The organism is Paenibacillus sp. FSL R7-0345 (assembly GCF_038595055.1).
GTDB lineage: Bacteria > Bacillota > Bacilli > Paenibacillales > Paenibacillaceae > Paenibacillus_AQ.
Window position 1 is genome coordinate 3911419 of the sequence record NZ_CP152002.1, and the last position, 57671, is coordinate 3969089.

At 52.2% G+C, this 57671-nt stretch carries 55 protein-coding genes and 1 pseudogene (2 of these 56 only partly in view); 12 read left to right on the plus strand and 44 right to left on the minus strand.

Annotated features, from left to right (window positions below):
- The 5 genes from NST84_RS16595 to NST84_RS16615 form a co-directional block, all read right to left on the minus strand.
- On the minus strand, positions 1–86 hold the 5' portion of the coding sequence (locus tag NST84_RS16595; protein WP_342561288.1) for a hypothetical protein. The gene continues 394 nt to the left of window position 1, outside the view; the window shows 86 of its 480 coding nt (coding positions 1–86); it begins with the start codon at positions 84–86; its stop codon lies beyond the left edge, outside the window.
- Positions 83–1342 carry a DNA polymerase IV gene (locus NST84_RS16600; protein WP_342561289.1) on the minus strand — a complete coding sequence of 420 codons (1260 nt, stop codon included), beginning with the start codon at positions 1340–1342 and terminating at the stop codon, positions 83–85. Before NST84_RS16600 ends, NST84_RS16595 begins: the two co-directional genes overlap by 4 nt.
- Positions 1335–1532 carry a hypothetical protein gene (locus NST84_RS16605; RefSeq protein WP_342561290.1) on the minus strand — a complete coding sequence of 66 codons (198 nt, stop codon included), beginning with the start codon at positions 1530–1532 and terminating at the stop codon, positions 1335–1337. Before NST84_RS16605 ends, NST84_RS16600 begins: the two co-directional genes overlap by 8 nt.
- Positions 1533–1761: 229 nt before the next feature.
- Entirely contained in the window at positions 1762–2448 is a 687-nt protein-coding gene (locus NST84_RS16610; protein WP_342561291.1) for a hypothetical protein, read from the minus strand.
- 356 nt (positions 2449–2804) lie between these two features.
- Positions 2805–2981 (minus strand): hypothetical protein, encoded by a 177-nt coding sequence (locus tag NST84_RS16615; protein WP_342561292.1) that lies wholly within the window; start codon positions 2979–2981, stop codon positions 2805–2807.
- A gap of 749 nt (positions 2982–3730) precedes the next feature.
- Between NST84_RS16615 and NST84_RS16620 the strand changes: the two genes are divergently transcribed.
- Positions 3731–3928: a hypothetical protein gene (locus NST84_RS16620; protein WP_342561293.1), complete on the plus strand. Its 198-nt coding sequence runs from the start codon at positions 3731–3733 to the stop codon at positions 3926–3928.
- A 49-nt stretch (positions 3929–3977) separates the two neighbouring features.
- Here NST84_RS16620 and NST84_RS16625 read toward each other — a convergent pair whose 3' ends face one another.
- The 6 genes from NST84_RS16625 to NST84_RS16650 all read right to left on the minus strand — a co-directional run bounded on the left by NST84_RS16625 (position 3978) and on the right by NST84_RS16650 (position 9967).
- Positions 3978–4310 carry a DUF3139 domain-containing protein gene (locus NST84_RS16625; protein WP_342561294.1) on the minus strand — a complete coding sequence of 111 codons (333 nt, stop codon included), beginning with the start codon at positions 4308–4310 and terminating at the stop codon, positions 3978–3980.
- Positions 4311–4417: 107 nt separating this feature from the next.
- A complete protein-coding gene (gene glnA / locus NST84_RS16630) occupies positions 4418–5746 on the minus strand; it encodes a type I glutamate--ammonia ligase (protein ID WP_342561295.1) in 1329 nt (442 codons plus the stop codon).
- Between the two features lie 32 nt (positions 5747–5778).
- Entirely contained in the window at positions 5779–6189 is a 411-nt protein-coding gene (locus NST84_RS16635) for a MerR family transcriptional regulator (RefSeq protein WP_019910684.1), read from the minus strand.
- A gap of 418 nt (positions 6190–6607) precedes the next feature.
- On the minus strand, positions 6608–7861 hold the full coding sequence (locus NST84_RS16640; RefSeq protein WP_342561296.1) for a methionine gamma-lyase family protein: 1254 nt from the start codon (positions 7859–7861) through the stop codon (positions 6608–6610).
- Between the two features lie 45 nt (positions 7862–7906).
- Positions 7907–9190, minus strand: coding sequence for a GTPase HflX (gene hflX / locus NST84_RS16645; RefSeq protein ID WP_342561297.1), 1284 nt, complete (start codon positions 9188–9190; stop codon positions 7907–7909).
- A 216-nt stretch (positions 9191–9406) separates the two neighbouring features.
- Entirely contained in the window at positions 9407–9967 is a 561-nt protein-coding gene (locus NST84_RS16650; protein WP_342561298.1) for a hypothetical protein, read from the minus strand.
- A 218-nt stretch (positions 9968–10185) separates the two neighbouring features.
- On the opposite strand from NST84_RS16650, the gene NST84_RS16655 reads away from it, so the two are divergent.
- A complete protein-coding gene (locus NST84_RS16655; RefSeq protein ID WP_342561299.1) occupies positions 10186–10893 on the plus strand; it encodes a hypothetical protein in 708 nt (235 codons plus the stop codon).
- 17 nt (positions 10894–10910) lie between these two features.
- On the opposite strand, the gene NST84_RS16660 is transcribed toward NST84_RS16655, so the two are convergent.
- The 9 genes from NST84_RS16660 to mutS all read right to left on the minus strand — a co-directional run bounded on the left by NST84_RS16660 (position 10911) and on the right by mutS (position 23772).
- Positions 10911–11912: an AAA family ATPase gene (locus NST84_RS16660; protein WP_342561300.1), complete on the minus strand. Its 1002-nt coding sequence runs from the start codon at positions 11910–11912 to the stop codon at positions 10911–10913.
- 104 nt (positions 11913–12016) lie between these two features.
- Entirely contained in the window at positions 12017–12676 is a 660-nt protein-coding gene (locus NST84_RS16665; RefSeq protein WP_342561301.1) for a YdcF family protein, read from the minus strand.
- Positions 12677–12678: 2 nt separating this feature from the next.
- Positions 12679–13233, minus strand: coding sequence for a DUF402 domain-containing protein (locus tag NST84_RS16670; protein ID WP_342561302.1), 555 nt, complete (start codon positions 13231–13233; stop codon positions 12679–12681).
- A gap of 155 nt (positions 13234–13388) precedes the next feature.
- A complete protein-coding gene (locus NST84_RS16675; RefSeq protein WP_342561303.1) occupies positions 13389–16034 on the minus strand; it encodes a PBP1A family penicillin-binding protein in 2646 nt (881 codons plus the stop codon).
- A gap of 137 nt (positions 16035–16171) precedes the next feature.
- Positions 16172–16411: an RNA chaperone Hfq gene (hfq, locus tag NST84_RS16680; protein ID WP_068724967.1), complete on the minus strand. Its 240-nt coding sequence runs from the start codon at positions 16409–16411 to the stop codon at positions 16172–16174.
- A 346-nt stretch (positions 16412–16757) separates the two neighbouring features.
- Positions 16758–17708, minus strand: a complete 951-nt coding sequence (gene miaA / locus NST84_RS16685) for a tRNA (adenosine(37)-N6)-dimethylallyltransferase MiaA (RefSeq protein WP_342561304.1) — start codon at positions 17706–17708, stop codon at positions 16758–16760.
- Complete coding sequence (locus tag NST84_RS16690) at positions 17698–18477, minus strand: class I SAM-dependent methyltransferase (RefSeq protein WP_342561305.1); 780 nt, start codon at positions 18475–18477, stop codon at positions 17698–17700. The genes miaA and NST84_RS16690 overlap by 11 nt, the downstream gene beginning before the upstream one ends.
- Positions 18478–18528: 51 nt before the next feature.
- A complete protein-coding gene (mutL, locus tag NST84_RS16695) occupies positions 18529–20619 on the minus strand; it encodes a DNA mismatch repair endonuclease MutL (RefSeq protein ID WP_342561306.1) in 2091 nt (696 codons plus the stop codon).
- Positions 20620–20931: 312 nt separating this feature from the next.
- Complete coding sequence (gene mutS / locus NST84_RS16700; RefSeq protein ID WP_342561307.1) at positions 20932–23772, minus strand: DNA mismatch repair protein MutS; 2841 nt, start codon at positions 23770–23772, stop codon at positions 20932–20934.
- Positions 23773–23965: 193 nt separating this feature from the next.
- On the opposite strand from mutS, the gene NST84_RS16705 reads away from it, so the two are divergent.
- Complete coding sequence (locus tag NST84_RS16705) at positions 23966–24775, plus strand: GNAT family N-acetyltransferase (protein ID WP_342561308.1); 810 nt, start codon at positions 23966–23968, stop codon at positions 24773–24775.
- A 123-nt stretch (positions 24776–24898) separates the two neighbouring features.
- Here the strand turns inward: NST84_RS16705 and NST84_RS16710 are convergent, their stop codons facing one another.
- The 8 genes and pseudogenes from NST84_RS16710 to NST84_RS16745 all read right to left on the minus strand — a co-directional run bounded on the left by NST84_RS16710 (position 24899) and on the right by NST84_RS16745 (position 33085).
- On the minus strand, positions 24899–25468 hold the full coding sequence (locus NST84_RS16710; protein WP_342561309.1) for a hypothetical protein: 570 nt from the start codon (positions 25466–25468) through the stop codon (positions 24899–24901).
- Positions 25469–25499: 31 nt separating this feature from the next.
- A pseudogene (locus tag NST84_RS16715) lies at positions 25500–26564 on the minus strand (hypothetical protein); the annotation flags it as partial.
- A gap of 671 nt (positions 26565–27235) precedes the next feature.
- Entirely contained in the window at positions 27236–27793 is a 558-nt protein-coding gene (locus NST84_RS16720) for an outer spore coat protein CotE (RefSeq protein WP_039873832.1), read from the minus strand.
- A gap of 365 nt (positions 27794–28158) precedes the next feature.
- Positions 28159–29181 (minus strand): HD-GYP domain-containing protein, encoded by a 1023-nt coding sequence (locus NST84_RS16725; RefSeq protein WP_342561310.1) that lies wholly within the window; start codon positions 29179–29181, stop codon positions 28159–28161.
- A gap of 178 nt (positions 29182–29359) precedes the next feature.
- Entirely contained in the window at positions 29360–30346 is a 987-nt protein-coding gene (locus tag NST84_RS16730; protein WP_342561311.1) for an aromatic acid exporter family protein, read from the minus strand.
- Between the two features lie 94 nt (positions 30347–30440).
- A complete protein-coding gene (locus NST84_RS16735) occupies positions 30441–31271 on the minus strand; it encodes an ABC transporter permease (protein ID WP_342566459.1) in 831 nt (276 codons plus the stop codon).
- Between the two features lie 2 nt (positions 31272–31273).
- Positions 31274–32053: an ABC transporter ATP-binding protein gene (locus tag NST84_RS16740; protein WP_342561312.1), complete on the minus strand. Its 780-nt coding sequence runs from the start codon at positions 32051–32053 to the stop codon at positions 31274–31276.
- Between the two features lie 9 nt (positions 32054–32062).
- Entirely contained in the window at positions 32063–33085 is a 1023-nt protein-coding gene (locus tag NST84_RS16745; RefSeq protein ID WP_342561313.1) for an ABC transporter substrate-binding protein, read from the minus strand.
- A 370-nt stretch (positions 33086–33455) separates the two neighbouring features.
- On the opposite strand from NST84_RS16745, the gene NST84_RS16750 reads away from it, so the two are divergent.
- Entirely contained in the window at positions 33456–35192 is a 1737-nt protein-coding gene (locus NST84_RS16750; protein ID WP_342561314.1) for an alpha-amylase family glycosyl hydrolase, read from the plus strand.
- Here NST84_RS16750 and NST84_RS16755 read toward each other — a convergent pair.
- Complete coding sequence (locus NST84_RS16755) at positions 35179–35856, minus strand: hypothetical protein (RefSeq protein ID WP_342561315.1); 678 nt, start codon at positions 35854–35856, stop codon at positions 35179–35181. The genes NST84_RS16750 and NST84_RS16755 overlap by 14 nt on opposite strands.
- A gap of 172 nt (positions 35857–36028) precedes the next feature.
- Here NST84_RS16755 and NST84_RS16760 point away from each other — a divergent pair, with 172 nt between their 5' ends.
- Complete coding sequence (locus NST84_RS16760; RefSeq protein ID WP_039873859.1) at positions 36029–36268, plus strand: hypothetical protein; 240 nt, start codon at positions 36029–36031, stop codon at positions 36266–36268.
- Positions 36269–36375: 107 nt separating this feature from the next.
- Here the strand turns inward: NST84_RS16760 and NST84_RS16765 are convergent, their stop codons facing one another.
- Positions 36376–36513, minus strand: coding sequence for a hypothetical protein (locus NST84_RS16765; RefSeq protein ID WP_342561316.1), 138 nt, complete (start codon positions 36511–36513; stop codon positions 36376–36378).
- A 327-nt stretch (positions 36514–36840) separates the two neighbouring features.
- Here NST84_RS16765 and NST84_RS16770 point away from each other — a divergent pair, with 327 nt between their 5' ends.
- Positions 36841–37467 carry an FMN-dependent NADH-azoreductase gene (locus tag NST84_RS16770; RefSeq protein ID WP_342561317.1) on the plus strand — a complete coding sequence of 209 codons (627 nt, stop codon included), beginning with the start codon at positions 36841–36843 and terminating at the stop codon, positions 37465–37467.
- A 296-nt stretch (positions 37468–37763) separates the two neighbouring features.
- Here the strand turns inward: NST84_RS16770 and rsgA are convergent, their stop codons facing one another.
- From rsgA to NST84_RS16790, 4 genes are all read right to left on the minus strand, one after another.
- A complete protein-coding gene (gene rsgA, locus NST84_RS16775; RefSeq protein ID WP_342561318.1) occupies positions 37764–38867 on the minus strand; it encodes a ribosome small subunit-dependent GTPase A in 1104 nt (367 codons plus the stop codon).
- 519 nt (positions 38868–39386) lie between these two features.
- Positions 39387–40058 carry an HAD family hydrolase gene (locus NST84_RS16780; RefSeq protein WP_342561319.1) on the minus strand — a complete coding sequence of 224 codons (672 nt, stop codon included), beginning with the start codon at positions 40056–40058 and terminating at the stop codon, positions 39387–39389.
- 146 nt (positions 40059–40204) lie between these two features.
- Positions 40205–40660, minus strand: coding sequence for a DUF3939 domain-containing protein (locus NST84_RS16785; RefSeq protein WP_342561320.1), 456 nt, complete (start codon positions 40658–40660; stop codon positions 40205–40207).
- A 139-nt stretch (positions 40661–40799) separates the two neighbouring features.
- A complete protein-coding gene (locus tag NST84_RS16790) occupies positions 40800–41399 on the minus strand; it encodes a metalloregulator ArsR/SmtB family transcription factor (RefSeq protein ID WP_342561321.1) in 600 nt (199 codons plus the stop codon).
- Positions 41400–41591: 192 nt separating this feature from the next.
- Between NST84_RS16790 and NST84_RS16795 the strand changes: the two genes are divergently transcribed.
- Positions 41592–42575, plus strand: a complete 984-nt coding sequence (locus NST84_RS16795; RefSeq protein WP_342561322.1) for a YpdA family putative bacillithiol disulfide reductase — start codon at positions 41592–41594, stop codon at positions 42573–42575.
- Positions 42576–42594: 19 nt separating this feature from the next.
- Positions 42595–43038 carry a DUF441 domain-containing protein gene (locus NST84_RS16800; protein WP_342561323.1) on the plus strand — a complete coding sequence of 148 codons (444 nt, stop codon included), beginning with the start codon at positions 42595–42597 and terminating at the stop codon, positions 43036–43038.
- 119 nt (positions 43039–43157) lie between these two features.
- Here NST84_RS16800 and NST84_RS16805 read toward each other — a convergent pair whose 3' ends face one another.
- The 3 genes from NST84_RS16805 to NST84_RS16815 form a co-directional block, all read right to left on the minus strand.
- On the minus strand, positions 43158–43703 hold the full coding sequence (locus tag NST84_RS16805; protein WP_342561324.1) for a hypothetical protein: 546 nt from the start codon (positions 43701–43703) through the stop codon (positions 43158–43160).
- A gap of 2 nt (positions 43704–43705) precedes the next feature.
- A complete protein-coding gene (locus tag NST84_RS16810) occupies positions 43706–44119 on the minus strand; it encodes a MerR family transcriptional regulator (RefSeq protein ID WP_342561325.1) in 414 nt (137 codons plus the stop codon).
- Positions 44120–44262: 143 nt separating this feature from the next.
- On the minus strand, positions 44263–46011 hold the full coding sequence (locus NST84_RS16815) for an ABC transporter ATP-binding protein (RefSeq protein WP_342561326.1): 1749 nt from the start codon (positions 46009–46011) through the stop codon (positions 44263–44265).
- Positions 46012–46135: 124 nt separating this feature from the next.
- Here NST84_RS16815 and NST84_RS16820 point away from each other — a divergent pair, with 124 nt between their 5' ends.
- Positions 46136–46651, plus strand: a complete 516-nt coding sequence (locus tag NST84_RS16820) for an ADP-heptose synthase (RefSeq protein ID WP_342561327.1) — start codon at positions 46136–46138, stop codon at positions 46649–46651.
- Positions 46652–46735: 84 nt separating this feature from the next.
- On the opposite strand, the gene NST84_RS16825 is transcribed toward NST84_RS16820, so the two are convergent.
- Positions 46736–47899 (minus strand): hypothetical protein, encoded by a 1164-nt coding sequence (locus tag NST84_RS16825; protein WP_342561328.1) that lies wholly within the window; start codon positions 47897–47899, stop codon positions 46736–46738.
- A 166-nt stretch (positions 47900–48065) separates the two neighbouring features.
- Entirely contained in the window at positions 48066–48380 is a 315-nt protein-coding gene (locus NST84_RS16830; RefSeq protein WP_342561329.1) for a HesB/YadR/YfhF family protein, read from the minus strand.
- Between the two features lie 526 nt (positions 48381–48906).
- On the opposite strand from NST84_RS16830, the gene NST84_RS16835 reads away from it, so the two are divergent.
- From NST84_RS16835 to NST84_RS16845, 3 genes are all read left to right on the plus strand, one after another.
- Positions 48907–50655 carry an ABC transporter transmembrane domain-containing protein gene (locus tag NST84_RS16835; RefSeq protein WP_342561330.1) on the plus strand — a complete coding sequence of 583 codons (1749 nt, stop codon included), beginning with the start codon at positions 48907–48909 and terminating at the stop codon, positions 50653–50655.
- 83 nt (positions 50656–50738) lie between these two features.
- The gene (locus NST84_RS16840; protein WP_342561331.1) at positions 50739–52823 is read left to right on the plus strand and encodes an ABC transporter ATP-binding protein; all 2085 of its coding nucleotides are present in this window, start codon (positions 50739–50741) and stop codon (positions 52821–52823) included.
- Positions 52824–52927: 104 nt separating this feature from the next.
- On the plus strand, positions 52928–54205 hold the full coding sequence (locus NST84_RS16845; RefSeq protein ID WP_342561332.1) for a winged helix DNA-binding domain-containing protein: 1278 nt from the start codon (positions 52928–52930) through the stop codon (positions 54203–54205).
- A 100-nt stretch (positions 54206–54305) separates the two neighbouring features.
- Here the strand turns inward: NST84_RS16845 and NST84_RS16850 are convergent, their stop codons facing one another.
- From NST84_RS16850 to NST84_RS16870, 5 genes are all read right to left on the minus strand, one after another.
- The gene (locus NST84_RS16850; protein WP_342561333.1) at positions 54306–54773 is read right to left on the minus strand and encodes a hypothetical protein; all 468 of its coding nucleotides are present in this window, start codon (positions 54771–54773) and stop codon (positions 54306–54308) included.
- Between the two features lie 38 nt (positions 54774–54811).
- Positions 54812–55522: a hypothetical protein gene (locus NST84_RS16855; RefSeq protein WP_342561334.1), complete on the minus strand. Its 711-nt coding sequence runs from the start codon at positions 55520–55522 to the stop codon at positions 54812–54814.
- Entirely contained in the window at positions 55519–56442 is a 924-nt protein-coding gene (locus tag NST84_RS16860) for an ATP-binding cassette domain-containing protein (RefSeq protein WP_342561335.1), read from the minus strand. Before NST84_RS16860 ends, NST84_RS16855 begins: the two co-directional genes overlap by 4 nt.
- Before the next feature lie 180 nt (positions 56443–56622).
- On the minus strand, positions 56623–56970 hold the full coding sequence (locus tag NST84_RS16865; protein WP_342561336.1) for a four-helix bundle copper-binding protein: 348 nt from the start codon (positions 56968–56970) through the stop codon (positions 56623–56625).
- Between the two features lie 171 nt (positions 56971–57141).
- On the minus strand, positions 57142–57671 hold the 3' portion of the coding sequence (locus NST84_RS16870; protein WP_342561337.1) for a GTP-binding protein. Its footprint extends 487 nt past the window's final position; only the last 530 of its 1017 coding nucleotides appear in the window; its start codon lies beyond the right edge, outside the window; the stop codon is at positions 57142–57144.

Genomic DNA, 57671 nt, shown 5'->3' on the forward strand with positions numbered 1-57671 from the left:
CCCTTCTCCTGCTGTTCATACTGGTCAACATGCTCACTCATCAGCATTTTGGTCTTCCAGCGCTCATTGCCGTCTAATTTGCTCATTTATAATGCCCCCCAATCTGTTCGGCCCGTTCCAGAGCAACCCCGGACTCAAGCAAAGAGGATGCACGAATAAGCGCCCGGCTGCCGTATCTGGTTTTGATCTGGTCAATAGCCCGCTCTTTGTTGTAGGTACGGATACGGTCATCGAACAGGGTGAGCTGCATGACACTGTCATCACTCAGCTGAGCAATGGAGATGGTCAGACGGCTCAGCGGCATCCCGGTCCAGTGGTCCACAAACAGGCGGTAGGCGGCGGCGGCCACCTCATGCGTCAGGAACGACGGCTCCGGGAGCGTCATCTGCCGGCTGTATGAGTGCGAGGTGTTACCGTCTGTCTCTGACACCGCGACGGATACCACCGAGCCCATATACCGGTACCGCCGCGCCCGCTGGCAGACTTCAATTACAAGCTCCAGTAGCACCACCTCAATATCGGCCAGCCGCGTATACAGATTCCAGCGCAGCGCCTTGCCGTGGCCCACGGATTTGATCTGGTGCCGGATTCCCGTAACGACCGGACTGGGGTCGATGCCGCGGGCCGTCTGCCAGTAATACTCCGCCTGGATATCGCTCTGCTTGCCCATCGTCATCCGCATTCTCCGTTTGAACTCCCCCAGCTCCATCCGGGCAATGTCGCCGATCGTCGTTATACCCATCCGGAAAAAGTTTTTGGTCATCCGTCCGCCAACCATAAACATATCATGTACAGGCAGCGGCCAGAGCACCTCATTCAGATTGTCGTATCCGAGCCGGAAGATGCCGTCCGTCTGCTTCTTGGCCAGATTATTGGCCATTTTGGCCAGGATTTTGGTCGGCCCGACCCCTACCCGGGTCCAGACACCGGTAGACAGCTTCACATGCTGCTGTATCGAAGAAATCACCTTCGGCAATTCCCCTCCGAAAAATTTAAGCGAGCCCGTCACATCCAGAAACTGCTCATCGATACTGAACGGCTCCACCATATCCGTATACCCCTTGTAGATCTCCGAAATCAGCAGGGAAACGGTAATATAGGTCCGCATCCGCGGCCGGATCACGACGAGCTCCGGGCATTTGGTCAACGCTTCGCCTACACGTGAGGCGGTGGTGACACCCTTGGCTTTGGCAAGCGGACAGGCAGCCAGAACAATCCCGTTCATCCGTGCCGGATCGCCTACTGCAACAGGCATATCCTTGTATTCCGGATGAGCAGCTTTTTCGACGCTTGCATAAAAGGACTGGCAGTCCGACAGCAGAATAACACGCTCCTTAGGCATACCTCTTCCCCCGCACCGGGTGCCAGGCCAAAATATTCGATAGCAGAAATACCCGCGGCGCCCCTGCCGTTAAACAGGTCGCCCGGATACGCCCGTCACGGATATCCAGCACTTCAATCTTCCGCTGCGAGATCTTGCCCGCTCTGTCCAGATATACAATTTCAACGGTTTGACCAATAGCCATTCTCATGACCGATCGCCTCCAACAAATAAGAACATTTGTTTGTATTATAACCAAACAGGTGTTCTCTAATCAATCATGAGTATATTCCTCAACTGTCATTATTATGTATATTGATTACACGTGGACTGCAGATTTTATATTTTGCGCTGTTTTATCCGGAAAATGCTTATAAAAAATCCGCAGAAAGCTGCCTGTTTATCACAGGAGCCTCTGCGGACAGATTGGTGCCGGCGGCTTAATTACCTTCAATAGTGGACAGCGAAACGGTCATCCATGGGCTGAACTGGCTTGCCGGTTCTCCCTTCTGGTTGTGTATCCGGAGCAGATAAGCTTCCCCGGCTTCATTTTTCCACACCATGTAATCATGGGTACCGGCCTCACCGCTTACCTGCAGGTACAGCTCAGCATAACGCAGGGGATGCTCAAACAGCTCCCCGCTGTAGTCTTTAGGCTCGCCTGCGGCGGCAAGCTCGGTCTGGCCCTGCTGCTTCAGGGCAGCCAGATCATAACTGGCCGGCAGCGGTTCAATCTCCGCATAGTATTCAGCGTCTGCCGTCAATGCCAGGCGGCCAGTCTGCGCATCAAAGGTGTAACCGTCAAATATATACAAGGAATATCCGTCACCTTGCTCAAGCGTGCCATCCTGTCCGGGGACACCGCCCTCCTGCTCCCCGAAGCTTTGCGTCTGCGGACGCCCGGATGACTCTGGAGCTGCCTCCGGACTGGCAGATGCCGGCGCTGCAGTGGCTGCCGGTGACGCTGCAGGCTCAGGACTGGCAGTCGCTTCGCTGACAGGCGTCGCGGCTGCACTGGACGCTGTAGGTTCCGCTTCATTCATTGTCTCATTATTACTGCATGCGCCCAGAATTGAGGCAGAAAGCAGAAAAACACTTGCTGCTGTGAGTAGCATCGATTTTTTCATGTTGTACCTCCTCTTCTGATTAACACTTATTACCCGAATAGCTGACATTGTAACTAAATACGACATCTCCCGTGCATTATACAGGTGAAGGCTATAAATCCATTACTTTAACTAAACGCAAAAAACCGCCGGAATGTTACGCCTGACGATCATTCGATATGTATGATATTTCAGTCGGGCAATGACCGAGTAAACCGGTCTTGCTTACTTCCGCCGCTTCCGGTATATTTTAACGCTATAAAATAAAATCCAGCCCGCCAGCACCAAAGAAAAGAAACCGATCCAAAGCGCGGCCGGATGTACTATAAAAAAATAGGTATCTTTATACTGGAAGTTTTCACTTTTCAGTAGCTTGATCAAATCATCAACTCCAGAAAGCTGCCGAATAGGTAGCCGATTTTATAAGACTCCTTAACCAGATTCTCCATAACGCCTATCAGGAATGCAATCAGATGGAGTACAGGTGTAAGTACTAGTGCGAAAGCAATAAAACGCCATCCGCAGAAAAATTTGTTAAGATCGTCTTTTTTCATATCACGATTCCCTCCTCTCTGTTATTGCGTTAAATTCAGCAGCAGCGATAGCCTGCGAAAGTATCGTCAGCCTTAATTTTTCAAAATCGACATTCCGGAACATCGGAACGGCTTTTTAAGAACTCCTGCAACAGTCATTGCTCTCCCTTTCCGGTAAGTGAAATAGCGGTATCCTCCAATAGAGATTGCTGCCCCTCGTCCACAGTGCCGTAATCGCGGAATAATGTCGACACAAATAAATGTAAACATTCTGTAAAATGTATTGCAAATCCATTTCATTTATTTATAATATTTACCAGATGAATGAAGGGAGACACCAGGTTATATTGTCTACTAGAGATAAACTCCCCCTCATGTCTTACATTCACATTGATTACAGCCTATACCCGCAACCCATCCATACCTTGAGACAGAGAACGTCCAGAAACCCTAAAAGCATTTCCCGCATTCTTAATTCGTTACATGACAGCAACTACGTCACTATCGGTGATTTGATGAAGGCTTCATTGACTGAATTGCTTTGCTTGAGGAATTTCGGCGTCACGGGGCAAACGATTGTTATCGAGTTGTTAGAGGCACATGCTAAAAGTATTGTCTAAAAACATTAAGAAACCTTTTTCAAGGTTTCTTTTTTCTATTATCTTTCTACTAAGTAATTATATTTAAAAATATCTATTTTCTTAAATTAATTTCCATTTTCTTGTTTAATAATAAATATACAAAATTACTTCAATTGGCGGTGGAATCATATGGACACAAAGCTCATTGAAGAAGCCATCATGAAACAGGAGCCGGTAAAAATCCAATTAGTTAACGGTGATATACTTGCAGGCTGGCTGGAATATGGTTTTAACTACGATTTTATATATTTAAATACCGGTTTTGGTACGCTTACCGTCGCCAAAGATTCCATAAAAATCATTTCATATGTATTTGACTGCAGATAGCCCGCCAGCCGAGCAGTATCTATTGCGGCAGTTAATGGAGCAGTCCTGCTCAGTTATCTTTTTTCAAACGCTGCGGCACTTTGGGGTCCAGCTGTGTCCAGTCTGATGCGTCTCTGTCCGTAAAAATGTATGTAGTACCAGGGTCATCAGCGAATGTTACGTATAGGGGAAATTTCGGCATAGAGCCAAGTTTGGCTTTAACGCTTAGTATATCAGATTCCGCGTATCCCTCAATGTTAACTAAATATGTCTTGAGACTTGTTTCAAGTGAATGATATTTAATCTGTAGCGCCACGTAAATCCCGATAACCAGCAAAGTGATCATTAATACCGAGAAGGCCGCAAATTTTCTAATTTTATAAGCACCTCCTATTATTTTCAAAATAAAACTCCAATCTCAATATAACATTTTTCGAATTATTTTACACAAAAAACCAAATAAACAAAGAAAAAACCCTCAACGCCAACGGCGTCAAGGGCTGCTTTTTCCTAGTAAAGCGTCATGTATTGACTTCTTTCCCATTCGTGAACCTGGGTCCGGTAGATATCCCACTCGATTTCCTTCAGTTCGTAGAAGTGGGCCAGTGCATGTTCGCCGAGGGCTTCGGTGATGACATGGCTGCGGATCAGTTCGTTCAGGGCTTCCTTCAGGTCAGCCGGCAGGCTCGGGATGCCTTCTTCAATGCGTTCTTCCTCAGACATCACATAGATGTTGCGGTCGATTGGTGCAGGAAGCTCCAGTTGGCGCTTGATTCCGTCAAGACCTGCCTTCAGCATTACAGCAAGTGCAAGGTACGGGTTAGCCGCCGGATCCGGATTGCGGACCTCGACACGTGTGCTAAGGCCTCTGGAAGCCGGGATACGGATCATCGGGCTGCGGTTACTTGCGGACCAGGCCACATAGCAAGGTGCTTCATAACCGGGAACCAGACGTTTGTATGAGTTAACAGTCGGGTTGGTGATTGCGGCAAAAGCGCGTGCATGCTTCAGGATACCAGCCATGTAGTAGCGTGCAGTTTTGCTCAGACCGAGTGTATCACTCTCATCGTAGAACATGTTCTCGTTGTCTTTGAACAGGGATTGGTGAGCGTGCATACCGGATCCGTTCATACCAAAGAGAGGTTTAGGCATAAAGGTAGCATGCAGACCGTGCTGACGCGCAACCGTCTTAACGACGAGCTTGAAGGTCTGAATCTGGTCAGCGGCTGTGATCGCGTCCGCATATTTAAAGTCGATTTCGTGCTGGCCGGAAGCAACCTCGTGGTGGGAGGCTTCAATTTCAAAGCCCATTTCCTCAAGAGTCAATACGATCTCGCGGCGGCAGTTCTCCCCAAGGTCCATCGGCGCCAAGTCAAAATATCCGCCCTGGTCATTCAGTTCCTGTGTCGGGTTGCCTCTCTCGTCCGTTTTGAACAGGAAGAATTCCGGCTCAGGACCTACGTTCATCGCTGTGAAGCCCATTTCTTCGGCTTCTTTAAGACAACGTTTCAAGATACCGCGCGGATCGCCGGCAAACGGTGTGCCGTCAGGCATGTACACATCGCAGATCAGACGTGCTACACGGCTGTCAGTCACCCAAGGGAAGATAACCCAAGTGCTGAGGTCCGGATAAAGGTACATATCAGATTCCTCGATACGTACATAACCTTCGATGGAAGATCCGTCGAACATCATTTTATTGTCGAGTGCTTTTTCAAGCTGGCTCACAGGAATTTCAACGTTTTTGATCGTTCCCAGCAGGTCGGTAAACTGCAGACGAATAAAACGGACGTTTTCTTCTTTGGAAATACGGATAATATCCTCTTTAGAAAAGCTCACGATACCCTCTCCCTTTCAACACTCTAATTAGTTTATTTATTAAAAAACCGGGATAGCTCGCCCTGAATAAGAGATACTTGTCCCGGTCTTTTCCCGGAAACCAGTTCCTGCTTAAGCAAACGGTGAAGCTGTGAATCAGACAATTCCCTACGTCTAACCTCTGTATCAGGGGTAATCACTGTAGCTTCTTCAGATTCCTTCGAGACAGGATTCATCACCTGCTTAATGCCGGCAATATTAACTCCCTTTTCAATCAGTGCCTTGATTTCCAATAGGCGCTCAACATCATTAAATGAGAACAAACGCTGGTTGCCGGAAGTACGCGCAGGTACAATCAGGCTATGCTGCTCATAATACCGAATTTGTCTGGCAGATAGATCAGTTAGCTTCATTACGATTCCTATAGGAAATAATGCCATATTTCTGCGGATTTCATCACCCATGACTCATCCAACCTTCCAATGATCTTTTTCTCATCTCATTGTACATTTCTTAATTTGGCGTGTCAATGGTATGTAAGTTTTCTTTACAACATTAGTAGACTACTGCGAAACAGCAGGTCAACTGGGTGTAAGCTACAAAGGATGAAGTCAACCGCAGTATATCACATCAGACAATACGGAAGCAAAAAGCGCTATCATATTATGCGCCTTCAGCGATAGGTTTTCCCCGTCCCCCTGCTTATATCCCGAAAGGCCCGTCCTGCGCTGTGCAATCTGCATAAGCACACTCTTCCTTCACTAAGCATCAGCATACTCCCCTTAGTATTAGACAACGGCCAGCCCTCTTCCTTCAAAGGTGCTAAATTAAAAAAAGCCCTGCTAACCAGCAGGGCCATAAATACTATTTCAATTTCCAGCGCTATAGAAGCTCCCGCTCCCGCATGCTCTGCAGCGCCATCAATACCCCAAATTTCACATGGGAGTAAGTCAGCCCGCCCTGCATATAACCGATATACGGCGCGCGGATCGGGGCGTCGGCAGACAGCTCCAGGCTTCCGCCCTGAATGAATGTGCCCGCTGCCATAATAACCGGATGCTCATAGCCCGGCATGTCCCAAGGCTCCGGAACGACGTGGCTGTCAACAGCCGCGGCGCGCTGGATACCCTGCACAAAGGCAATGAGGTGCTCGGCACTGTCAAAAGAGACCGCCTGGATCAGATCCGTACGCGGCTCATTCCAGGCCGGCTTGGTGGTAAAACCGCAGCGCTGGAACACGGCAGAAGCAAAGATACTGCCCTTAACGGCCTGTCCGACCGTATGCGGTGCCATGAACAGCCCCTGGTAGAGGCCGCGTGTCGTTCCGAGCATCGCGCCTACTTCACCACCGATGCCCGGTGCCGTGAGCCGGTAGGCAGCCAGCTCGACGAGGTCGCTGCGGCCGCAGATGTACCCGCCGGTCTCGGCGATACCGCCGCCGGGGTTTTTGATCAGCGAGCCGGCTACAAGGTCGGCACCGACCTGCGGCGGCTCCAGCTTTTCGGTAAATTCACCGTAGCAGTTATCTACAAATACAATCAGCTCCGGCTTCAATGCCTTGACTTTGGCTACCATCTCACCGATTTCGGCCACCGTGAAGGAAGAACGCCAGTCATAGCCGCGGGATCTTTGAATACCGATTACCTTGGTCCGCTCATTAATGGACAGCTCAACCTCATCCCAATCGATCTTTCCATCCTCTGTGAGCGCAGTCTCTTTGTAGCCAATCCCGAAGTCTGCCAGCGACCCTGTTCCGTCACCTGGCTTGCCCACGACTTTGTGCAGCGTATCGTACGGACGGCCTGTGATGTAGAGCAGCTCGTCTCCGGGCCGCAGCACACCAAAGAGTGCCGTGGAAATCGTATGGGTCCCGGAAGCAAAATGAGGGCGCACCAGCGCGCTTTCTGCACCGAATACCTCGGCATACACCAGATCCAGCACCTCGCGGCCCCGGTCGTTATAGGCATATCCGGTAGAACCGGCAAAATGGAAGTCACTGACGTGCTGGCGCTGAAACGCCTCAATTACCTTCCATTGATTGTGATCCACAATTTTATCAAGCGCTTTAACCGCACTTTCAATTTCAAGCTCTGCGGCCTCTGCCGCCTGTAAAATATCTTCTGCAAAAACAGCCATTTCCCCTTATTCGCTCCTAACATTCCAGTTCAATTCATATCGTAATTATTGCACCACAAACTCTGTCAGCTTGTAGCCCCATTTTTCATAATCCTCTTTGTTCAGCCGTACGCTGTACAGTATATCATTTTCTTCATAATTGGTTTCCAGCACCTCTCCCACCCGGTACAGCAGCGCGGACAGATCCCCGCGGTCGCCGGGAATACGGAACACCAGCGTCTCTCCGGCCAGCTCATCGGCAATCAGCGCGGTGACACGGTTCAGATCTTCCTGGTTAAAAGCGCTGATCTTCAGATAGCCCGGGCCTGATGGCAGCATCTCCAGCTGCTCCGGCTGGCAGAGATCGCTTTTGTTAAACAGGACCACCCGCGGCTTGCCGGCGGCACCGAGCTCCTGAAGAATGGAGTCAACAACCTCCATCTGCTCCTCCCGCATCGGAGATGAGGCATCTACGACATGCAGCACCAGATTGGCCTCGTTCACTTCCTCCAGCGTGGCCCGGAAAGAAGCGACCAGATCATGGGGCAGGTTCTGAATAAACCCGACCGTATCAGTCAATACAACCTCTTTGCCTGCAGGCAGCTGCAGTACACGGGAAGTGGGGTCCAGCGTAGCGAACAGCTGGTTTTCAATATAGACGTCGGCATCAGTCAGCTGCTTCAGCAGCGTTGATTTGCCGGCATTGGTATAGCCGACCAGAGCCACCTGTACAGCTCCGCTTTTACGGCGGTGTTCGCGGTGCAACTCGCGTGTCTTGACTACTTCATCCAGCTGGCGCTTCAGCTCCGTAATCCGGCCGCGGATATGCCGGCGGTCTGTCTCCAGCTTGCTCTCGCCGGGACCTCTGGTGCCGATACCGCCGCCGAGCCTGGACAAATTTTTGCCGTGTCCGGACAGACGGGGCAGCAGATAGGAATGCTGCGCCAGCTCTACCTGAATGATGCCTTCTCTCGTCTTGGCCCGGCCGGCAAATATATCAAGAATCAGCTGGGTACGGTCGATAATCTTCATGTCCAGCGCTTCCTCCAGGTTACGCACCTGGGCTCCGGACAGCTCCTGGTCAAAAATCGCCGTGTTGGCGCCCAGTCCGTCCGCCGCGATCCGCAGCTCCTCTACCTTCCCTTTACCGATGAACCATTTGGAATCAGGGGTTTCCTTGTTCTGGCGGAGTACATCCACCACTTCGACCCCGGCCGTCTCGGCGAGCTGAACCAGCTCCTGCAGAGACAGCTCAGGGTCGATGCCTGTGCGCTTGATTTTGTCTGTAACGAGACTGACGAGAATCGCCCGGTCTTGCACCTCTGTCTGTGTATCATGTGTAAGTGACATTAATTGAATGCTCCTTCTTCTTATACCTGTAGAAGTGGTACTGCCTGAATCTTCCCGGCCAGCAAATGCTGCTTAAACTGAGTATGGCCTGCGGCAGTATAATATAACCGGACTCCTCCGGGATCTCGGTGTGCCGGTTATCTTTTTTTGCCCGTATCTTCTATCTTGCGTGAAATTTATATAAATGTCTATCTTATTATGTAGAAGCAGCAACAATTAATCCAGCACATAAAGCGCATCATCCTGTACTCTAAACGAAGAATACTCAAACTTGTTTACAGGAACACTAAAATGAATGGTTTCGCCAGAACGTATACCGTCACCCGGAATGCTTATCGAATCCCTGGAGTAGGTTATGTTTCCCGAGTTATCATAAAAGGAAATGGCAAAGTAACCTTCTATGTCTTTATCCCCATTATTCGTTATCTCCCCGACCAGATCGCCGGTAATACTATTCCAAATTACACTGACACGTGAAAATCCAAGCTGTTCAAAAAGCGAGCTGCTTTCGGCTTCTCTGTTAAGCTCATACGTCTCTTCCGGGTTAGGGTCTCTTGTGTAGTCCCGCCCCTCTATTATAGCTGTCATTTCCTTAATAATCTCCGTAGCCTCAAGGTATTCTCCGCTTTCCGTTAAACGCTTTGCTTCTTCACTGAGCGTCTCCAGCCTCGCTTCTTTTCTGCTCTCGTTTATCTTGTGTACGGCTGTAGGTGCAACATAAATCAGAACAAGTACCAAGAAAACTGCAACACCAATCAACACTTTTCCACTCTTCAAGTACTATTCCCCCTAAATATAAATAACGTGTTAAATATTACCACATTAATTTATTTAGGTCTATAGTAGGATGAAAGATCAATTTTAATCCTATTTTTTAAATAACAAAGTGAAATAAGTGCTATTAACCTAATCCATTATTGCCAAAGTCCTATCGATTAACATAAGATTATGGAACAATTTACTAATGATAATGTGCGCAGGAGGTAATCTTACATATGAGTTTTTTCAAAGAGTTAGGTTCATTGATCGGAGAGGTAACGGGCTCAGTAGTTGGAGGAACCGTAAAAATCGCAGGTGAAATAACCGGGTTAGAGATTTTGGAAGATATCGGCGATGGTGTTAAAAGAGCTTCACTTGCAGCAGGAAAAACGATGGGCGAGGCCGCAAGCGGTGTGTGGGATATCGGCGCAGGCATCGTAACGAGTGATGAGTCCAGAATAGGCGAAGGCTTCCGTGATGTCGGCGGCGCCGTATCAACAACGGTAACAGGTGTAGGGAACACTATTATTCACGTAGCTGAGAATAGCGGAAAAGTCATATCGGGCACTTTGGACGGGGATGGTGAAAGGTTTAAAGAAGGAGCTAAAGGCCTGATAACTACGGTAGCTATAGGTGCACTCGCCATCGGGGTGACAGATCTGATTGTTGACTTTGATGGCTCTGATGACGGCTTATTAGCTCAAGAAGAAAGTGATTCCGTGCCCGTAACAGAAGCTCCGCAGCCGGCAGTGACAACAGATCATCAGCTCAGTGAAGCTGAGCCTGTAATTCTGACAGAGAATCATCATACTCATCATGTTGAGCCCCACTGGAGAGAGCTCCCTAACGGAAACACAATATGGGTAGACGGTGATGGTGACAGCACAACAAACAGCACTGAAGGCTGGACGCAAAGCAATCCTGATTACAGATCCCAAGGATAGGCACCCTTATTCAGTATCTAAATAACGCTTTTATTCACCTGCGGAATATTCGGGATATTGTTGTCGGGCTTAATGTTCTCTTCAATAACACTCATATCTTTAGGCAAAATCGTCATCAGTTCCTGCTTAGACAGTTTTGTCGGCTTACTCATAAGCCTGACTGCCTGATGTCTTATGGATTTCTCGATCACATTCCGGACAAAGCGGGCGTTGCTAAACACCGTTTCATCCAGCTTCTCGTCCAGAATAATGTCCTTAAGCCTCGATATGGTCTCAGTCGTTAACGTATAATCTCTTTCTGCGGCCATTTTGGCAGCAATTAACACCAGTTCATTGATGCTATAGTCATCGAACTCAATTTTTATCGGGAATCTTGAAGGCAGTCCGGTGTTGGATTCCAGCAGCAGATCCATCTCCTCCGGGTATCCGGCCAGGATAATGATGAGATCACTATGTTTGTCCTCCATCATCTTCACCATACAATCGATTGCTTCCTTGCCGAAGTCTTTATCCCCGCCGCGGGCGAGACTGTAGGCTTCATCAATAAAGAGGATGCCGCCCAGCGCTTTTTTGACCAGATCCCGCGTCTTCTGGGCGGTATGTCCTATATATTCGCCAACCAGATCCGCACGCTCCACCTCAATCAGATGGCCTTTGCTGAGGACTCCCATCCGTTGAAACAGCTTAGCTACGATTCTGGCGACAGTGGTCTTTCCGGTTCCGGGATTGCCCTTGAATACCATATGGTACACATGATGATTAACCTTGAGACCCATTTCCTGTCTTATTTTTTCGACCTGCAGGAGAGCATATATTTCGTAAATGAGCTCCTTCACTTTTTCAAGACCAATCATATCGTCCAGTTCATGAAAAACCTCTTTTATCGACTCCACATAACTAGGCGCTAAAGTAGCAGTAGGCTCGGCATGAGTTACGGCTGCTTTGATGCTTTCTTCATTATTCTTGAAGGTAATGTTCATTCTTGATTCATTAATGGTAATCTGTCTTGCATCATCCAATTCGGGTCACCTCACCATCCAGGGCTGACTTGCTCTAACTCAAGTCTATTCCGGCTGACAAGGCGTTATTAACAGATTCAGGAACTTTATAGCTTCCTTGTTCGTTACATAAACAGCTGCTGCATTTTCCACTTGCTGTACGCCAGGATCTCCCGCGTTTTATATTTCAGCATGGACATCGTTTCGGACTCGGTTACTCCAAGCTGCGGGGATTTGTAGCCGAATTCCTCTGCCATCTCCAGCGCCCGCTGCCCGTGAAAGGTGTGGGTAATAATAACCGCACTTGTCATGCCCTCACGCTGCATAATTTCCTGGCTGAACTTCAAATTCTCGTAGGTGCTGGTAGATTCATTCTCCATCACGATGGCTTCATCCGGCACACCCTGCTCCACCAGGTAATTGCGCATTCCCTGGCCTTCCGTGTACGGATAGTCAGGATGGTCGAGCCCGCCTGAAACGATAAAGCGGCTGAATTTCCCTTCCTTGTACAGCTTCAGCCCGTAATCCAGACGTTCCTTGAGCCCCGGACTGGGCTTATCCCCCCACATGGACATCCCCAGAATAATTCCTGCATCAGCCGGGGTCATCGGCGTTGTTGTCTCCGCACTGTTAATTGCATTGAACGCAACTGCGCACCAAAGCAGCCCTGCCGCCGCTGCAACAATACAAGCGGTCAGCAGGCTGCGTCCCAGGCGCGGGCGCCGTCTCCGCGGCGATACCTTACGGATGGGCGACGAGCCTTTCTGATATGAATACCATTCCATTGCTATTTCCTCCTGAATTCTCCGTGATGAAACAATTCGGCACGATGCTTCAGAGAAAGTGCGAAATAAGGAAAGGCGTGTGCATCTATGCTGCGCAGAATCCCTTTAGCTGTTGCCCAGGCCAGCTTATAGTCGCTGTCTGTAATATCATTGCGTTCACGCGCTTCCTCAAGCTCATCCTCGTCAAGCAAAAAGACTTCCCCGTTCCACAGCACCACCACATCCAGATACAAATCATCGAACCAGGGAACCCCCTGATCCGTAACACCCTGAACCTTGCAGGTGTCAATGTACCATTGTATGATATTCTGCCGTTCGTCAAACATGGCGGTTACAATGTAATGGCTGTCCTTGGGAAAATACTGCAGCCAGGAATATCCTTTGTCCGCGATACGGTATGTATGCCTGCCATAGCTTTTCCAGAGCGGTTCCTTCAGCCCGTATATCGTATAAAGTGTAATATAACCGCTGAATTCCCGGGTCTCCACATAGCGGCAGGCAAAATGGCGGCGCGTAATCCGGCGCCAGTTGGCCCGGTCTCCGAATTTACGTTTCATATGAATGACCCTCTCGAATAATGGTGTCTCCAGCTTAACACATTTGGCAGACACACTCAAAACAAGACTTTCCAAAATACGACAGGCCCCGTCCTGTACACAAAAAACAGGCAGGCATTCTCTCATTAGAGGAAGCCTGCCTGCCCAATTAAACTCTATTGAATACTGCCATATCCTTCAGCCATTCCGGCCGCAGGATCGGTTACTGCCTCGGCTCCGCTATCCGGACCGGCATTGCCGCTGCCCGGTACTGCTTCAGGCGGAGCAGTTGGCGCAGGTGTGGCCGGAGCCAGTGTCGGCAGAGGCTCCGGCGTATTCACCGGCTGTCCCCCGCCATTTCCGTTGCCGTTACCATTGTTTCCATTGCCATTACCATTCCCGTTGCCATTATCATTTCCATTGTTCCCGTTACCGTTGCCGTTATTATTGCCGTTTCCTTCGCCATTACCGTTCCCGTTGCCGTTATTTCCGTTTCCGGGATCGTCAGTCGGCAGATTCGGATCAAGTGTCGGTTCCGGTTCCATGGTCGGCATCTCATCCTGAACAGCAACAGTAACCGTGTCAGATGGCTCGCTTTCCTGGCCCAGCTCAGAATAATAGGCTGTAACGTAGTATTCGTAGGTAAGGCCCGGCATAGCGCTGATATCACCTACAGTCGGCGATACAGTATTCAGGAGCGCTGTAAATTCGCGCTCCGAAGTCTCACGCCGGTAAATCCGGTATTCCACGCCTTCAGCCTGTGCAGGTGCCCAGCTCAGATTGACGGTCATCGTGGACGGATCGTAAGCAGCTGACAGCCCGCTTACCGGCTGCACAGCCTCCGGTGTTTCCGTCGGTTCAACTTTATCATCATTAGAACCTGATGGGGACGGGAAGGATTTGGCCGGAACCCCTTCCAGCGCCTCTTCCATCACCTTGCCCCAGAAGGCCGCCGCCAGCGGACTGCTGTTCTTCAGCAAATGCGTTTTGCTCGGCTTGTCATAACCCATCCAGACCGCTGCGGTCCATTCCGGAGTGTAGCCGACGAACCAGACGTCACGGTTGGAGCTGATGCCGGAGTAGCCGCTCTGCGTAGTACCGGTCTTGCCGGCAACCGGACGGTTAATCTTTGCTTTTTTACCGGTACCGTCCGTTACGACCTCCTGCATCATCTCGGTCATCTGATAGGCTGTCTGCTCGCTCATAACCCGCTCAGGCGTTGTATTGGCTCTATAGACCGTATCTCCGTCGCTGTTCTCAATCGACTTGATGGAGTAAGCCTCACGCAGCTCACCGCCGCTCGCAAAAGCGCTGTAAGCCTGGGCCATTTCCAGCGTATTCGTACCTTGCGATACGCCCCCGAGCGCCAGTGCCAGGTTTTTGTCATCATCGCTGAGATTAATGCCAAGCTTCTTGGCAAACTGGAAGCCGGTATTCACACCGATTTCATTCAGCAGCCAGACTGCCGGAATATTCTCCGACTTCGTAATGGCCGTGCTCATGCTGATCGTTGACGAGTATCCGTGCAGATTGTTCGGGCAGTAGCTTCCGAAGCACTGCTTCTCGTTGCTCAGCATCGAAGAGCTTGTGAACTTGCCGGATTCCAGAGCCGGTGCATAAGCAACGACCGGCTTAATCGACGAACCCGGAGAACGGCGGCTGTCATTCACGCGGCTGAAGCCTTTTTTCTCATAATTGCGTCCGCCCATCAGGGCAACGATACTGCCGTTCTCCTGATTGATGATCGTCATCGAGCCCTGAACCAGCTCATCGTCGACGCTTTCCTCAAAATTATCGCTGTCGGCAAACGCATCCTCTACCGTCTCCTGGGCATGCTTATCCATGGTAGTGTAGATTTTGTAGCCCCCGATGTTCAGATCGTCTTCCGTCAGTCCGAACCGTTCCTCAGCCTCATCAATTGCAAAATCAATAAAGGCCTGGTAGCGCTGCTTGCTTTCCGGCGGCTTATAGTTATAATCCACCACTTTAGCTTCGTCCATTTCCTGCTGGGTGATATAGCCCTGCTCATACATAAGCTGAAGCACTACACCGCGGCGTTCCTTGGACAGCTCCGGATTGCGGAGCGGATTGTAACGGGAAGGCCCCTTCGGCATTGCCGCCAGTGTCGCCATTTCCCAAAGATCCAGGTCCTGCAGATTGCTCTTGCCGAAATAACGGATGGAAGCCGCCTTGATGCCATAAATCGTGCCGCCAAACGGAATCCGGTTAAGATACATCGTAATAATATCGTCTTTGGTTTTCGAGTTTTCCAGCGCAACCGCAATCGAAACCTCTGTCGCTTTGCGGAAGAAGGTCTTATCCCGGGTTAAAAAGATATTTTTGGCCAGCTGCTGGGTGATCGTACTGCCGCCCTCTACCATGCTGCGTGCTGCAATATCCTTAACCGCCGCGCGGCCGATTGACCAGAAGTCTACCCCTTTGTGTTCAAAAAAGCGTTTGTCTTCAGTAGCCACAAAGGCGTTAATCAGCTGTTCCGGGATATCATCATGCTCTACCGGATCACTTTTTTCCAGTGACAGCTCGGCGATCAGATTCGCATTCCGGTCAAAAATCTGTGTCGGCGGATTCACCGTCAGCTTGTCCTGGTTCTCATTCAGCAGCTTCTGCCCGTTCAGCATAATGAACAGATATCCGCCAAGCGCACAAAAAATCGCCAGGGCCATCGCAAAAAACAAACTCCATAATACACGCTTTTTGGTTAAAAACTTTTTCTTTTTCTTGGGCTTAGGCTTTCCTGCGGATTTCGCAGAGCCCGTCTGTCTGTTTCTGTTGTTTGTCCTTGATATTTCGTCTCTGGACATGCTGCCTCCTGACTCCCTTTCGGAAATATCTTCAAATTTGTAGCACGAATGAAAAGAACAACCTTCGCAGGTTGCTCTCGCGCACTCTATTCAAACGGTTTATAAACAAAAAAGTTTCGCTGTAAGACAGTAAAATGTTACTCGTCGCTTCCGCTGTCCTGCATCAGTGAGACACTGCGCTGCGGCGTGAAGGTCGAGATTGCATGCTTGTACACCATCTGCTGGCGCCCGTCACTGTCGATCACAATTGTGAAATTATCAAAGGCCTTGATAATTCCCCGGATCTGAAAGCCGTTGGTCAAATATACTGTAGCAGGGATATTCTCTTTACGCAGCTGGTTCAAGAACGTATCTTGGATGTTAATGGACTTGTTCATATGACGTACCCCCAATGGTTCAATTAGATTGTTCGTAAGTATATTCAACACCTGAGAGAAACTTTCCTGCTATTATACCACGCAATCTGCAGGAACAGCAATTCGCTGAATTCCGTGAAGTTACAGTATATAACATGAACGCTGACAGCCGGGCGGCTTCCGGTGGCATGCATCTTCCGCTCTCTCTAGAATACATGTTAAATCTTCCGCCCCCTTCCCGTCAATTGCCTGCACTCCGGTTAGTGCTGAAGGCCCCCCCATTTTTCTACCTCAAATCAGCAGAGGTTGAATCAGGATGGCGGAATTTAAATGCCAGACGGCGGTTGTACCAATAGTATATCAAGTACTATATATCAAGCTTGCGGGAGATAATCTCACGTATTTTTGCAAGATTGCCAGGATAGTTCTGCTCGTTAAAATCTTCGATCCATTCGATTTCCTTCATATGGCGGAACCAGGACAGCTGGCGCTTGGCGAACCGCCGGGTATCGCGCTTCAGCAGGGTCACAGCTTCATCATAGCTCAGCTCCCCCTCCAGATACGCGGCAATTTCCTTGTATCCGAGCCCCTGCAGGGCGACCATGCTGCGGTGATAGCCTTTATCCAGCAGCCCCTGTACTTCGGCGATCAGCCCCTGCTCCAGCATCTGGTCGATCCGGTCCTCAATCCGCTTGTACAGGATCTTCCGGTCCATGGTCAGACCGATCAGGCACAGCTCGTAGGGCGATTGTCTGGTCTGCTCCGCTTTGGCGGCGGACAGGGTGGTGTTCGTCTGATGGTGAATTTCCAGCGCCCGGATAATCCGGCGGCGGTCATTCGGGTGCAGCCGCTCCGCGCTGGCCGGGTCCACGGCGGCAAGCCGGGCATGCAGCGCCTCGGCCCCGTGTGCTTCCGCATAGGCATCCAGCTCGGCACGGAACGCTTCGTCTGCAACCGCCTCAGAGAACCGGAAGCCGTAGCACAGCGACTCAATGTACAGCCCTGTTCCGCCAACGATAAACGGCAGCCGGCCCCGTCCGCTGATTTCCGCAATCAGCCGTTTGCCCTGCTCCTGGAATTCAGCGGCCGAGTAGGCCTCCTCCGGATCATGGATATCAATCAGGTGATGGGGGATTCCGTTCATTTCCGCTGTGCTGATTTTGGCTGTGCCGATATCCATGCCGCGGTACACCTGCATGGAGTCGCCGGAGATGACTTCGGCATTGTAGGCTTCAGACAGCTCCAGGCTCAGCCGGGTTTTGCCGACAGCCGTCGGGCCCAGCAGTACCAGCACCTTAAGTTTTGTCTCAGTTGTCAATGTGGATCACCCCGTACGATATTTTGGCGCTCCCGCGCAGCAGCTCTGTGAAGCCAAGCCGGTTGAATTCGCCGCTCAGCGCCTTCTCCTTGAGCAGGACGGTTTTGCGGGCTACACGCAGCGCCTCGGCAACCGACTCCTCTGAAAGAGCGGCGGTGTTGGCGAATTGGCGCAGCGGCGAGATGGCTGACGAATCCATCAGCGGCACGCGGAACATCGGGTCAAAATAAACGATGTCCATGCTCTTGTCCGGCAGCCCGCGCAAATATTCCAGGTGCTCGCTATGCACCACTTGGATGCGGCGCAGCGCTTCGTTTACCTTTACCTGCCCTGAAGTATAGTGCTTCATGCCTTCCGAGAGCAGCGCATACAGCGGAAGCGAGCTTTCCAGCGCGGTAACAGTGGAGCTCTCCCCGCCGAGAACTGCGAACAGCAGGGAATCGCTGCCGAGGCCAGCCGTGCAGTCCAGCACACTGTCGCCGGGCTCCATACGGGCTGCTTCCAGCATGGCATCCGGTTCACCTTTCAGAATCCGCTTGGCCCGGACAAAGCCCATACTCGGATGAAATTCCATCGGCGGCGTGCCCGGTGTAATGAGCCGGACCGCCTCCTGGAGGATCACCAGAATATCCTCGTCCCCGTAGCGCTCAACCAGCCGCCTTACAGATAATTTCCCGCGCGGGATAAATTTCGTTCCGGTATGCTCTGCCAGCGCCTTGGCCCGCTGAATAATTTCCGGTATCGGGTCAAAGCCCGTCGTTATAATCATGTTGCCTCCCTTTCCGGTACCCGCTTCTTTCTTTATCTTACATCAATTATCCTACATAACCCGCTTGAACAGCTTCTCCAGATCATAAGCGGAGAAGGATACAACAATCGGCCGGCCGTGCGGACAGGTATAAGGCTGCTTGCAGGCCGCCAGCCGGGAGAGCAGCGCATCAACCTCCGGCTCTGTCAGCTTCTGATTGGCCTTGATTGAAGCCTTGCAGGAGCAGAGGATTGAGGATTTCTCGCGCAGCTTGGCCAGATCAATCGACCGTTCACTGAGTACCCACTCGGCCATCTCCTCGACCAGCGCCTTTTCGTCTCCTTCAGGGAACCAGTAAGGCAGGGAACGGACCAGAAATGTCTGGCCACCGAAATGCTCCAGGTACACCCCGGCCTTCTCGAACCAGTGCAGCCGCTCACTGAGCTGGCGGCTCTCGGACGGCGTGAACTCCATTGTGATGGGCAGGAGCAGCTCCTGCGAGGCATCCTCCGGACGCCCGAACTTCTCATAATAATATTCGTAGTTAATCCGCTCATGCGCAGCGTGCTGGTCAATCAGATAGAGCCCGCTGTCGTTCTGGGCAATAATATAAGTGCCGTGATGCTGGCCGATATAATTCAGCTCGGGAAACTGCGGGAGGCCGTGATCGGCATTTCCGCTCGGGGCATACAGCTCTTCCGCTGACGGCAGGCTGCCGCGTGCCGGCATTGCCGCCGGCGGCTGGCGGTAGCTGCCGCCTCCTTCACTGCGCGGCCGCGCCGCTGCCTGCGGGAAGCTGCCGCTGTAGACAGCGGCACTCTCCCTGGCCTGCGGCTGGAAGGCCGGGGACTGGCCGGGCTGCGCGGCCAGCTGATCAGTGCCGCCGCCGGGCGCAGGCAGGCGGCTCTCACTACCGCCGGAATGCCGGGCCGGATTGGCGGGGCTGCCGCTGAACAACGGCGCGCCGCTGCCCGGGCCGGCCGGAGGTACGTAGCTGCCTCCGGACAGGCCGGGAGGCTGCGCAGCTGGTGCACCGCCTGTCGATGGCTGGGCGGCCGCAGCAGATTCTGCCTGCCCCGCCGGTGCAGTGCCCTTGGAAAAGGCGAACTGCTCCTGTATAAAGGAGCTGCTGCCCTTTCCACCGACTGTTTCCCGGCCGGGGCGGGGAATCAGATCCTGGCCGAGCAGCACCTTGCGCAGCTCCTGCTCTACGAAGGTGTACAGCTCATTCTCCTTGCTGAAGCGTACCTCCAGCTTGGCCGGATGCACGTTGACATCAACCAGCGAGGGATGCATCTCCAGCTTAAGCACCAGCAGCGGATAACGGTTAATCGGCAGGAGCGTATGATACGCACGCAGAATGGCCGCATTCAGCCCGTTGCTGCGGATATAACGTCCGCCGACGATGGTTGTTACCGCATTCCGGTTGGAACGGGTCCATTCCGGGCGGCTGATATATCCGCTGATCTTATAATCCGGGTCCTCCGCGCTGACCGGCAGCATCGCTTTGGCGGCAGAGGTGCCGTAGACCGCAGCGATGACCTGAAGCAGATCGCCGTTGCCGAGCGTATGCAGCAGCTGGTTGCCGTTATGATGCAGCGTAAAGGAAATATCAGGGTGCGCCAGCGCCATCCGGTACATAGCATCCGATATATGCCCAAGCTCCGTCTGGATACTTTTCATATATTTCAGCCTTGCCGGAGTATTATAAAACAATTCACGCACAGCCATATCACTGCCCTTGCCGGCAGGCTGATCTTCATTTGTAATCAGCCGCCCGCCTTCAATCGCAAGCTGCCGCCCCTTGCCGTCATCGCCGCTTGCCGTAAGCAGCGTAACCTTAGATACCGCCGCGATACTGGGCAGTGCCTCTCCCCGGAACCCGAGGCTTGTAATCTGGAACAGGTCGCGGCCGCTGGCAATCTTGCTGGTCGCATGGCGGTAGAATGCAGTCTCGCAATCCTCTGCTTCAATGCCCGAGCCGTTGTCTTTGACGCGGATACTCTGCAGACCGCCTTCTTCCACGGTGACCTCAATACGGGTGCTGCCGGCGTCAATTGCGTTCTCCACCAGCTCCTTTACAACAGAAGCCGGCCGCTCCACCACTTCCCCGGCAGCAATCTGGTTGGCAATATGCTCGTCCAGCACATGAATTTTGGCCATGGTTCTTTCACCTCGCGGTAATCTATTGATTTAGTTGGATTTATGCTATCTAATTCTATTACTTCTCAACAATTATCAGCATTAAGTGGAAAATCAACATCTAATTTAGCCCATAACCCCTTTCAGACGTTAAAACCGCAAAATCAAGTGACGTTTTTCCACTAAGCTTCGCTTACTCGGTGGTTGAGCCGGAAATAGGTGACGAAATTCCACTTAACCTGGTCAGCCATACTGATATTGAGAATCAGCATAGTCGGGGCGAACCGGTCCCGTTGACAATCTATAAGCGTTCCTGAAAGCTTCTATATACTATCATAGTCCCTTTGCCTTCTGTTTCAGCTCATTCAGCAGACCCATTGCCTGCAGCGGAGTCATATTCATCAGATCTGCGCCCTGTACAGCAGCAACCAGCTCCTTCAGGACAGGATTCTCCTTCACTGCCGGTGCGGCAGCTGCCGCTTCTGCAGCGCCCTTGCGGCCTTTGCGCGGCTCCTCTTCCCCGAAGATCGACAGCTGGACCACTTCCTGGTTAGCATCTTCTTCAGAAGCAGCCAGCGAGACCGCTGACTCGGCATAGGCAGTACCTTCAGACAGGAAGGAAGCCGCTGCCGGATGTGAAAGGCCTGGAGACTGAGGCTGCTGCACATGCACAGCCTGTCCATTATCCGGCTGGCCGGCTGGCTGCGGGCTCTCTCTGAGCTCACTGCCAGAGCCGCCGCCTTCACCGCCGGTGCCGTAATTCAGCGCTGCACTGCCAGGAGACGCGGCCTGTTCAATGCTTTGAAGCAACCCGTAGGCACGGTCAATGATGCCTTCCGGCAAACCGGCCAGCCGGGCGCAATAAATGCCGTAGCTGCTGTCAGCAGCTCCCGGCACCAGCTTGCGCAGGAAATTGACCTTGTCTCCGCTCTCCTGGACAGCCATGGAATAGTTGCGCAGACCCTTCAGGCTCTCCTCCAGGTGGGCCAGCTCATGGAAATGTGTGGAGACCAGCGCTTTACAGGCAATCGTATCATGCACATACTCAATAACCGCCTGGGCGATGGCCATCCCCTCGCTGGTCGAGGTTCCCCGGCCCAGCTCGTCAATAATAATCAGACTGCGGGCAGTCGCTTTTTCCGTCATGACCTGGATGTCGGCCATTTCCACCATAAAGGTGCTTTGCCCGCCGATCAGGTCATCCGCTGCGCCGATCCGTGTGAAAATCCGGTCAATCAGCGGCACCTCTGCACTCGACGCCGGAACAAAGCAGCCGATTTGCGCCAAAATGCAAATCAAAGCCACCTGGCGCATGTAGGTGCTTTTACCAGCCATATTGGGTCCGGTAATCAGCAGAATATTGCCCTCATCCCTGGTGAGTGTGCTGCCGTTAGCCATGAAGGCGGAGTCCTTCAGCACGGCCTCTACCACCGGATGGCGCCCGCCTTCCAGCCGCAGGTCATAGCCGTCAGACAGCTTCGGCTTGACGAACCGGTGCTCGGCGCTGACGGCAGCGAGGCACTGGTACACATCTATTTCCGCTACTTTCTCAGCCAATGCCTGCAGGCGGGGAATCTGGGCAGCAATCCGGTCGCGCAGCTCGATAAAGAGGCTGTACTCGATATCTGTCATTTTGTCCTCGGCTTCAAGAATCAGGGCTTCCTTCTCTTTCAGCTCCGGCGTAACAAAACGCTCGGCATTCGCCAGCGTCTGCTTGCGTTCATACCGGCCTTCCGGCAAAGAGGACAGGTTCGAACGGGTGACTTCTATATAATAGCCGAATACTTTGTTGAAGCCGATTTTCAGTGACTTGACGCCTGTGGCGGCACGCTCCTTCGCTTCGAGCTCCGCCAGCCACTGCTTGCCGCTCGTACTGGCCACACGCAGCTCATCCAGCCGTTCATGGTAACCCGTGCGGATAATATTGCCGTCGCGTACCGATACCGGCGGATCATCCACAATCGCTTGATCAATATCGTCGCACAGCTCGGCGCACACATCCATAGAACCGGCGATTTCCCGCAGTGTTGTGGAGCCGGACGCCAGACACATCTCCTTCAGCGCCGGAATCTGCTGCAGGGACAGCTTCAGGGCGTTCATGTCGCGGCCGTTGGCGCTGCCGAAGGCAATCCGTCCGACCAGCCGCTCCAGGTCGTAAATTTCTTTGAGCGCACCGCGCAGATCCTCGCGGACAATGAACTGGTTGTACAGGTAGTCGACAGCCTCAAGCCGCCGTTCAATCGGAGCGCGCTGCAGCAGGGGCTTGTCGATTCTGCGGCGCAGCAGTCGGCCGCCCATCGAGGTTTCGGTGCGGTCGAGCAGCCAGAGCAGCGAGCCTTTTTTGGAGCGTTCGCGCACTGTCTCGGTCAGCTCCAGATTGCGGCGGGTGAACGGGTCGAGAATCATGTAATTACCCGGCTCATACGGTGAAATCTGGCTAAGCTGTCCAAGGGAACGGCGCTGTGTTTCACTTAAATAAGAGATCAGGAGCGCAAGACAGCTGCCCCGTTCTTTCTCCAGCCTTACCCAGGCTGCTTCGCCGAACTGGCGGCGGGCCGATTCCTCATCTCTTTTATCCCAAGGGGTATATACAACCGGCTTGGCCAGCAGCGAAGCCTCACTGCGCAGCTGTTCCAGCAGCTTCGCATCCCCGATAATTTCCGCCGGCTCATAAATGCCGATCTCATCGCGCAGCCATTCCGCACTGGACAGCACAGAGGTGACGTACAGCTCACCTGTCGTAAGGTCGCAGGCCGAGAGCGCGGTCATCCCGTCATCTTCCGTAACGCAGACGAGATAGTTATTGCTTTTATCCGAAATGATCTTGCCGTCCATGACGGTACCAGGGGTAACCACACGGACGATATCACGCCGCACCATGCCTTTGGTCACAGCCGGGTCATCGAGCTGCTCGCAGATGGCGACCTTGTACCCTTTTTCAATCAGACGCTGTATGTAACCTTCGGCCGCATGATAGGGCACTCCGCACATCGGAATTTTCTCTTCGCCCCCGCCCTGCCGGCCGGTTAATGTTATCTCAAGCTCCTTCGAGGCGAGGATCGCATCGTCAAAGAACATCTCGTAAAAATCACCCAGCCTGAAAAAAAGGAAAGCATCCTTCGCTCCTTCCTTTACCTTCAGGTACTGCTCCATCATCGGCGTATATTTAGCCATCATTAACCTCCATGCCATTTCTCTAGTACTCTCTATTATAGCAGAAACTCGCAGCGCAAAGTCACTACTCCTGCTAACAGGAAGAAACAGGTGTTCTCTCCAGATACGGACAGCTAAAATACGGATGTATCCGCACTCTCAAATAATGTAAGATTAGGTTCAGACGTCAATTATACTCACTAGGAGGACTATTATGATACGCAGACTGTACGAGGCTGACCGGGAAAGGCTCATGGAGCTGACAGGCCACAATCCGTCTATTAATCTTTTTATTATCGGGGATGTGGAAAATTTCGGATTTGAACAGGAGTTTATGGAGCTGTGGGGGGAATGCGATTCAGCGGACGGGCCTCTGCGGGCTGTCATGCTGCGTTTTTACAGCAGTTATCTGACTTATGCGGATGGAGATTTTGACACGGAGGGTTTTGCAGAGCTGGTGCGCAAGGACGCCGGGGCTGAGATGATCTCGGGCGATGCCGGAATTGTTCAGGCTTTTAGAGGGAAGGTTCCGGTCCGTGAGGAAAAGCAGATGCTGTTCGCTGAGCTGAAGCAAATGAACGAACAGATCTCTTCTGCAGCCGCTGCCCCGCTGATTATTCAAAAAGCAACGGCCCATGATGTCGAGGCTATCTGTACGCTGACCGATCAGATTCAGGAATTTGCCGCAAGCGCAGGGGATTCGCGCAGAAGTCTGCGCAATGCCCTTGAAAGCAACACCGGCCGCACTTATTTCGCCATGCAGGACGGCAAAGTCATCGCCTCAGCCTCGACTACTGCCGAAAACTCCCTATCAGCTATGATCGTCGCTGTCGCCACCCATCCGGAGCACCGGGGCCGGGGGCTGGCTACCCGCATTACAGCTGAACTGTGCGCCGCTCTGCTGGCCGAGGGCAAATCGCTGTGCCTGTTCTACAACAATCCCCAGGCCGGTCTGATCTACAAAAAGCTGGGCTTCGAAGATATCGGCTCCTGGGCGATGATGTATCTGGATAAGCAGCACTAAGGCGGTTTGTGGTGCATGGAAAGCCTCAGCCGATTGCGGCTGGCGGGATGACCGGATCGGATGCGGCAGCGGCTGGTACGGTCAGGTCATATATAGTCAGATGCGATACAGGATGATAATTGATTAAGACCTCCACAGGCCGCGGATATCGCGGGACTCATCCCAGGTCCGCTCCGCGGCTATATAGCCTAGGAGCGGTTCGATGTAAGCAGCTGCCTGCGCATAGCCGGGCAGCCCCCGCAGCTGCGCCTGCAGCGGGATGAACGCTGCGCGCAGCGGGGTTTTGTCGCCGCTGTAATAGGCGGCATGCAGGTCTTCCCGGTCGAGCGGGCGCAGCGTAAGGTCTTCGTAGCGGCTCACGATCAGGTGAGCCAGGAAGACCGCGCCTTTGGCGATGACCGGGGAGACAAGGAAGCTCGGCAGGGTCCGGTATTCAAAGCCGCCATGCGGCTGAATCCGGAAATCGCCGAGCACGCCGTAACGCGGACGCCGCGCGGCAGCCCTGGCGTCCTCCAGCAGCATCAGCGGCAGCGCGAGGTAGTTGTCGAGCGCGCGCAGCAGCGGCGCCGTCAGCGTCACGCCGCTGAAGTGCAGGTGGCCGCCGAGGGCCCAGCCCGGCAGCGGCATGCCTCCCGCCCGCCAGCGGAGCGAGCGGTCGGCGATGAGCCGGTCCGCCGCGCGCACGGCGGACATCAGCTGCGCCAGCAGCGCGCGCGCGTTCCACGCGCGGCTGAGGGCGCAGCTCGGCAACCGGGAACGTGCCCTGCGTTCCCGGGGGTCCGGCGTCGCAGCCTGCGGCGCCGTCCAGGGGCAGGTACCGCGACGCAGGCACGACGCGGCCGGTGGATTCCCGGAGTATCAGAAACTCCGGGTCCATGCCCATCAGCAGCCCGGGACGGCCGGGCTGCTCAAGGGCCAGAGCGGCGTCCAGCGCCTCCGCCGCCGCCTGATAAAGACGTTCTGTGCCTGCAGCAGAAAACGGTATTACGTCCTCTACTGCAAATTGTCTGCCGCCCAGTGCTGTCAGCTTCACTTCACCGCTGTCCAGCCCCAGGCAGTACAATGCCCGGACGGCGGCCTCCCGCAGCTGACCCGCCGTACCCCGGCGGTGATGCAGCCCGTAGCTGCCCGAACCCCGATCAGCTCCCGGCATCTCCACCCCCCCGCCCACTACGAACGGTTCTCCGCTTTCAGCCTCAGCCCCGGCAAGCACCACCCGGCCACCAGATTGTTCTTCCAACCCTATATACGCCGCGAGATTCATCCTATTAGTAGGCAGAGGTTGGTTCCCGTCAGTTATCCTGCCAGTATAACCGTTTGCTGCTGCCCTAACCGGCCGTATCCCTAAACTACCTGAGCCGCCAACCGTATTCCCTATACCTCCGCCAGCAACTTCCACTCTTCCCGCTCCACGCCCTGCATCCTCCCCGCCAACGACTACGCTCCCAATGTCCTGCCCCGCTCCCGCACCATTACCGAATGCCCCTGACGCTTGGCCGCCAGGCCTGTGCGCCTTAACCTTTTGCCGCATAGCCTGTCCGGTTCCCAGCGCCTGTATGTCCACCACCTGCAGGTTGAACACACTGACTATGTATTGCTGTCTGTGTACTCTGTTTTTTTGTCCTGAAACATAAGGAATCTGCTGATTGGCTTCAGTGCCGGAGGTCCCCGGCTGCTCCAGCTGCGTCCGGCCGGAAGGAGTCATAGCGGCTTTCAGCCCGCAGCGCTGTAATCTGACTTCCCGCTGCTGCAGTGTCAACCGGACAAACACATCAAGCCCTTCATTCATGACCTGCCCTCCTAACACAGTTTCTGTCCCCGTCTTATACTACAATGAAACCTATGTATACAGATTAAGCTAAACATCTTATTACGGATGAGCCGTGACTCAAGAGTATATTTAAACTTCCGGCCGCTGTGCTTAGTTCCATACTTTCTTACGCCACTCCCTATCAAGTTATCGCCGCTCAATCTAAGTGGAAAATCGCCACCTAATTCTTGCTCCGGCAACGGAAATGAGAATACTAATTGGAAAAAAGACACTTCATTTCTCTGTTTTGGCGCTCAAAGGACTGTTTGGGCAAAATGAAGTAGCGTTTTTACAACTAATCCTCAGAAATTGAGTTATAGCGGAATTAAGTGACGAAAATCCAACTAAGTCTCAAGGCTCCACGTTAAACGCACCGTTTTTCTTAAAACTCCCCTGGCCGCCTAATTCCTGATTAGATTTCCCTATTCAGCAATAAAGCAATAACTGCAGCTTTAGTATAGAATCCCGGCCTCCATCCGCTGTCCTTCTGCATATTCACTCCATTCATCCGCTAGAGCTCTTTTTTTTGCAGAAACCCCGCGACAAAATAAAATTAAAAAAGGAGGGCGTTCGCCCTCTTCGCCGCCGCCCCCGTTACATATAATGGACCATAACCCACCGGTAATCAGCGGCGGCGGCGCCCTCCTTCTTTACAGCTCATCATCCAGGGCGTCAGGGTCCAGATCATCATAGTCGAAGCTTTCGCCTTCGAAATCATAATCCTTGTCTTCCAGATCGTCGGCCTGATCACTGACATACACGCGGACCTTGGTCTCAGCCACCAGTTCCGCCTCAAACTCGCGTTCCACACGGAGCGTCACACTGCCGCCGCCCGGCGATACACCCGCTTCTACACAGTTTGGTTCCTGCGTTGCCTCCGCAGAGACTTCAACCGTGGAAGCGCGGTGTCTCGGGTCCAGGTATGACAGCGGAATAAGCTCAACATAGGAGACAGTTTCTTTAGCTACCTCTGTCTGCTTGTTTTTGTCATACGAGTACCAGATGTTCACATCGTAAGTACCGATTACTTCAATTCCGTTTCCGGCTGCAACCGCTTCGTACTGGTGGTTAATGATCCATGCCCCCAGGATACTAGTCGGATGATGTGGCGGAGTCACGGTATGGGTTGCGGTAGAGAACTTACGACCTTTGCCGCAAATTGCCTTCGTAATGATCTCCCTTGTTTGACGTTTATGGCTTAATGACATCTTTGAACCTCCTCCATACAATCATTCACTATCAAGTGTATGCACGTTCTGGGCATTTGTTGATTGTTAGAGTAGAAATAAATTTGGGTAAGCCCTCCACCCGTCCCCTAATAAGCTTCATAGTCCATTTTATTGCTGAAATCAGCGTGTTATGATACATAGCCGGATGGTTCTCCAGGCAAAATCCCCCCACAAAGTGTGGCTTGACATGGAAGCTGATTCAGGTACTTTGCGGGGACCCCAAAACATATATAGTCTTATCTTAAAAAAAAACACCAGTTCCTCCGGAAGCGGAGTGTGCTGATGTTTTTTTGTATACTATACTGATTTATTCTATCGGATAAAATATGCTGCACGGGCTGCAGCTACTGCGGAATCACCTTTACAATCCCCAGATCCCGGTGTCTGCTCAGATCCAGGAAATCCTCGCCGATGTTCACCAGCGGACGCAGCGGGTCGTGGGCGAGAATCAGGATGATTTTGCCGGTCCGGCCGTCCGTAAGCACTACATCATTGCCGAGCATGGACTGCATCAGCTTATTGATGAACACTCTGCAGATATAGGGATCGAGCTTGCCGAACACATCATCCTCCATCTGCCTGAGCACCTCATACAGCGGCGCAGCCGGACGGTAGAGCCGTTCCGAGGTCATCGCATGAAAAATATCCGCAACGGCCACGATTTTGCTGAAATCCGTAATCCGGTGTCCCAATACGCCGAACGGATAGCCGCTGCCGTCCATGCGCTCATGATGCTGCAGCGCAACAAGCGCCTGCATGTGATTCGTGCCTACAGTGTCTCTAATCATCTCATAGCCATAGGTGGTATGCTTTCTCATCAGTGCCGTCTCTTCCGCATCCAGCGGACCGGTTTTGTGTAGAATGTCTGACGGAATCATAATTTTGCCGATGTCATGCAGCGTCGCGGCAATCGTCAGCATGCCAAGCTCCTCCGGCTTCAGCTTGAGCCACATGCCGAGCAGCGTGGACAGGATACCCACCGCAACATTATGCCTGTATGTATAATCGTCCTTCGGCTGGAGTGCAGCCAGTATGCCATAGAAATCGTTCTTCTCACTAACCTGCTGGATAAAAGGAATAACTTCATTTCTGAGCTCAATCATCGGTAAACGTTTGCTTTTGTTATAGCGGAGCTGTTCAAAAATCCCCTCCATTGCTGCAGTACAATCATCCACTGCAATCTGGTAAAAGGCAGCACTGTCAACCTGCACTACATCCTGAGGCTCGAGCATAATTCTGTGCTGGCCGATCAAACGGATATGGTCGCTGTTCAGCAGTGTCATTGCGGGTAAGACGAATACGCCCTTATGATTGAAAAGATTAGCTGCTAGCTGCTTGCCGAGATATTGTTCATTATTGATGTTCATCGTCCCCACCTGCCAGAGCAGAAATTCACATAAGCGAACAGTCTGCAGTAATTGAACTTCTTCTCCTCATGAACGGCAAAAGGATTACCGGCTCACTTTTAGTGCTTACATTCCTTATCGTTATTTTACACGGTAATGTGAATACCTGTCACCTAATTCGTATTATGTATGCCGCGTGTCAGTTATCCCGGCTCCCCGGCAGGCGTTTGACCGGCTTTACCTCGACCGGTACCTTATGCTGCTTGGCAATTTTCAGGTACAGCGCCAGTTCACGGCACACCTGGAGGATGGCTGAACGGACCTCGAATTCTTCGCGTGTCGAAGGAAGCTCCATCTGCTGAAACTCCTGTTCGACGCCGGCCAGCAGCCGTTCCGTACGCCCGGTGTATTCCTGGGCCAGTACATCACCGCTAAGCTGGTCGAACAGCTCGGCCACCATATCGCCGTGCGGAAGCTGCCGGTAGACCTGGGAGAGCAGCTGCAGCATATTCTGGATCGATTCCAGCTGTTCCTTGCGCATATAAAAATAGACATTCCAGGCCTCGTCCGGATGGATCACATGATTCTCCAGCTCTCTGGTTGCTGCCGTAAGCCCGCGCTGAATTGCAGCGTTCGCCCCGATCAGCTCCTTGCCGTCCCATACATAAGCAGGATCACGCAGTGTCGTTGCCATCTGTTTAAAAATAACCGAAAAACAGCTATCCACTTCCTTGCGGATTCCTGAGATTACCCCGGCAGTCTGCGGCATGTAGATCAGGTTAACCAGCCCGGCCGAGCCCAGTCCGATCACCAGCAGCTCGATCTGCTGCAGCAGGACATGGGCTGAGAGCTCAGCTTGTCCGAACACGCGGAACACAATGACGGAGCTTGTGACAATTCCTTCCTTGAAGCCCGATCTGACGATCAGCGGAAAGCCGAACAGCACATACAGCCCGAGCACCCAGTAGTGAAAGCCCAGGAGTGCGAATAAGATGCAGCCCATAAACAGCCCTACCAGCGAGGCGGAAAAACGGGCAATAATCGTGCGCAGACTTCTTTTCCGCGTTGTTTCCACCCCGAGAATAGCCAGCAGGCCGGCGCTTTGCGCATTCGGAATACCCACAGCGGCTGCCAGCAGTATAGACAGCAGCGTGGCAGCCGCTGTTTTGATAACCCTAAATCCCATGTAAGTACCTCTCCTTGATTAACTGGTTCAGTTTGCATGTAAAGATATAGACATGGTACAGGATTTTTCAGGGAGGCACAATATGACATACATTTCACAGCCGCGACAATAGCAGCTTCTCTACGTAAACGACCAGCTGATACATCGCAGTAGCCACAGCAGCTATAATAAGCAGACTGGACATTACCAGCGTAAAGTTGAACACCTGAAAACCGTAAATGATCAGATAGCCGAGCCCCGATTTGGCCACGAGAAATTCACCGACAATCACCCCGACCCACGACATCCCGACGTTTACCTTCAGCGTAGAGACAATTGCCGGAAAAGAGGCCGGCAGAATGACCTTGTTAAACTCCTGGACCCGCGACGCCCCGAAGGAGCGCACCACCTTGACCAGGTTGGCATCAACGCTGCAGAAGCTGTTATAGACAACTAATGTAGTGATAATTACGGTTATGGATAAAGTAGTGATGACAATGGCTGTAAAGCCGGCCCCGAACATGACAATAAAGATCGGCCCGAGCGCAACCTTCGGCATACTGTTGAACACAACCATATACGGATCAAGTACGGCTGATAAAAAAGGCGACCACCAGATGATAACGGCCAGCAGCGTACCAAGCAGCGTACCGAGCACAAAGCCGACCGCTGTCTCGCCGACCGTCATTCCCAGATGCGGCCACAGGCTGCCGCTGGCCATATCGTTCCAGATTTGCCGCAGCACCTTGGTCGGATAGCTGAACAGCAGCTCATCGATCCAGCCCAGCCTTACCCCGGCTTCCCACAGAAAGAAGAACAACACAAGCAGACTGGCCCTTACGGCCATAACCCGGCTGCTCCAGCGGCGTTTTTGCTTTTTATAGTCCAGGTGCTTCTGCTGCAGCCACTGCCCGCGGGAGTCCGGCATTTCGTTAAGCCCGTTCATTCTCACTGACCTTCCCTCCCTGCCAGCTCCATTTCCTTCCATAATTCATGAAAAAGCTCTGCAAAGCCCGGCAAGTCCCGTGCATACAGCGGGGGCGTGCTGCGGATCTCCTCCGGCACCTCAAAAATCTTGCGGATCCGCCCGGGATTAGGCTGCAGCAGAATAACTCTGCTGCTGACAGCAATCGCTTCAGACAGATCATGGGTCACCAGAACCGCCGTAGTCCCGCGCCGGCGCAGCGTCTCCGAGACCAGGTCCTCCAATTGCAGCTTGATCTGATAATCCAATGCAGAGAACGGCTCATCCAGCAGCAGCAGACCCGGATTGGTTGCGAGCGTGCGCACAAGGGCGACCCGCTGGCGCATACCGCCGGACAACTGGGCCGGATAAGCCTTTTCTTTGCCGGCCAGGCCCATATCTGCCAGCAGGTCCACTGTTTTCTGCCGGGCTTCTGCCGTCAGATTCCCGGTCAGCTCCAGTCCCAGCAGCGCATTGTCAAGGATGGTCCGCCAGGGAAAGAGATAATCCTGCTGGAGCATATAACCCACTTCAGGAGAAGGCCCCTCAATCAGCCGGCCGCTGACCGATACCTCGCCCAGCGAAGGCTTCAGCAGCCCGGCAATGATCGAGAGCAGCGTGGTTTTGCCGCAGCCGCTTGGTCCGACCAGGCTGACAAATTCGCCCTGCTCCACCTCCAGGCTCAAGTCCTCAATAGCAAGAGAAGCCTCTTGGTCGCCCAGATAGGCGTGCGTCACACCCTTCAATTGCACAACTGGTTGCATCTGAAGCCCTCATTTCCCTGAAGAAGTTGTAATATTGGCTTCCGCCTGCTCGGCGAAGCTGTTATCCACAATCTTGGCCGGCGGAATCCGCTCCTGCAGCTCACCGGCATTTTCAATGACGTCCAGCAGATTGTTCCATTCTGTCTCTTCTATAATAGGGTTCACAGCATACGTGTCCTGCTCCTTGTAGCGCTTGATAGCAGAAACGACAATTCCCAGGTCCGTGTTCTCAAAATACGGCATAACCGCATCGGCGATTTCCTCAGCGCTGTGCTCGTTTACCCATAGCTGGGCCCGCTGGACCGCATTGGTGAATTTCTGCACCGTATCGCCATTTTTGCTGATGTAGCTTTGCTTGGACATGAAGACGGTGTAAGGCAGATAGCCGCTCTCCAGACCAAATGAAGCTACGACTGCCCCGCGTCCTTCCTTTTCAAAGATCGAAGCCTGCGGCTCGAACAGCTGCACGTAATCTCCGGTACCGGACGCAAATGCCCCGGCAATATTGGCAAAATCAATATTTTGAATCAGCGTGAGATCCTTCCCGGCATCAATTCCTTTGTTATGCAGTGTAAAAGCACCGGCCATCTGCGGCATGCCGCCGGCTCTTTGTCCCAGGAATGTCGATCCTTTCAGCTGATCCCAGCTGAATTTACCTTCTGCCTTGCGGGCGAACAGGAAAGTACCATCCCGCTGGGTAAGCTGGGCAAAATTAATAACAGGATCATCTGCGCCCTGCTGGGCTACATAAATGGAAGTCTCTGATCCGACAAGCGCCACATCTATCGCTCCTGACAGCAAAGCCGTCATTGTCTTATCCCCGCCGGGAATGGTCTGCAGCTCCACATCCAGCCCCTCATCCTTGAAAAAGCCCTGCGACAATGCCACATACTCAGGCGCGTAAAAGACAGAACGGGTTACTTCGCCGATCTTCACCTTCACTCCCGCCTCATCTGTGCCGCAGCCTGCCAGCATGGAGAAACACAAGACGGGGAGCAACAGCAGTAAAGACAGCTTTTTCTTGATTGTCATCCTTCATTCTCCTTTCTTCCCGGGTCTTCGGCCCTTACCTAAAGCATATGCGGTTGCCTAACGTTTGGTTAAAAGCGTAGAGGAATACCGTTTGCACTGTAATCTTGCGGAGTTTCAGGTGTAAACAGGACATATTTCTTTTCCTGACTTGTTTATTAGAAAGATAATCAGAATAAAAAGCAGTTAATTAGAGATTACAGGAGATTTTCATTGAATATTCTGTTTATTTGAGTATAAACTATGTTTTAAGGCGTTATTTCGCTTGTGCAAACGTTTTACCAATAGGAAATTTTCCACTACTATATTTAGTAAAGCGCTTACTAAGACATATATCAGTGAAGCTGTTCATTTTGAAGGGGGATTATTACAAATGAAACATGAGTTTACCCGGCTTCCGGGACGCCGTATCTTCCATTCCCTGGTCTTGACCGGACTAGCTGCAGCACTGCTGGCAGGCTGCTCGAATGACGGTGACGATGCAGCCCGCAATAACGGGGACGCTTCTGCTGTCCCTGCAGTGCAGGCTTCTCCCTCTCCGGACACAGGCACAGCACCGCCGGAATCACCGCAGCCGGCTGATGCTTCCGGGAAGGCTGTCGCCGATGAGCAGCCGTCCACTGTTTATTATGAGGTATTCGTCCGTTCCTTTTATGATTCGGACGGCGACGGCATCGGTGATCTGCGCGGGCTGACTGAGAAGCTGGATTATCTCAACGACGGGGATCCTGCGACGACCGATGATTTGGGGGTTGGAGGAATCTGGCTCATGCCCGTTAATCCTTCCCCCAGCTATCATGGATATGATGTCACCGATTACCGCAGCATTAACCCCGATTACGGAACACTAGAGGATATGCAGGAGCTGATCAGGGAAGCGCACAAGCGGGGAATCAAGGTCATTATGGATCTTGTGGTCAATCATACGTCCAAGGAGCATCCGTGGTTTTTGGAAGCCGCCAAAGACCGGAACAGCAAATACCGTGACTACTATGTCTGGGCAGAAGACCAGAACCGTCCTGTCAGCGGCAGCAGTGCAGCCGGCAGCGGAAGCCCGTGGCATTCCGTGCTGGGCAGCCATTACCTGGGTATTTTCTGGGACGGAATGCCGGATCTAAATTTCGATAATCCTGAGGTCCGCAAAGAGATGAAGGATACCGGAACGTTCTGGCTGGAGCAGGGGATCGACGGCTTCCGGCTGGATGCGGCCAAGCATATTTATGAGGATCTTGTAACGGATAAAAGCACGGAAACGACCGCCAGGAATGTAGCCTGGTGGCAGGAATTCCGCCAGGCTATGAACGTGGTCAACCCGCAGGCCTATATTGTCGGCGAGGTTTGGGAGAATTCTGCCGTATCCGTTGGCGCTTACCTCGATCAGGCCTTTGATTCCGGCTTTAACTTCGGGCTGGCCGAGACGCTGGTAAATGCCGCCAAGACGGAAAAGGACAGCGGAGCTGCGTTCACGCTGGAACGGACCTACAAGCTGTACTCACAGATTTCCGGCGGCAGCTTTACCGATGCCGTCTTTCTGACCAATCATGACCAGAACAGGGTCATGAGCCAGCTTGAGGGCAACCGGGATCACGCCAGAATGGCTGCCGCCATGCTGCTTACCCTGCCCGGCAATCCATTCATTTATTACGGGGAGGAGATCGGCATGCTGGGCCGCAAGCCGGATGAAGGCATCCGGGAGCCTATGCAGTGGTCAGCGGACGGAAGCAGCAATGGTCAGACAACCTGGGAAGCGGCTGCTAATAATGAGGGGAATGCCGGTGGAGATGTGGAGAGCCAGTCCGGCAGCACCGGCTCGCTGCTGGACTGGTACAGGCAGCTTATTGCCATCCGCAATCAGGTCCCCGCACTCCGGAATGGGGATATCCGGGACTTCGCTTCCGGAAATGACGGAGTAATGGCATTTGAACGTGTAACGGCAGATCAGCAGGTGCTTGTCATGCTTAATCTGACAGGCAGCAGCCAAGCGGTTACACTGAAGCAGGGAACAAATGAACATATTTATACAAACATACTCAAAGCGGTTCCAGAGGAAGCCGCGCTTAGCGGAAGTAAGCTTACCCTCCCGCCATACTCAGCTGTTATTCTGGATTAACGGGTTGTGTGGAAAGCTGCATCCATTCATACAACGCTGAGCATACCTCCGCCTTACTGGCGGGAATGGCAATGATCCAATCCTCGGCCGACTCGCAGCTCATCCGGAGCAGCCAGCCGCCGGAGGCATCTCCTATGTATCCGGCGTGCTGGAGAATCCAGCTGCCGGTGCTGCGGGAACAAAGCCTCAGTTCACCGTCAGCCGTACAGTATTTCAGTGCTCTGGCCAGCTGGGCGGACCGTACGAGGTCGCCAGTCTCTGCAGTCAGGCATTCGGCCAAAGAATATAACGTGTATGTTGCCGCCTTGGCCTTCAGTTCCTCGAACCTGCTTTTGGACATCTGCAGGGCAGGCATATCTGAATCCTCCGGTTTTACTTCGGCCTGGTCAGGGCAATTAAACAGAAAAAAACATGCCCGTTTTATCTTTCCCGGCTCTGTAAGCTCATAGCCGAAGGAATCCTCTTCATTGATGCAGGATACGATCATCCGGTCTTTCAGCACCTGCAGATACAGATCCTGGTTGTGCTCCCCTTCAAAGTATTTCAGCCGGCATATTCGTTCCGCAGCTTCCGCCATTTGCAGAAGACCGGATATTTCTTTTCCGTGCGGCGGCCCTTCTGGGAACAGAAAATGCGCCAAAAATACCTTTTCTTCATTATTCACAGTTCTATTTCCTTCCCGGATTCCCAGGAATTCAGGAATCGCCCAGCAGTAAAAAAGCTTGAATCTATTAGACTTGCAATCTTTATGTTATCATAAGCTAATTTTAAGGTAAAATTAAGAAATGCCGGGTATGATCATAGCATGAAATACTTTTAGCGAGGTGATTTCGATTATGAGAATGCTCATCACATTTCAGAACAAGTCTGTACCGGTATACTTCACCACTGAAAACAAACAACCTACCCAAAAGGTACTCCGAATCCTGAACAATACACTGGAGCTTAAGATCCAGAAGGGCAAAAGCGCTCTGCAAAAATGTTTGAATTCACTTATCAGTATCGAAATTAAAGGCTCAGAAGCTATATTGCACAGTTACAGTGAAAATGATTCGCTCGCACTATCCCTCTACTAAATTAGAGGGATAGTTTTTTTTACACAAAAAAAAGCACCTTCTTCCGCCAGGAAGAAAGTGCTCCGCTCTATATGCCGGCCGGAATGCTGCAGGTTAAAGGCAGGCTTTTAACCGACAGGATGCTTTTTGTTCTCTTCTTTTTCCGCTTTTTGAATGCGCAGCTTGAACAACTTCACTAAATTAATACGTGTCTGTTCTTCGTGACAGCTGTCCAGTTTTTTAATGATAAAACGGTCGATGGACATGTCAATCGCTCCTTTTAAATATCTTTTGCCGGTAAAAGAATTTAGGAAATCATTTCCTGTTTCCTTGTATCACCTATATAACCGGGTCCCCGGAAGCTCAAACCCTCCTATTTTTTGGCAAAAAAGGCTTGTCGGAGAGAATTTACTACATATTGATATTCTTATCCCCTTTCGCCGCTTGCCCTCCAGATATATGGTAGAAGTGCAAAACATAGCCCTTTATTGTCGCTGAAATATATTTTTCTTTCGACGGATATTTACAAACTAAATATTCAATGCTATATTAAATATAGTAAGTAATAAATATATATTTAAGGAGAAATCATAATGTCTAATGTACTTTTCATCAAAGCAAACAACCGCCCTGCGGAACAGGCTGTAAGTGTTCAACTTTATAATGCATTCCTTGCAAGCTACAAAGAATCCCACCCGGAAGATCAGGTTACTGAACTGGACCTGTTCGCTGAAGAGCTTCCTTACTACGACAACACCCTGATCACTGGTATCTATAAAGCTGCACAGGGCTTTGAAGCAACTCCTGAAGAAGCTGCAGGCGCAGCACTTGTTAAGAAATATCTGGACCAGTTCGTTGCAGCTGACAAAGTCGTGTTCGGCTTCCCGCTCTGGAATATGACTGTTCCTGCTGTTCTGCACACTTACATTGACTACGTGAATCAGGCTGGTACTGCTTTCAAATACACAGCTGAAGGTCCAGTAGGCCTGCTTACCGGCAAGAAAGCTGCTGTCCTGAACGCAAGAGGCGGCATCTACTCTTCCGGCCCTGCAGCAAACGCAGAAATGGCTGTTAACTTCATCGTGAACAACCTGAGCTTCTGGGGCTTCCAGGATATTACCCAGGTTATCATCGAAGGCCACAACCAGAACCCGCAAGAGTCTGCTAACATCATTGCAAAAGGTCTGGAAGAAGCTAAATCCGCTGCTGCATCATTCTAATACAGCACCAGCGTTAAGGGTCCGGCCTGCAGTATAGAATTTTGCAATTAGATCAGGCATCTGTTTTACTCATCATCCGGACTTTTATTCATATATAGCAGAGGTGCAGCTCGTCCAGGGCTGTGCCTCTGCAGCATTAAATAACCCCACAAAATGAGGCTTTTACATGGAAGCTGACTCAGATACTTTGCGGGGACCCCGAAAATAGACTTTCTGATAGGTTAAAAAAGGCCATCTGGCTCCTGAGCAGACAACTGCAGGGTATCCAGATGACCTTTTTTATTGTTTAAACAGGCTCAATACTCCTCAAGCTGCTGCTGCCATGACGTTTTCCGCGGCCGCGGGGCGCTTGTTTTGCCGGTGGAAGCGGCAGCCTTGCGCTTATGTCGCTGCTCTTTGCTGTTTTGGAAGCGCAGCTCCTTCTGTGTCTTGCGGTAGTTTGTGAGCCGCTTCTCCTCCAGCTGGCCGGAGGATACGGCTGCCAGCACAGCGCAGCCCTCTTCACGCTCATGGCTGCAGTCGCTGTAGCGGCATTCTGCCGCCAGGCTGCTGATATCGCCAAAGGCAAGGTCAAGCCCGCCTTCATCCTCCCACAGCTGCAGCTCGCGCATTCCGGGAGTATCCACGATAATCCCGCCTTCAGGCAGCACGAACATTTCGCGGTGCGTTGTGGTATGCCGCCCGCGGCTGTCGCCCTCTCTGACGTCCTGGGTCAGCTGGAGGTTTTGGCCGCTGAGCCAGTTGACCATCGTGGACTTGCCGCAGCCGGAGGAACCGGTCAGCGCCACCGTCTGCCCGCTGCGGATATATGGCAGCAGCTCATCGCGGCCGTCACCGAGCAGGGCGCTGACCGCATGGACAGGCACACCGGGAGCTGCCTGCTCCATCTCTGCTATTCTGATCTCCGCCTCATGGCACAGATCGGCCTTGGTCAGCAGAATAACCGGACTCGCCCCGCTGTTCCAGGCCATAATCAGATACCGCTCCATCCGCCGCACATTAAAATCGTCATTTAAAGCACTGACCAGAAACAAAGTATCCACGTTGGCAGCGACAATCTGTTCTGCCGGGGTGTTACCCGCTGCCTTGCGTGAAATCACGCTGTGGCGGGGAAGCAGTCCGTGAATAATGGCATGCTCTCCTCCGTCCTGCATAACCAGGCTTACCCAGTCACCGATAGCCGGCAGCTCTCCCGAATCTGTGACGGTATGCCGCAGCTTACCGGACAGCTCGCCCCAGGTTTCGCCTGTATGCGTTATGACCCGGTATTTGCTGCCGAAATCACCGGTGATCCGTCCGGGAATGCGATTATTGCTGACCTGCTCCTGCTCCAGATTGTGAGGCATCCCGTCCCATTTCACCTGCCAATTTTCATTCCAGCCGTATTGTTCAATCATCATTGTAATGTTGTTCCTCCTGAATGTAGTTTGTTTTTCACATCTGCTTATTTTTCCGGGAACACAAAAAACCGTCGGAACATCAGGTTCCGGCGGCGGATTGGATCAGCATTCTCCTCTGCTAAGCAAGGCAGAACTGTGATCAAATCAAATCCAGAAAGCTGCAGTCCTCCCCGGACAGGGGAAACGCACATTTCTGCGCGCGGTCATGGCATGCCCAATACGGACTAACCGTATTTAATAAAGCCTGACCGCGCAAAAAAGCCGCCGGAACACATACGGTTCCGGACGGCTCTAAAAGGCACTTTAAGAGCTTACCTGCCAAGCTGCTTCATACTTACTCTGCAGCCGCTGTTCCCGGAAGACACGTATCTACAACAGTTGTTACCGATAATGAACGTACTGTATGAACTGTCATATTACATCGTCTCCTTCCGGTTAATATGCTGTAACTATAAACGTCCCGGCGGCGCATTGTCAACGCTTCACGCCGGTAAAGTATTTTTTATAAACAAAGTCTACCTACAGGATCTGCTTCAGCTCATCCAGCTCATCAATGGTTCTCCATGGCGTGACGTCCAGACGCTCATCCCACGGATGATTCCGTTTCAGCCAGATGGTGTCCATCCCCGCCTTGCCTGCCCCCCAGATATCATTGACCGGATGATCACCGATGAACAGGGTCTGCTCAGCAGAGGTACCCAGTCGGTCCAGTGCCAGTCTGTAGATGGCCGGATCAGGTTTGCTGATGCCCGCCTCACCTGAAATAACAATTTCCTTAAAATAGCCGCGTAAACGCAGCAGATCGATTTTCCCGTCCTGCAGATCCTTTTTCCCGTTCGTTACGAGGCCCATAATATATCCCCGCTCCCGGCAGTAGTCCAGAATTTCCACCGCATCCTTCATCGCAGCACCGTGGCCGGAATAGTTCTGGTCATAATACCCCCGGATGTCCGCCGCACTTACGGGTGTCTGCCAGGGCAGCACTTCACTCAGCTCGGCAAAAAAGCCGTCCTTGTCCCGGTAGCCGTCGGCATCCCGCACAATCATGTCCTCGACCACCAGCAGCGCCTCATCCTCAGCCAAATGGCCCAGAAAATCCTTAACAAACTGCGTACTGAAGCTGCGGAACGTATGGTCCCGGTCCATCAGGGTGTTGTCCAGATCAAACAGCAAAGCTTGTTTCTCGGTCATTTTGATAAATCTCCTTATCTCCTTGAATTCCCAGAAATTTATTGTACTATGGTTGTCCGGACAAAGAAAAGACTGCCCTGCAGAAAAGAGGTATCCCTCCTTAACTGCCGAACAGCCTGCTGGCGTCATATAAATGGATAGACCGGTTATTCAAAATGCTCCGCCCGGTGGGTCAGCATCATCTCTTCTTCGGTAATGTACAGCGGAAACGGAGGCGTCTCCTTCAGATAACGTTCCGAATGAAGCAGTCGGTAATGAACCTCCGGCAGCCAGGCATCCTCAAGCAGCGGCAGTTTACCGGTATCGCTCACATAATTATCTACTGCAGATTGTACCAGATCAAGATAATAAGGCACCAGCTTGTCAGCTTCCTCAAAAATTTCGTAGGTTTCACGCGACATGTAGAACTTCTGCTGCGGAACCCCGCCCAAATAGCGTGTCAGCCGGGTCAGGTCAATGCTTTTATCCTCCAGAATCAGTGCGGTACGGTTAATCGGAGCAGGCATATCCTCTTCGAACTGCCTGACAGCCTGTTTGATCTGCGGCAAGGTAACGGTGACAGTCTCAGGGATTGTATTTTTTTTAGCGCGTTTGAATATCATACTGAAAGTCTCCTTTCGAAGTATATGTCAGATAACGCTTACAATTCCAGTTTATTCACATTTTAAACCTTTAATCAGCAGTGTATCAAACTGTCACAGAATCTCCTTAACTATAAGAGCATTAAGTGACAAGTTGCTGCTACTTCACGTTTTCCCAGCGCGTCCACATTTCAGGGGGATTCAGTTCATATTTGTCATGCTCCCGGTACATGAACTGGTGCATAATAAATTCGCGGCGGATCGTGGCATAATCCTCATGATATTGCTTAATGAACTCATTCATCTCCTTTTCACTGTAGACGGTTCCCGGGGTCAGCTTCTCAACCATAAATTGCAGGGCAATCAGCTTCTTCTTGTATTGGGCCGGGATCTGGCGCAGCCTTCCGTCTTTCGCAAAAAAGTTACGCAGCACCGATTCCTTCAGGCTGTTCTCCGGCGACTCCTGCTCCATCTCCTGCGTTCCTTTGGAAAAAATAAAGCTGAGCGATGCCTCGGAGCCTGCTTTGATGAACTCCGGATTAATCCGGAAATAGACCGTATTCTTGTCGCGCCGTTCTGTAATCATCGAAGCTTCCCGCAGTTTGGCGGCATGATGGGTTACAGTCGGCTGTGAAAGGTTTAATCTTTCGGCCAACGCCTGACCGTGAATCTCTTCGCCTTTGGACAGCAGCAGCAGAATGCGGAGTCTGGTGGGATCGGATAAGGCCTTATGGTAATTGACTATTTTATCAAGCTGCATGTGGGGGCACGCTCCTGTAACAATATTAACTGAATAATAGGATTTAAAGTTTAGATATATGTCTAATTATATCAAATTTTAGGTTATCCGGCAACCGCAGCAGCTGATCTTTTAGGCATTAGTTGGCGTTAAATTTAAAATTAAGGTAACATTTAGAGATAGAATTAATTCACCAGGAGGTCGCCATTCATTATGAAAGACGTTATCATTATCGGCGCCGGTCCATGCGGGCTGTCTGCGGCAATTGAATGCCAGCGCCAGGGACTGTCGAGCCTGATCATCGAAAAGAATTTTATCGTCCACTCCATTTACCTGTATCCAACCAGCATGCAGTTCTTCAGCACAACCGCGCTGCTGGAAATTGGCGGTGTTCCCTTCACCTCCCCCAATGACAAGCCGTTCCGCCATGAAGCACTGGTCTACTACCGCCGGGCAGCCGAACAGCATGGCCTGGAGATTGCAGCGTATGAAGAAGCACTAAGTGTAGATCATAATGAAGATGGCAGCTTTACAGTACATACTGTCAACAAGCGCGGAGAGCGCCAGAGCCGCCGGGCCGCCCATGTTGTCATTTCGACCGGTTATTTTGACCAGCCGAATATGATCGGCATTCCGGGAGAAGAGCTGCCTAAGGTTACCCATTACTTTGGCGAAGCCCACCCGTACACCGGGATGAAGGTTACGGTGATCGGGGGTAGTAACTCCGCAGTGGATGCGGCACTGGAGCTGATCCGTGTCGGCGCTTCTGTAGATATGGTCTACCGCGGAGCTAGTATTTCCGACAATATCAAGCCGTGGGTGCGGCCGATTTTTGAGAGCATGGTTACAAAAGGCAGTATCACACTGCACCTGGAATCACGGGTTACAGAGATTACTCCGTCCTCGGTCATTGTGACCAGACACAGCGGGGAGACCAGTGAGCTGGACAATGACTTTGTGCTTGCTATGACGGGCTTCCGTCCAAGCAGAGCACTACTTTCATCCGCCGGGGTGCTCATGGATGATTCGCTGGACAAACCGTCGTTCAACCCTGCGACTATGGAGAGCAATATTCCCGGCCTTTATGTAGCGGGAGTTATCGCCTCCGGCCGTAATGCCAATGAGGTATTCATTGAGACCGGACGCGGACACGGCAAGCTGATTGCCGATCATATCGTTTCCCAAAAGCTCAAATAAGACAAGGAGTGCCTGCTTCATGGATATCACCTCCCTGCTGCTGCTCGGTCTGGCCGCGCTTGGCATCCTCAGCAGCAACTCGCCGGTTACAATTGCTATGGTTGTACTGCTCCTGCTCAGAGTGCTCGGCTTGCAGCAGACTTTTCCCTGGCTGGAGAAGCACGGCCTGACGCTCGGTATTATCATCCTGACAATCGGAGTCATGACTCCGCTGGCCAGCGGAAAAATCTCGCTGAATACGATCTGGCAGTCCTTTTTCCACTGGAAATCGCTGGCAGCCATCGGCATCGGCATGCTGGTCGCTTATCTAGGCGGCCGCGGCGCTGTGCTGATGGGCAGCCAGCCGACCGTTGTCGCCGGTCTTCTGATCGGCACCGTCCTTGGCGTTGCCCTGTTCAAGGGTGTTCCGGTCGGCCCGCTGATCGCTGCAGGCCTGTTGTCGCTGGTTATCGGGAGAGGATAATCCGTTAGCTGTGCTTCACTGAAAAAGGCTGGCATAATCCGCATGGAAGAAGCGGTTATGTCAGCCTTAATTGTTTTTTATTATGCTGGTGCAAGCACAGTTTATTTATCACTTTCAGCTTAAGCCCCGCCTCCGTCTACACGGTACTGCTTCTCCAGTTCGGATCGGTAATGCGGATTAAAGGTCAGCTGCTTATGCGGCGTGCAATCAAGAAATCCGTTACCGGCTGAAGTATTCATTCCCCGCGTAAACCCCGCTAATGCCTTTACTTTGTTAACAACCTGCTCGTCAAGTTCCTGCTCGACTGCATCTGCACTGTCGGCATCAGCAATAACCAGCGGCAAAGCAAGCTGCTCGCCCACTACATCTCCTTGCATATCTGTGTACAAGCCTACAATACCTAAGCTTATTTCACCGCAGGGAATAGCATCAGCAGTATAAATTTCCACCAGTAGCTCATTCATACTGTCCATAGCATGCAGAACCAGACCATCTGATTTATCTGTGTCGAAATCTCCGTAAATCTCCCCCAGATAAATTCCTTCCGGCAGCATAAGCCTGACCACGGCATGCCTTAACCGAACTGGCGGATTAATCTGAATAAGCAGATGATTGAGCCCTTCTTCATGCTCAAGCACCCGTTTAGCCAGCCTCGCTGTTATCATCGTTATCGCCCCTCCTTCAGCATCCGGGTGATCGTTTCTTGAAGCTCCACTCTTAGCTCTGCTGAAATGCGCGGGCTTACAGTCAGTATCACATCCTCGCTAACTACTAGCGTATCACCAGACAGGAGCTGCTCCGGCTGCAAAAACTTTAGGCGTCCGCCTAACTTGGCTACCTCTTCTTCCGGCATGCCGGCCAGTTTGGATTGGATATCAGCCAGATTCTCTCCGCTTCTGGACAAAGTCAAAATAGCCAGCAAATGCCTGTAATGCCGGTCCGTGTAGACCCGTTTATTACCCGAGAGCGCAAGCGGCGGAAGCAATCCAATCTGCGTGTAATATCTAACAGTCCGCAGATTCATATCAGGAGCTTCCTGCTGTACCAGCTCAGCCAGCTGCTTGCCCGTATAAGTATTCATTGTATCAACCTCCAGATTTGCCGATTCCCCCACCCATAGTTACAGTGCAGTGTTATAGTTACAGTTTACTGTAACTCATATGAGAATGCAAATAAAAACGGCTCCCTCAAATAAGGAGCCGTTCAATAATCTACTTTATTTACCTAACCGTCCAGCCGCTGCACATTGAACAGCCGGGCATAGCTGCCACCCAGCAGCATAAGCTCTTCATGTGTGCCGCGCTCGGTAATTGCACCATTTTCCAGCACGACAATCTGGTCTGCATGGGTGATGGTCGACAGCCGGTGGGCGACGATCAGCGTTGTACGCTCCGAGGCCAGGGACTGCAGCGACTGCTGGATCAGATGCTCGGACTCCAGATCAAGCGCCGAAGTCGCCTCATCCAGAATCAGCACCTTCGGATCTTTGAGGAAGACCCTGGCTATCGCTACGCGCTGTTTCTGTCCGCCGGACAGCTTCACGCCGCGCTCGCCGACCTCAGTGTCATAGCCCTCAGGCAGCTGCATAATGAAATCATGAGCATTCGCGGCCTGCGCAGCGGCAATAATCTCCGCTTCCGCAGCCTCCGGGTTGCCGAACAGAATATTATCGCGCACCGAACCGCTGAACAGGAAGTTATCCTGCAGCACCATGCCTACCGTCCGCCGCAGACTCTCCTGGGTCAGTCCGCGGATATCCTGGCCATCCATAAGCAGACGTCCTTCGCTGATATCATAGAAGCGCGGAATCAGACTGATCAGGGAGGATTTACCGCCGCCGCTCATACCGACAAAAGCGACCGTCTGACCCGGGCTGATGCTGAGATTAATCTCCTTCAGCACCCAGTCGTTTTCTTCCCTGTATTTGAACCATACCCGGTCAAATTCAATCGCTCCGGCCGCATTTTGCAGCGGCTTCGCACCGGGCTGGTCGGCAATATCGTAAGGCTCATCCAGCAGCTCCATAACCCGCTCGAGCGAGGCCGAGGCCTGGGTCAGCACGGTGGAGGAATTGATTAGCCGCCGCAGCGGCGCATACATCCGGTCCAGATAGCCGAAAAAGGCCACAAAGGTACCGATCGTCAGATTGCCGCGGATGACCTCATAGCCTCCGTAGCCGATAACGAGCAGCGGAGCCAGATCGGTCAGGGTATTGATAATGGCGAAGGTTACCGCATTCCAGCGGGTTTGAGCCATCGCTTTTTCCAGAAATTTGCCGTTAATGCCTTCGAACTGCTTCTGGTCGGCCTTTTCCATCGTAAAGCTGCGGATAATGGCGATGCCTTGAATCCGCTCATGCAGATATCCCTGAATAACCGCCAGCGCCTGGGACCGGTCCTTGGTCAATACTTTCAAACGCTTGTAAAGTGTGTTAACAGCAATACCGTACAGCGGCAGAACCGCAATCGAAACGAGCGCCAGCACCGGATTAAGATAGAACATGAACCCCAGCGCAAAGACCAGCGTGAACATATCGAGCCAGACGTTCATCATGCCGACCTCAACCAGGTTTTTGGACTGCTCCACATCGTTAATAAACCTGGAGATCGCTTCGCCCACCTTCGTATTCTGGTAATACCGCAGGGACAGGCGCTGCAGATGGCTGTACAGCTTGTTACGCATATCGAACAACACTCTGCTCGTAATCAGCTGGGCAAAATATTGGCGGTAATATTCCACCGGCCCCCTGATCACAACAAACAGCACAAACGCGCCGCCGAGCACGTAAAACAGCTTCGAAATCCGCTCCGCCGCGGTCAGCGCCGAGGGTGTGAGCAGATCATCCACTACATATTTTAGAATCATCGGCAGGGTGAGCGGAATGCTGAATTTGATCATACCGATAAATAAAGTCAGGACAATCCATTTCGTATATGGCCGGACAAAAGTATAAAAAGCTTTCCATTGCTTCACGGAACGTTACGCCCTTTCTTTTTTCAACCCACCTTGGGTACTGTTGACATTTCAGCCCCACAGTGTTTTTATATTTTTAGGTACATAAGCACAAGTGCAGTACCGGAACTTCAGGAGGATAATGATGTCTAGACAATTTGTGACGGAAGCGGTCATGATGGCCATCTACGGCCAGCTTCTCGTACCGCAAAGCCCTGTGGAATATATCGTGCCCTACACAACAGTTATGGAACTATACGAGCTGCGGGACAGCGATGAGCCGCTGATGAACCGGACCGACGATGACCAGCATGTCAAAAGCAAAATCCGTGAGCTGATCGCCTATTTCGAGGAACCGCTCAATTCCAAGAAGATCAACCGCTGTCTATCTGTTCCCTGGGCGAAGAGCTCGGGTATTCTGCTCGGCGAGATGGCGCACGTCACGATCATCAACAGCGTTGATAATGCTGCTTACGGGGAAACCTTTGATCCGATTGAGACCGAACTGCTGCTGACCTCTGTGCGGGAAAAAGTCCCCGTATTAACCGACCAGTTCGAGCTGATCCAGCGCATTATCGAAGGCGGAATCCCGGTGCAGGTGTATGATATCGACGATTTCGACTTTGCGATGGAGGAAGAGACCTTCCGCAGCTCGCAATAATGCTTCCAAGCTGTACATCCGTTTCCAAAAAGCCGGCGTCCATTCTTTAGAATGGACGCCCTCTTTGTATATCCGCTATTTAGCCTATTGAATCAGCTCGCCGTTCCGGTTAATAATAGCGTCCTCTAATTCTTTATATGCACCGGACTGGGGGTCCACATGGCTGCCGGACAGTCTCAGCTTCTTTAGCCGGGGCAGCTTAAGGAGCAGGGCCGGATCAGAAAAGGTGGTTTTGCATAAATCCAATACCTCCAGCCCCGTCAGTGTAGAAATAAAATCCCAGGATTTCGGCTTAAGCTTCGTCAGGTCGAGATTCTTTAAGCTGTGCATTCCGGCGAGCGGCTCCAAATCCTTTAGAGGGGTTTCCCAGATCCAGAGTAACTCCAGCTGCGGAAATTGCTCCCGGATGCCTTCAATTGATTTCAGCCTGCTTTTTTCCAGATACAGCGTTCTAAGGTTAGGACATAACCCCATTTCGTGAACCTGTTCCACGGAGGAGCCTCTGAGCCGTATTTCCTCAATGCATTCATGCCGGAAAAAAGGGCTTAAATCCCCCACGGCAGCAAAATTGGCGTCAAGGATCCTCAGCTTCCTGAGCTCGGCGGCATAAGAAAGATCCGCCAGCTTTTTAGGGGCCATCAGCCTGATCTCCTCTACACCCGGGAAAACACGGAAGGAATCCAGGCTCTCCAGCCGGCATGTCTGTCCGCCGAGAGACACCCGCTTCACTCCCGGATGCGGTACAAAGTCCGGCACATTCACAATCTCATCAAAGCTCATGCTGACCGTCTCCAGGCTGTCCGGCAGAACCGTCTGGCTGTCATAATTATATTTCGAAAAACTGACTGAATTTAATGATTTAAGCGGAGCCAGCAGCTGATCAGGCAATGTATGCCGGACATAAAAAAGCTGCAGCGACTGCAGGTTCTCAAGCTTTGAAAGGGCCTCAATATTGTTCTTAATCGTTGATTTGCTTATGAAGCTCAGGTGCTCCAGGCTTGCAGCGGCCTCAAGACCGGCGAGATCGGGGATGGTCATACTGGAGTCTGTGGTCCCGAATTCCAGCTTCTTAAGGCTTGTAAATTCTTTTAACGGCTCATAGGTTGTGATCTTCCGGACCTGGAGAAGCTTTATAGAATCCAGTTCATAGAGGGAAGCGGGCTCATGAAACCAGGCGTACTTTTTATATTTCCCGATGGTTAAGGCTGCCTGTTCTGCAATAGCAGCTTTAGATTTGGAATAATCCATCTCACGGCCTCCTAAGAATTGATATAATTGCTTACACTATTGACACCTTAGCATACAGCCACCTTCATAACAAATGCCCCTTTAACAGCCGCGCAGCAAAAAGATGGCGCCCATTCCGGTTAGTTTGAACGGGCGCCACCTTGCTCTGATTATAATCCGCCTCTGTCTATTCGGCCTGACCGGCAGTACTCAGCGGCTGATACACATATTCGATGTCATCTTCTGCCGCCACGTGGATGATAGACAGGCTGTAGCCCTCCATATACCAGAGATCCTGCTCCTCCATATAAAAAATCAGGCCTTCCTGCTCTGCCTCTACTGCAGGGCGCGCGGGCGCTTCCGTAGCAATTCCCAGTGAAAATCCGGGATGCAGTCCTCCGCCCGAGCTGTAACGCGGAAATAAACGAATAGAATCCCCGTTCTGCAGGTTAAGCTCCTTCTTGAACCAGGCAGCCGCTTCCGGGCTAATGGTCATATCCATTTGTGTTATTGCACCTCCGTTTCTTCTTATCATACTATAAGCCGGCATTATTCCAAACCAGCCGTTCCTCTTCTATGATACTCCGACTTCGCAAATTGTTCAAAATTCTATTTGACATTGTTCAGACACTGATGATAAACTCTGAACATACGAAGCGTCTTGAAGTAATTACCAAAAATGAACGAAAGGGTGATCTCGGTGTTGACTATTGTACCAGTTGATTTTAATTTCTTTGTCGGCAACTACACACAACCTCATACCGAAGCAGCCCGAATAGTGGAAACCTTCTGAAGCAAGTACATCCACCGTACTTGAGTTCACCAGGCAAGTCTCTTCCATGTCTTCTGTGCTGCACTAAAGCACCGTGGACATGATTATCACTGTATCTTACAGGCATATCATCCGTTTAACGGAGGGTATGCCTTTTTGCATGCTGTTAATAGACATCCGCTATTTTCATCATCATTCAAAGACACATTCACACAACCGACAACGACACCCCAAACACGAAAGGAAGGGATTACCCTTGTTCTCCGTACTCCGTGATCTCGGCTGGTTTTTCCGCCGGGAAAAAAGGCGATATTCCATCGGCCTGATTTTGTTAATTGTAGTAGGTGTATTAGAGCTTCTGCCTCCCCGTCTGCTTGGCAATGCCATCGATGAAATTGTCCGCGGCTCCATCACCACAGGCTCACTGCTGAAGTACATCGGTGCAATCATTGTAATGATGCTGATCATTTACTGGATTACCTATGTCTGGATGCACAAGCTGTTCGGCGGCTCCAATCTCGTCGAGCGTCTGCTGCGCTCCCGGTTCATGAACCATCTGATGACCATGACCCCCTCGTTTTTTGAAAAAAACCGCACCGGCGATCTCATGGCCCGCGCCACCAATGACATCCGTGCCGTGGCAACCACTGTCGGCTTCGGGATGCTGACGCTTGTTGACTCCACCGTTTATCTGAGCGTGGTCCTGCTGGCGATGGGCTTTCTGGTCAGCTGGAAGCTGACGCTTGCTGCGGTGCTGCCGCTGCCGCTGATTGCCATCGCAATGATTTTCTACGGCAAAGCGATTCACGACCGTTACAGTCTGGCCCAGGATGCCTTCGGGGATATGAATGACCAGGTGCTGGAGTCGGTATCCGGTGTGCGCGTTATCCGCGCTTATGTGCAGGAGCGGCTGGACGAGAAGCGTTTTGCAGACATTACTGAAGACGTGTACCGCAAAAATATGGCGGTTGCGCGTGTAGATGCCTTTTTTGAGCCAACCATCCGTTTCTGTGTGGGCCTGAGCTATATCATTGCCCTTACATATGGGATCTATCTTGTATTCCGTAACCAGATCACACTGGGCGACCTTGTCTCGTTCAATATGTATCTGGGGATGATCGTCTGGCCGATGTTCGCAATTGGCGAGCTGATCAACATCATGCAGCGCGGCGGCGCTTCCCTTGAACGTATTGATGAAACAACGAATACCCGTCCTGATGTGGCAGATGCAGCTAATCCGGTGCCGGTCGCCCGGCCAACCCGGATCGATTTCGAGGATGTAACGTTCCGCTACCCTACCTCCACTGTCGATAACTTAAGCGGAGTCAGCTTCTCCCTGTCCCAGGGCCAGACACTTGGTGTCGTCGGACGCACCGGCAGCGGTAAATCCACTCTGCTGAAGCAGCTGCTCCATGAGTATCCGACCGGCAAGGGCGATATCAAGATTGCTGATGTTCCGATTGAGAGCATTGCCCTCGGCCAGCTACACAGCTGGATGGGGTATGTACCTCAGGAGCAGATTCTGTTCTCCAAATCCGTCCGCGAGAATATTCAGTTCGGCTATGACCAGGCCAGTGATGAGCGGATCATGTCGGCGATTACGGCTGCCGCTTTCCAGAATGACCTTGGTACCTTGTCCGACGGCCTGGATACGATGGTCGGCGAACGCGGCGTCTCCCTTTCCGGGGGCCAGAAGCAGCGCGTTTCGATCTCCAGAGCTTTTATCGCGAACCCGGATATCCTGATTCTCGACGATGCCCTGTCAGCCGTTGACGCACGGACCGAAGCCCGGATTATTGAGAATATCCGTGAGGAACGCGCCGGTAAAACGACCCTGATCTCCACCCACCGCCTCTCGGCCGTCGAGCACGCCGATCTGATTCTGGTGCTGGAGAACGGGCATATTATTGAGCGTGGCACTCATCAGGAGCTGCTGGAAATGAACGGCTGGTACCGTGAGCAGTTTGACCGCCAGCAGGTGGAGAGCAACCTGACCGGTGAATAATGACGGGAGCCGGTTGCCTTACCCACTATTTTTTAAACCAGAATTATTAACCGGGACTTACAACCCTTTAGGAGGTGTCACCGTTGACACAGAGTACAGGCAAACGCCTGCTGCAGTATGCACTGACTGCCAAAAAGACCTTTATCGCAGCTCTTTTGCTGCTTACGATCGGCGTGGCCGCCGAGCTGGCCGGCCCTTTTATCGCCAAAAATATGATCGACAACCATCTGCTAGGCATTGAGCAGCCTTACTTCCAGACCTCTTCACCGGAAGAAGCCGCAGAATATAACAATAGCTATTACAAGCGCGGCGACCGTTTTGCCGGGGGTGAAGCCAAGGGCCAGGAGGTCCGGCTGCTGCAGTCAGGCAGAAGCTTTTATTTTATCAATGAGGCGGTTGCCCGGGCTGAGGGCGAACGGACCTTTAAGGACGGGACACTTGAGATCAAATACGGGGACGAAATCACCGCCTACCCGGCCGTGAAGCTGTCCGCAGATGAAGTGTTTGCTTTTTACAAGCCCGAATTCCCGGGGATTTATGAGCTGGTGGGCTTGTATGCCATCTTCCTGGTCATCTCCATCCTGGCCGAATTCGGCAAAACCTACTGGCTGCAGTCGTCGGCCAATCAGGTTATCCGCAAGCTGCGGACCGATGTTTACGGTCATATCCAGCGGCTGCCGGTGCACTTTTTTGACAATCTGCCTGCGGGCAAGGTCGTCTCCCGGGTTACCAATGATACAGAAGCCGTCAAGGATCTGTTCATCGCCGTGCTGTCCAACTTTTTTACAGGGATCATCAATATTACCGGCGTGTACATTGCGCTGTTCCTGCTGGATGTGAAGCTTGGTCTGATCAGCTTGTTCATCGTGCCGATTATCGTTCTCTGGATCGTGCTGTACCGCAAAGTGGCTACCAAATACAATACGATTATCCGCTCACGTCTGAGTGAGATCAACGCCATTATCAATGAATCCATTCAGGGGATGTCAATCATCCGGATTTTCCGCCGCCAGAAGCAGAGCCGTGCCGAATTCGAGCATCTGAACGATGATTATATGAAATATCAGAACAAAATGCTGAATCTGAACGCGCTGACCTCCCACAATCTGGTGAACACGCTGCGTAACCTCTCCTTTGTCCTGGTGCTGTGGTACTTCGGCTTCGGCAGCATTGGCGGTTCTACCTTTGTATCGCTGGGCGTGCTGTACGCGTTTGTCGATGTACTGGGACGGATGTTCCAGCCGATTACCGGCATGGTGAACCAGCTGGCGAACCTGGACAGCTCGATGGTCTCCGCAGGCCGTGTGTTTACCCTGATGGATGAACCGGGCGAAGCTGTGACCGACGGCTCGATGCCGCGTTACAAGGGAAAAGTCGAATTCAATAACGTATCCTTTGCCTATAAAAAAGATTTCGTGCTGAAGGACATCTCCTTCGAGGCACGCCCCGGCGAAACGGTAGCCTTGGTCGGACACACCGGTTCCGGTAAAAGCTCGATCATCAATCTGCTGTTCCGCTTCTATGATCCGCAGCGCGGAACGATCACGATTGACGGCCAGGAGGTTACCTCCATTCCCAAACAGTGGCTGCGCAGTCATATGGGGATCGTGCTTCAGGACCCTTACCTCTTCACCGGCACCATCGCGTCCAACGTCAGTCTTGGCGACGAACGGATCAGCCGGGAACGGGTGGAACGCGCGCTGCGTGAAGTAGGCGCGGATAAGCTGCTGGCTCATCTGCCGCAGGGCTTCGACGAGCCGGTCGTGGAAAAAGGCAGCACGCTGTCTGCCGGACAGCGCCAGCTGATTTCCTTTGCAAGGGCGCTTTCGTTCGACCCGGCCATTCTTATTCTGGATGAAGCGACCTCCAATATCGATACAGAGACAGAGAGTCTGATCCAGGAAGCGCTGGAGGTGCTGAAGAAAGGCCGGACCACCTTTATCATCGCCCACCGCCTGTCGACGATCCGCAGTGCCGACCAGATTCTGGTGCTGCACCACGGCGAGATTGTCGAGCGCGGCAGTCATGAGGAGCTGATGGCGCTGGAAGGCCGCTACCACCGGATGTACCAGCTGCAGCTGGGAGCTGGTGCTCCGCAAGCTGCTGAACCAGCTGCCGCACCGGCTAAGCCGGCAGCTGTTCTGCAGCCGTCGCTAAAGAACAGCTAATCTTTCGTTACACCCCCTGGGAGCCTAATCGGCTGTCAGGGGTTTTCTGTACTTGAATACAGAACATTCGTTCGGGTATAATGGTAAATAATACATAAGCGGGGGTGGCAACTATCATTACCTACTCACTCAGCAAACTGCAGGCCCGGATATTTCTGCTGCAGCACCAGAGACTGGTTCCCGGTATGCTGGCCGGCGGCAAGCAGAGCATCTTTGACTACGTGCGTCATGTAGGCTGCATCCAGTATGACCCTCTGAGCATTGCCGGTCATAATCATGAGCTGGTGCTGCAGGCGCGGATTCCGGATTTTGTCCCTGCCATGGCGAATGAGCTGCTGTACACGGACAGAACGCTGATTGACGGCTGGGACAAGAACATGTCCATTTACTGTACGGAGGACTGGCCGTATTTTAGCCGCCGGCGGGAAGCGGCAGCGGCCAGGCATCAGGGGGAGGAGCTGCTGCTCCAGACAATGCAGCAGGTGCGGGAAGCGCTGGAGGCCCGCGGCCCCCTCTCCTCCCTTGATCTGGAAGGCAAAGAGAAGATGGACTGGGCCTGGGCTCCGGCCAGAGTTACCCGTGCTGCGCTGGAGACGATGTATTTCCGGGGCGAGGTAAGCGTACACCACCGGGTACACACCCGCCGTTATTATGATTTCACGGACCGGCTGCTGCCAGAGCCTCTGCTGAGTGCCGCAGAGCCGAACCCGCTGGAGGAGCAGTATCATGAATGGTATGTATTGCGCAGGATCGGCAGCATCGGTCTGCAGTGGAACAGATCCGGTGACGGCTGGCTCGGCATCTCCGGTCTGAAGAGCAAAGAACGGACTGCTGCCGTAGAACGTTTGCTGCTGCATGATGGCTTGCGCGAAGTGCGTGTAGAAGACGTAAAGCTGCCGTTCTATGTACGGACGATGGATACGCCCGAGCTAGAAGCTGTGCTGGCTGCAGACGGCGCAATGGCTTCTGCAGAGGTCGAGGGATTCGCCGCTGTACTGGCTCCGCTCGACAACCTGCTGTGGGACCGGGAGCTGATCCGCCAGCTGTTCGGCTTTCAGTACCGCTGGGAGGTGTACAAGCCGGCAGCCGAGCGGGAATACGGCTACTATGTGCTGCCGCTTCTTTACGGCGACCGGTTTATTGCCCGGTTAGAGCCGGTCATGAACAAGAAAAGCGGGGTTCTTAGCATTATCCGCTGGTGGTGGGAGCCCGGTGAGGTTCTGAACGCCGAGATGATTCCGGCGGTTGCTTCCGCCATCGCAGCGCTTGCACGCTGCAATAGAGCCGATAGTGTTGTCTTTTCCCCTGAGATCATCCAGAGCTGCGGGTTGGAGCTGCTGGCTGAAGCCGTTTATACTCTGGGCAACAGAGCTAAAGAGTGAGATTGCAGTTGCAGCCATGACATGATAACCGAAAAAGGCTCACAATACACAGAGGGTGCTGTGTATTGTGAGCCTTTAATCATTACCGTAACCGCCGGTTCTATTCAATGAACTGCTCCTCTTCCAGACCGAGCTTGGCATACATTTCCGTGCAGTATCCCTGGAGCTTGATCTCCAGCCTGCTGGCCTTATTCTTGAACCGTTTCAGCTCACGGATCATATGCGCCCTGCCCGCCGGAGTGAAGGTCTCCTGGATGCGCTCCTTGAAATAATCGTGGACAATATGATTACGCTGCTTCCATACGGCCTGCAGCTGGTTCGTCTCCTCTTCCGAGAATGGAAAATGATGCTGGATTTCTTTGATGAGCTGGCCGAGTGAATTGCTGAGTTTGCGCTGATACAAATCAGCGAGATCTGCTTCTGTAGGCGTTTTCCCCTGAGACAGCTTTGTGAGCAGCAGCAGATTGGTCAGCTGCTGTTCCAAAGCCTGACAATAATAGACTGCCAGTCCGAAATAAGCAAATAACTCTTTGGATTGTTCACTCTCCGGTATTTGTGTATCCTTCATCTTTCCTCCCGCTGTTCTCTCTTTATTATTCTATTGTCTCATAAATTCCTGCTATAATCCATGCGTCCGGAACGGTATAAATACAATCCGTTTAGCAGCAATATGTAAACCAGTGCGTGGGCAAATGTGCCAAGTACCGCTGGCAGTGACCATTCATCTGCATGCATCAGCATGTTCATTAACAGTGCCGCCGGAGGAAGCAGCACCGGCACAGCCGGGCCGGGAATAAGCTCGGCCAGCTTGAGGCCGCTGATCGAGATGATCAGGATCATAAGCAGCAGTCCGGTGGCATAGCTGTTTTTGGGAACCCAGGAGGCCTGCAGAAACAGCGAAATGGAGACTCCGAGCATCCCCAGCAGCAGATGTCCGGCATAAGCCACTGTCATCCGGTACAGTCCGGCCGGTTCGGCAAAGCTCCCGGTCAAGACCGGATAAACAACCATCAGCAGGGCAAGTACCAGCGTTAGTAAAGCCAGTGTCAATATGCCGCCCAGACTGTACTTTACGCTGCTGCGCAGATGAACTACCGTTACCTGCCGCTGCACGGCCTGCTCATGGTTAAGAAAGCTGATTCCCATCCAGGCGCAGCAGACGAACAGGATCACACCGGTTGCTGCATAGCTGCCCATTACCGGATTAGGCTTGTATGTATAGAGAAACAGCAAGGATATCACTAAGGCTGCAACAGGTGCAAAAAAGCGTTGTGAGGCCGTGTAGCTTCTTAGCATATAGGCAATCAGCGGTCTCATCCGGCACCCTCCTCCCCGCTGCGTTTCGGGTCCATCCATTCTACCAGCAGGTTGCGGCCGCTGTGGTGCTCTACTGAGATTACAGATCCGTCGTGCTGGAGGATATATCGCAGAAATTCATCTGCATATGTTGTTTCAACCGTCCATTCTGTGCACTTCCCGGCCCTAGCGGTATGGACAGCCTGCGCAGTAAGAAAGCCGGGCAATCCGGCAATGAATTTCTCTTCCTGATCTTCCAGGGCTGCACAGACCAACCGCGAGGAAGATTTGTCCCTTAGCTTGTCTGCATTCGTAATCAGCTGCGTCCGCCCGGCCTGAAGTACGTGTACTTCCGCTTCGAGCGCTTCTATACACAGTGGTTCATGCACGGAAAATACAAGTGCCGTCCCCTTCTGTTTCAATTCCTGCAGAATGCTAATCAAAGTATGCTGTGCAGGAAGATCAAGTCCGGACAACGGCTCGTCAAGCAGCAGCAGCTCCGGTTCACCAAGCAGGCTTTGAATCAGGTTCATCTTTTGCAGCATCCCTTTGGAAAAGCCGGTTACCGGCTGCTTGCGGAACGGCTGCAGATGAAAAGCCTCCAGCAGCCTGGTGAGTTGCCGCTCCAGCTGAGCCGGCGGAATTCCGCTGATTCGGCCCATATGGCGTAAATATTGCTCGGCCGGGAGCTTCGTTCCGGTAAACGCCTCGGGGGCATAGCCGATGCTCAGCCTGGGCTTTGACTGCGTAAGTAAGCCTGATGAAAGCCTCAAGAGCCCGGCCAGCACCGCAAGCAGTGTGCTTTTGCCGGAGCCGTTGCGCCCAATCAGGGCGGTTGCCGTCCCGGACTCTACCCTGATGGAGACTTCATTCAGCACTGCTCTACCTCCATATATTTTGGTTGCGCCGGATAAGCTGATCAGACTAGGGGACTGGGTCATACGATATTCTCTCCTCATAAGAATACGCCGGGCCGGTGCACAGCCCGGTTACTCAATCTGCTATCTTATCTAATATTCGCCAGATCAGGCCTGCCTTCCTGTAAATAAGCGCACAAAAAAACCAGAACCCGGCTGCAGTCAATCCTGCAGGCGGTCTGGTTTTATCAAAGTTTCATTCCATTATGCGTATACTTCAACAGCACCGCTGATCAGACGGCAGGCCATTGCGGCACTGCGGCAGGCATCAATGCAATCCTGGCAATGAGTCTGCATATGGCGGCTGCTCTCGTCAGCCGTACGTTCGCAAATCTCTGCGCACAGACGCAGGATCTCAACAACGAACGGGCTTTGCCGGGTCATCGCCTGTACAGCATAAGAGCAGATATCCGCACATTCACGGTCGAGCCGGATACTCTCACGGAGCGATGCCAGATCATATTCTTTCAGGCTGGAGACATAGCTGTAGTTACAGGCATTCATACATTTAATACAAGCGTCAATGCATTCCTGATATTGAATTCGGGTCATAGCCTTAAACCTCCTGCAATTCGTATAGGGTATGCCTATGTATTAACCTGCAAGAAAAGGAACGAACCAAGCTTGCCCGTAAACGGGGTGTCTTACCAGCCTTCAAGGGCTCTGCCGCTCAGCTCCGGCAAGATCTGCAGGGCCAATAAATCCTGCTGCCAGTAAAGCCGGTTACAGGCTTCGCTTAATGGCCGCCGGCCGGCTGAACAAACGCTTCTCCAGCTGCAGAAGCCGTGTGCGCAAGTCACCTGAAGAGAAATGCTCACCGATAAAGACAGCCACATCAGGGACCTCTCCCTGCGGCGTAATTTTCATAAAATCAGCTTCCCGGTATGCATACTGGAACAGAAACCGGCTTGCTGTGTCACTGAATGTAACAATGCCCTTGGCACGGTACACATCACGCGGCAGCTCCTTCACAAACTGCTCAAAGGCTTCACTGTCCACTGCATTTTTGAAATAGTGGGTGTACGCCATCACATGATCATGGGTATGATGGGCCTTGCCCTGCTCTCTGGCAGCTTCTCCATTGCCCCCATCATCACCGGCATCCGCTTCTTCTCCATCCAGATGCACTCCGCCAAGATTATCCAGCAAAGCTTCGGGTTCGAGCGCACAGCGCACAGCCGGCAAAATTTCGGCATAGGCATTCCATTTCCGCAGTACGGTGGAGATTTCTTCCGCTTCTTCTGCCGTAATAC

What these genes read in the sequence shown, in the direction of transcription:
- NST84_RS16760 (WP_039873859.1), top strand. Translation starts at nt 36,029, where the DNA reads ATGAGAATGCTCATCACATTTCAGAACAAGTCTGTACCGGTATACTTC.
- NST84_RS16785 (WP_342561320.1), bottom strand. Translation starts at nt 40,660, where the DNA reads ATGATATTCAAACGCGCTAAAAAAAATACAATCCCTGAGACTGTCACC.
- NST84_RS16830 (WP_342561329.1), bottom strand. Translation starts at nt 48,380, where the DNA reads ATGGATATGACCATTAGCCCGGAAGCGGCTGCCTGGTTCAAGAAGGAG.
- NST84_RS16855 (WP_342561334.1), bottom strand. Translation starts at nt 55,522, where the DNA reads ATGAGACCGCTGATTGCCTATATGCTAAGAAGCTACACGGCCTCACAA.
- NST84_RS16620 (WP_342561293.1), top strand. Translation starts at nt 3,731, where the DNA reads ATGGACACAAAGCTCATTGAAGAAGCCATCATGAAACAGGAGCCGGTA.
- NST84_RS16860 (WP_342561335.1), bottom strand. Translation starts at nt 56,442, where the DNA reads ATGACCCAGTCCCCTAGTCTGATCAGCTTATCCGGCGCAACCAAAATA.
- NST84_RS16810 (WP_342561325.1), bottom strand. Translation starts at nt 44,119, where the DNA reads ATGAATACTTATACGGGCAAGCAGCTGGCTGAGCTGGTACAGCAGGAA.
- mutL (WP_342561306.1), bottom strand. Translation starts at nt 20,619, where the DNA reads ATGGCCAAAATTCATGTGCTGGACGAGCATATTGCCAACCAGATTGCT.
- NST84_RS16790 (WP_342561321.1), bottom strand. Translation starts at nt 41,399, where the DNA reads ATGCAGCTTGATAAAATAGTCAATTACCATAAGGCCTTATCCGATCCC.
- NST84_RS16780 (WP_342561319.1), bottom strand. Translation starts at nt 40,058, where the DNA reads ATGACCGAGAAACAAGCTTTGCTGTTTGATCTGGACAACACCCTGATG.
- NST84_RS16805 (WP_342561324.1), bottom strand. Translation starts at nt 43,703, where the DNA reads ATGATAACAGCGAGGCTGGCTAAACGGGTGCTTGAGCATGAAGAAGGG.
- NST84_RS16635 (WP_019910684.1), bottom strand. Translation starts at nt 6,189, where the DNA reads ATGGGTGATGAAATCCGCAGAAATATGGCATTATTTCCTATAGGAATC.
- NST84_RS16640 (WP_342561296.1), bottom strand. Translation starts at nt 7,861, where the DNA reads ATGGCTGTTTTTGCAGAAGATATTTTACAGGCGGCAGAGGCCGCAGAG.
- hfq (WP_068724967.1), bottom strand. Translation starts at nt 16,411, where the DNA reads ATGAACAAGTCCATTAACATCCAAGATACGTTCTTGAACCAGCTGCGT.
- NST84_RS16675 (WP_342561303.1), bottom strand. Translation starts at nt 16,034, where the DNA reads ATGTCCAGAGACGAAATATCAAGGACAAACAACAGAAACAGACAGACG.
- NST84_RS16865 (WP_342561336.1), bottom strand. Translation starts at nt 56,970, where the DNA reads ATGACCCGAATTCAATATCAGGAATGCATTGACGCTTGTATTAAATGT.
- hflX (WP_342561297.1), bottom strand. Translation starts at nt 9,190, where the DNA reads ATGTCACTTACACATGATACACAGACAGAGGTGCAAGACCGGGCGATT.
- NST84_RS16850 (WP_342561333.1), bottom strand. Translation starts at nt 54,773, where the DNA reads ATGAAGGATACACAAATACCGGAGAGTGAACAATCCAAAGAGTTATTT.
- NST84_RS16705 (WP_342561308.1), top strand. Translation starts at nt 23,966, where the DNA reads ATGATACGCAGACTGTACGAGGCTGACCGGGAAAGGCTCATGGAGCTG.
- NST84_RS16720 (WP_039873832.1), bottom strand. Translation starts at nt 27,793, where the DNA reads ATGTCATTAAGCCATAAACGTCAAACAAGGGAGATCATTACGAAGGCA.
- NST84_RS16770 (WP_342561317.1), top strand. Translation starts at nt 36,841, where the DNA reads ATGTCTAATGTACTTTTCATCAAAGCAAACAACCGCCCTGCGGAACAG.
- NST84_RS16800 (WP_342561323.1), top strand. Translation starts at nt 42,595, where the DNA reads ATGGATATCACCTCCCTGCTGCTGCTCGGTCTGGCCGCGCTTGGCATC.
- NST84_RS16735 (WP_342566459.1), bottom strand. Translation starts at nt 31,271, where the DNA reads ATGAACGGGCTTAACGAAATGCCGGACTCCCGCGGGCAGTGGCTGCAG.
- NST84_RS16820 (WP_342561327.1), top strand. Translation starts at nt 46,136, where the DNA reads ATGTCTAGACAATTTGTGACGGAAGCGGTCATGATGGCCATCTACGGC.
- NST84_RS16615 (WP_342561292.1), bottom strand. Translation starts at nt 2,981, where the DNA reads ATGAAAAAAGACGATCTTAACAAATTTTTCTGCGGATGGCGTTTTATT.
- rsgA (WP_342561318.1), bottom strand. Translation starts at nt 38,867, where the DNA reads ATGATGATTGAACAATACGGCTGGAATGAAAATTGGCAGGTGAAATGG.
- NST84_RS16730 (WP_342561311.1), bottom strand. Translation starts at nt 30,346, where the DNA reads ATGGGATTTAGGGTTATCAAAACAGCGGCTGCCACGCTGCTGTCTATA.
- NST84_RS16795 (WP_342561322.1), top strand. Translation starts at nt 41,592, where the DNA reads ATGAAAGACGTTATCATTATCGGCGCCGGTCCATGCGGGCTGTCTGCG.
- NST84_RS16740 (WP_342561312.1), bottom strand. Translation starts at nt 32,053, where the DNA reads ATGCAACCAGTTGTGCAATTGAAGGGTGTGACGCACGCCTATCTGGGC.
- NST84_RS16665 (WP_342561301.1), bottom strand. Translation starts at nt 12,676, where the DNA reads ATGGAATGGTATTCATATCAGAAAGGCTCGTCGCCCATCCGTAAGGTA.
- NST84_RS16610 (WP_342561291.1), bottom strand. Translation starts at nt 2,448, where the DNA reads ATGAAAAAATCGATGCTACTCACAGCAGCAAGTGTTTTTCTGCTTTCT.
- NST84_RS16745 (WP_342561313.1), bottom strand. Translation starts at nt 33,085, where the DNA reads ATGACAATCAAGAAAAAGCTGTCTTTACTGCTGTTGCTCCCCGTCTTG.
- mutS (WP_342561307.1), bottom strand. Translation starts at nt 23,772, where the DNA reads ATGGCTAAATATACGCCGATGATGGAGCAGTACCTGAAGGTAAAGGAA.
- NST84_RS16710 (WP_342561309.1), bottom strand. Translation starts at nt 25,468, where the DNA reads ATGTCCGCCGTGCGCGCGGCGGACCGGCTCATCGCCGACCGCTCGCTC.
- NST84_RS16750 (WP_342561314.1), top strand. Translation starts at nt 33,456, where the DNA reads ATGAAACATGAGTTTACCCGGCTTCCGGGACGCCGTATCTTCCATTCC.
- NST84_RS16725 (WP_342561310.1), bottom strand. Translation starts at nt 29,181, where the DNA reads ATGAACATCAATAATGAACAATATCTCGGCAAGCAGCTAGCAGCTAAT.
- NST84_RS16670 (WP_342561302.1), bottom strand. Translation starts at nt 13,233, where the DNA reads ATGAAACGTAAATTCGGAGACCGGGCCAACTGGCGCCGGATTACGCGC.
- NST84_RS16605 (WP_342561290.1), bottom strand. Translation starts at nt 1,532, where the DNA reads ATGAGAATGGCTATTGGTCAAACCGTTGAAATTGTATATCTGGACAGA.
- NST84_RS16765 (WP_342561316.1), bottom strand. Translation starts at nt 36,513, where the DNA reads ATGTCCATCGACCGTTTTATCATTAAAAAACTGGACAGCTGTCACGAA.
- NST84_RS16825 (WP_342561328.1), bottom strand. Translation starts at nt 47,899, where the DNA reads ATGGATTATTCCAAATCTAAAGCTGCTATTGCAGAACAGGCAGCCTTA.
- NST84_RS16600 (WP_342561289.1), bottom strand. Translation starts at nt 1,342, where the DNA reads ATGCCTAAGGAGCGTGTTATTCTGCTGTCGGACTGCCAGTCCTTTTAT.
- NST84_RS16655 (WP_342561299.1), top strand. Translation starts at nt 10,186, where the DNA reads ATGAGTTTTTTCAAAGAGTTAGGTTCATTGATCGGAGAGGTAACGGGC.
- NST84_RS16690 (WP_342561305.1), bottom strand. Translation starts at nt 18,477, where the DNA reads ATGATTATAACGACGGGCTTTGACCCGATACCGGAAATTATTCAGCGG.